Below are 55,261 nucleotides of genomic sequence, written 5' to 3'. Positions count from 1 at the left end.
TACAAGGCGCTGATAGAATCCGGCTTCGAGTTCGACATCCTCGGCGGCACGTCGGCCGGTGCGGCGATGACCGGCGCCTTCGCCATGAACAAGAATCCGGACGACATCGACCGCGGCACGCACGACATCTTCGTCACCAACCACGCCATGCAGCGCTATACGTGGCCGCGCTACAGCCTGCTCGACCACCGCCACTACGACGCGCAGCTGTCCCGCTACTTCGCCGGCACCAACATCGAGGACTTGTGGATTCCCTACTTCTCGGTGTCCACCAACCTGTCGAGCTACGAGCTGCACCGCCACGACCGCGGCGATCTGTTCCAGGCCATCCGCGCCTCCGCCTCCATCCCGGTGCTGCTGCCGCCGGTCTATACGCCGGAAGGAGAAATGCTAGTCGACGGCTGCCTGTTGGACAACGTGCCGATCGCCACCATGCACCAGTTGAAGAGCGGGCCGAACGTCGTGGTCAGCTTCGAGATCCCCGAGCTGGAGCGCTTCGACGTGAAGTACGAGACGCTCCCCTCGCGCGCCGAGCTGATCCGCATGAGCATCAACCCGTTGACGCGCGGCAAGCTGCCCGACGCGCCCGGCCTCACCACCGTGCTCATGCGCTCGCTGATGGCCGGCCGCGACGATTTCGTTCGCCAGCTCAAGCCGGGCGACGTGCTGTTCGTGCCGCCCATCCCGGTCGACATGGGCATCCTCGACTGGCATCGGCATGCCGAGCTGGTGCGCAACGCCTATTGGTGGGGACTGGAGGAGGTGCAGCGCTTGAAGCGGGCGCGCCATCCGCTCATCGCCGCCGTGGAGGCGGCCGCAGTGGCCGCCCGACAAGGCGGCTGATGCGAACGCACCGAAGGGGTCCGTTCAGCAGGGCGAGCGCGCAAGATTGTCGGGGGCGCGCGTCCACGTGAAGGTCTGGCTCAGGAGCTTGATGCCCTTGTAGCCGACCACCGTAAGCTTGCCGTTCCCCTGCGGCACCAGCTTGACGTCGAACTTGGCGTCTTTGTCGGGATCGTAGATCCAGCCCTCGTCGTAGGTGCCGTCGCCCATCGGCTTCACGTTGCCGAGAATTTCCAGACCGCACCCTTCGGCATTCGCCTTATCGGCGACCCATACGACCTTGCCGCACAGGGCCTCACCGCACCTGGTGATCTCCACCGCACCCCGTCCGGTATGATCGATCCATACGCCGAGAGGTCCCTCATCGGCCCAGGCGCCGAAGCTCATCGCCGCTGCCGCCAATACGGCCGCCGCGACACCCACCTTGACAAGCCTTGTCATCGTTCTTCCCCTGCGACTGTCCTTGTAGAATCGCCAGCACAGGCGATCCGGCGCACCCCACCATCTCGAAAATCATGTCTTAAAATTGCGCCGGGCAGATGTCACGCGCCAACGGCTCACATCGACGATAAGTGCAGATTCACGCGTTAGGACAATGCACAAGAGGCATGCCAGCGGCCGCGATATTGGCGCGCCATGCGCCACTCTTTCGCACCGGCGAAAGGAAACTGAACACCTGCATTGGCGCGGTCCGGCGCCCCGCCAGCTACTAAGCCAGCTCGGGCCTGGAGGCACGCAGCCGCTTGACGCGGCTCATCTCCACCAAGAGACCCGCGACTGCTGAACGTGCGCCGACTTGTCTCGACAGATGCACCGTGGTCACACGTCCTGCATTGCCGCGCGCCACCCCTTCTCATCAGCATGCCGATCAATTACCCTAACTTTTTTGGGCTCTCTCTTTTGACTAGGTGCTTTCAATGACATCTCTTAATCGCGAAATTGTGCGCGCCGACATGACCATCGCTTCATTCGACGCCTTGTTGCCGCACATCCCTCAAGACCACTGGAGCGAGTCTCGCATCCCATCGGGAGACCTTGATAAGAATGGGTTTGGCATCACTGACCCTGATGCTTGGCATGCGATCCTGAAGAAGATGCAGCGCCTGCTGTGCGAAGGCGCGCGAAAACAGGAATACCGCGCCATTTTCGACGCCCATCCCAATATCATTTCGATCCCGTTCTCCCGGGATACATTTGGCATCCCTCTGAACGACACGAACAAAAAACTGACCAAGAAGATTATGGGCCACGCGACGGAACGCACTTCATAACGGTGAGTAGAGTAGCTTGGGGTACAAATGTATACGCGTATCGCGGGGGGCGCCGCTGGCGTCGCCATAAGTCTAGTATGTAGCTTTTCCGCTCAAGCCCAGAACCTCCAGATCGACGCACTGTTTCCCAAGGATGCAGCCGGGCAGAGAACTATCTGCATGCCCAAGCAGACGGGATACGCCGTCGACAAGTCGCTGATAGCACGCAAGATCAGCATGAAGCTGGAGATTCCCTACGAGTTGCGCGCCAAGGCCAATGCCCTCGGAAAAGCCGAGCCAACCGCACGCTACGAGGGCGATCTGTATATGATCCTCGCCGGCCGGCCGTTTGGCGAAGGCGTGTATACGAAGGAGGAGGAGGAGGCCGCCGAGCTTATTGGCAGCGCTAAGGAGGACTTGAGCGGCTGGCTCACGGCACGGGCCTTGGTCAACGGCGAGGCGTATCGCATTATTGGGGCGCCCAGCCGCGCGGTGACCGCGTCCGATTGGTTTCGCGAGGGCTCTCCGATTCAAGTTGAATGCGTCAAGCTGGGGGCCGTGGCCGCCAAACCGGGGCAGCCACCAAAACCCATTCCGGTAAAGGTAGATCGGCTGTCAGAAGTCCCAGAGCGCATTCTCCTCAGGGGTAAGGAAAAGGATTTGAAGCTTCCCCGCAAGGCCATTGCAAAATCCGACTTTGCCAAGGTCGCGTATACGCATGATGAGCTTACGGGAGGCGCTACCGCTACAATTGACGGTGTTCTGGGGTATCGGCTGTGGGAATGGCCCGGCCCTGACTGCAAAGAGCGGGCGCACCAAGAGGATCCGGCGTGCGCAGACTGGATGGGTTATCTCATACCCTTCGTGAAATACAAGGCGATCGGCGAGACGAAGAGCACGGATACAAATCAGGCTACGTTCGGCGTGCAAGCCGCTCTCACCGTCGTCAACGTCGGAACCTATGTTCACGCACTGTCGTATGCGCTCGACGGCGCCTATCTAGTTGATTACGTGCACGCCAGCGAGCGAATAACCACGAAACTCATTATCGAACCGACGCTGCGGCTTGCTGACGGAACGCCGATTACCGGGATTCCCCTCAAGATTTCCGATGAGCTGTTGGTGCGGCCCGCATTGGCATTGGTGGCGCGCGGTGACTATGTGGAGGATCCAGGGACTGACGCAATGCTCAAGAAGGCCAGTTCCTATACCGCACTTGGCGCTGACGCTGGGCTGACCTTCTATCCTCAGATCGGCGGAGTTCTGGGGCGGACTAGTCTCGAAGTGACGTATCAGCACCGCACGATTACCGGCAAGTTGCCGAACGTGAACCGCTTCACGGCTTCGCTCAACTATCTGCCCGCCGACTCCGACTATCTATCCGTCGGCATCGAATACGTGAATGGCCGTGACGTTGACACGTTCAAGGATGAAGAACGGGTGCTCACCACCTTGGGGGTCCGCTACTAGCGGAGCGTCCGGCACCGAGCCTAAGCCAGCTCGGGCCTGGAGGCGCGCAGCCGCTTGACGCGGCTGCGTTTTGCCTTTGCCTCGCGCCGCCGTTCCTTGGAGGCACGCGTCGGCTTGGTCTTGATGCGCCGCTTCGGCACGACGCACGCCTGCCGGATCAGCTCGATGAGGCGCTGGCGCGCGTCCTCGCGGTTGCGCTCCTGCGTGCGGAACCGCTCGGCGCGGATGACGAGCACGCCCTCGTCGGTCATGCGCCGGCCGGCGAGGCGGGCAAGGCGCGTGCGCACCTCGCCCGGTAGCGACGGAGAGGCGCGCACGTCGAAACGCAACTCGACGGCGGTCGACACCTTGTTGACGTTCTGCCCGCCCGGACCCGAGGCGCGTATGAAACGCTCCTCGAGCTCGGCTTCGTCGAGCGTTACGCTCTCGGTGATGCGTAGCGCGCTCACTCCACTAATCCTTCCGCTTGCTCACGAACGGCCCGCCCCGCCAGCCCTTGAAGTCGCGGATGATCTCGCGCGCCGCATTGTGCCCCGGTGCGCCCGTGACGCCGCCGCCGGGATGCGCGCCCGAGCCGCACAAGTATAGCCCCCCGAGAGGGAGCCGATAATCGGCATAGCCGAGCCGCGGCCGTGCCGAAAACAGCTGATCGAGCGACAGCGCACCGTGGAAGATATCGCCGTCGACCATACCGAAGCGCTGCTCGATATCGAGCGGCGAGAGGACCTGGCGGGCGACCACCGACCTTTTGAAGTTCGGCGCGTGCTTGGTCACCGTGTCGACGACGAGGTCGGCGAACGCTGCCTTCTCATGTGCATTCGCCCAGCTCCGCCCCCCGGGAAGATGCGGCGCCACGTGCTGCACGAACAGGCTAGCGACATGTTCGCCCTGCGGCGCCAACGTCTCATCGAGCGTCGAGGGAATGAGCATCTCGATAACGGGCTGGCGCGACCAGCCGGTCATGCGCGCGTCGAGATAGGCGCGTTCGAGGTAGTCGAGCGTTGGGCCGATGATGATGCCGGCGCCGTGGTGATCTTGCGCATGCCCCCCCGGGCAACACGTGAAATCCGGCAGCTCGGCCAGTGCCACATTCATGCGGAAGGTTCCCGAGCCCGTCCGCATGCCGGTGAAAAGGGCGCGCGTCTCCTCGGCCACGGCATTCGCCGACACGAGATCGCGAAACAGGAGCTTGGGCGGCACGTTGGCCGCCACCGCGCGCGCGAATACCTCCTCGCCGCCGGCCAGCACCACGCCTGCCGCAGCGTCGCCGCGCGTGATGATCTGCTGCACCTTGGCGCCAGTGCGGATGCGAACTCCGCGCGCCTCGGCCGCCGCCGCCATCGCCCGTGTGATGGCGCCCATGCCGCCGATGGCGTGCCCCCATGCGCCACGTTTGCCATTCACCTCGCCGAAGCAGTGGTGCAGCAGCACGTACGCCGTCCCGGGCGTCGATGGCGCGGCGTAGTTGCCGACGATGCCGTCGAAGGCGAAAGCGGCCTTCACCACGTCGCTTTCGAACCAGCCAGCGAGAAAGTCGGCGGCGCTGCGCGTGAAGAGGTCGAGCAGGATGCGCTTCTCATCGAGGCTCAGCCCCAACATGCGCCGCCCGATACCGGCACCCTTTATCAGCTCGACGATGCCCCCGCCAGCGTTGGGCGGCGTCGTCAGCACCAAGTCGCGCAGCACGTCGGCGGCGCGTTCCAGCATCGCATCGTAATCCGGCAATCGTTCCGCGTCGCGCTGCGAGAACTGCGCGATCGCCGCCTGCCGCTCGGCGAGGCCGCGTCGCATCAACAGATAGCGCGTCGCGTCCACCGGCCAGAAGTTGGCTGCCGGCCGATGCACGATCTTGAGCCCGTGCTTTTCTAGCTCGAGGTCGGCGATCACCTTGGGGTTGAGCAGGCTCACCGTGTAGGCGGCAACCGAGTTGCGGAAGCCGGGATGGAACTCCTCCGTCACCGCCGCCCCGCCGACGACATCGTTCTGCTCGAGCACCACGACCTTAATTTCCGCGGCGGCGAGATAGGCGGCGCAAGCGAGCCCGTTGTGACCCGCACCGATGATGGCGACGTCGATGTCAGAAGCCTTCATACCAGCCGTCATGGACGCTGCCGCTCGCGATCGATCCTGAGGTCTGCGCATAGCTCGCGCCGCTTTGTTGTTCCAGAGCGAACAATTTCTCACCGCCGATTAACACTGATTGGGCCCAACTTTGCGCGCTATCGAAGCGTTAGTGTCTCGTTTAGGGTCGCCGCCTAGCCTCGCCGTATCAGATCCGCACGCTCGGAGTTGGACCCATGCAGCTCGCCGCGAACGCCAAGGCCATCGCCCGCACCCGGGCCCACGATGACGCTGCGTTTCATCTCGCCGGCCTGCTGATCGTCTCGCTGTTTCCGGCGCTGTTCTGGACCGCACTCGCCGCCGGCATCGGCGGGGCCACCGGCTATGCGCCGGGTCCCCTCGCACTCATGACCTTCGGCACCGCCGTCGCAGTCTTCTGCGCCACCGTCTTCCACGCCCTAGTGGCGCGGATTTGAGGACGTAGGCCCCTTCCTGGCAAAGGAGCCTAGCGGCGGATCTGCAGCCGCGGATCGCCGCACTCGCTCTGCAAGACAACCTGCTCCGCCGGCTCCGCGAACGCCGAAAGTCCACCCGTGGGTTCGGTGCGGGGCGCGATCTGCCGATTCCGGCAGATGGCTGTATCGAGAACCCCAGGCGCATACTTGATCTTTATCGGCAGCACCCCGGTGAAGAGATTGCGGGAGATCTCGACGTCGGAAATATTCCGCGTGCCCTTCCTCCCCGCGATCAGCACCCCCGCTCCGCGGTTGTTGAGAAATTTCGAGCTCACGATGCGGACATTCTTGATCAGCTCCTCGTCCAGGTTGGGCTCCAGGTCGATGCCGGCCATCGGTGCCGTGCCTCGCGTGTTGGAAAATACCGAATTGGCGACCAAGAGCCCATCGGCCTCGATCACCGATAGTCCCTGACGGCGGTTGTAGTCGGCGGTGACCCCGCAGAAGCTGACGTCCTTCGCGTTGTCGACGAAGAAGCCGTCGCCCCACATTTTCTTCGAGGTCACGCTTCTGATCGTCACGTGCGCGGCGCCATCGCGAATGTGGATGCCGTAGCCGGACTCGCCGCGCTTTTCCAGATGCCGCTCCCGGTCACCTTCGAGCGTTCCCCCTTCCACGATGACGTTGGAGACGCCGGAGATCGTCAGCAGGTCGTGATGCGTCGCGCTGTTGGGGATGACCTTGAGGGTTGCACCGGGCGACAACCTCAGCGTCATGTCGCGCCCCAGCGAGAGGCGAGGCTGCCTGGTGGCATCGAGCATGTACGTGCCATCCGGCACGAAGAGCGTGCCTCCGGTCCCGGCAACTTCGTTGATGGCGGCCTGGAATGCCTCCGTATCGTCGGTGCGCCCGTCGCCGCGCACGCCCTTGTCCCTGACATTGACAACGAGCGGCGAGGCGGGCGCCTTGGCGCAGCCGTCAACGACTGGCTGCGCCGACGCTGTGCATGCCAGCAGGCAGGCAGCGCTCAGCGTGACGGCGAAGAGGGCCTGCCGGGCGGGTGCTCGTTCACTGGCCACGTGCGACCACGTCATGCAGCTTTGCAGCCGATGTCCTCAGCTCTCCGGCCATACGCCGGCGCGACGACAAAATGCACGCGGAATTGTGTCGGCGAGGCGTCGGCAACGTCGATCAGCTGACGCCGCCCCAGCCGCAGCGCAGCCTCTGGCACGTCCCGCCGCGGACGCCCTTGCACGAGACGCGAACGAAGCGGCACACACGGCAGCTGTAGCTCGACAGGCAGCCGCGGTAGGAGCCACCCCGGCGGAAGTTGCAGGTGAGAACTGTCTGGCAGTCGCGCTGCGGATTGATGAGACCGCCCGGCCCTTCCTGGGCGCACGCGAAGCCCGGGGCCATGGCGATTGCCGCGGCCAACACCATCGCAGAGATAGCCAAGCGCTGCATCTGAATGTCCCGATGCACCTCAACCCCGCACAGTGTGCTGGAGGCCGGCCGCGGTGGCAACCAAATGGCGAAATCTGAGTGCACGTCCCGCGCACGGGTGTGCCGTTGTGGCCACGCCTTGCATAGTGGCGCCTTGCGCGGCGGGCCGGTGCGCGGCCCGCCGCTGCCTCTCGACCTGTGGATTTACTCTGCGGCTTTGCGCGAGGGTTGCACGTAGGCCATGTAGTCGTTGAGCAGGTTCTCGGTGATCTGCCCGGGCTTGAACTTGTGCTCGCCGATCTCCGACACCGGCGTCACCTCGGCCGCCGTGCCGGTGACGAACACCTCGGTGAAGTCCTTCAGCTCCTCCGGCATGATCGCCCGCTCGATCACCTGATAGCCGCGCTTCTTGGCGAGCTCGATGACCGTGCGGCGCGTGATACCGTCGAGGAAGCAGTCCGGGTCAGGGGTGTGAATGACGCCGTCCTTGATGAGGAAGATGTTGGCGCCGGTACATTCGGCGATGCGGCCGCGCCAGTCGAGCATCAGCGCGTCGGCATAGCCGGCGCGCTCGGCGCGGTGCTTCTCAACCGTGCAGATCATATAGAGGCCGGCGGCCTTGCTCTTCGATGGTGCCGTCATAGGGTCGGGTCGGCGATACTTGGCCATCGTCAGCCGGATGCCCTTGAGCCGCTGCTCGAGCGGGAAGTAGGAGCCCCACTCCCATGCTGCGACTGCGAGATGAATCTTGGTCGCCTGCGCAGAAACGCCGATCTGCTCTGAGCCGCGCCAGGCGATCGGGCGGATGTAGCAGTCGGAAAGCTTGTTGGCCTCGACCACGTCGCGGCAGATCTGATCGATCTCGGCAGCGCTATAGGGCACCTCGAAATCGAGCGCCTTGGCGCTGTCGAGGAGACGCTGCGAATGCTCGGAGAGCTTGAAGATGGCGCCACCGTAGGCGCGCAGGCCCTCGAACACGCCGCTACCGTAGTGCAGCGCGTGCGTGAGGACGTGGATCTTCGCCTCGCGCCAGGGGACCATTTCGCCGTCGAACCAGATAAGGCCGTCACGATCGTGAAAGGGGGCTGGCCCGGACATGCGTTTTTCTCTCCGTAGACTTTCGCGCCAAGATCGCTACTTAAGCTAGCTCGGTGACGAGCCTGCTAATGGGCAACGCTGCTGGTGGTCCAGACCGCCCCCGCGCACTTCGCGCGAGCTGTTTGCTGCTCGTGCGAAGGCACCGATCGCCTGCGCAAAATGACTTGCCATGACTAACAATCGAGGCCAAATAAGTCAACATGACTGACATAACGTCCGACAGCGTTGCGGCTCGCCGCATGTCGCGCCCGACCGCCGCGCAATCCACCGTCAACGGAGCAACGCGCGGCCCCCAGGAGGGAGCCTCGCCGTGCGACCTCGTCGCCTGCGTCGAGCTGTTGTTCTTCGCCTATCGCGACTTCACCGGGGGGCCCGATGCCGTGCTCGAGGAATACGGCTTCGGGCGCGCCCATCACCGCGTGCTGCACTTCGTGCACCGCAATCCCGGCCTGCGCGTCGCCGACCTTCTCGACATCCTCAAAATCACCAAGCAGAGCCTTGCCCGAGTCCTAAAGCAGCTCATCGATAAAGGCTTCATTATGCAGCGCGCCGGCAACGACGACCGGCGCGAGCGGCGCCTGTTCGTGACGGCCAAGGGTGGGCGCCTCGCCGAGAAGCTGTCGGCCCAGCAAATCCAGCACATCGAGGCGGCCCTCGCCAAGGCAGGTCCGGGAGCCGCCGAGTTTGCACGCCGCTTCCTTTTTGCCATGATTACGGAGTCGGATCGCCCGCGCGTGGAGGCGCTGGTAAAGCTTGCATCCGGCACGCGCACCTGAAGGTGCGAGGACTCTCAGACGAGGGGCGAACATGAGATCTGCAAAGGTCGCGAGCGCACCACTGCCCGACAACGCTCCGCACGTGCTCATCGTCGACGACGATCAGAAGATCCGCGACCTGCTCGGCCGCTACCTGTCGGAGCAGGGCTTCCGCGTGACGACGGCGCAGGACGCCGCTAGCGCGCGCGCCGGCATGCGCGGGCTCGAGTTCGACGCCGTGCTGCTCGACGTGATGATGCCCGGCGAGAATGGCCTCGACCTCGCGCGCGAGCTGAAGGCGACGCGCTCAGTCCCCATCTGCATGCTTACCGCCCGCTCCGAGCCCGAGCATCGCATCGAGGGACTCGAGGCCGGCGTCGACGACTATCTGCCCAAACCCTTCGAGCCACGCGAATTGCTCCTGCGCCTGCGCAACATCCTGCGCCGCGCCGCCGGCGGCTCCGGCCCGAGCGAGGAGATCCGCATGGGCAACCACGTGTTCCACGTCTCGCGCGGCGAGCTGAAGCACAACGAGGAGACGATCAAGCTTACCGAGCGCGAGCGCGACCTGCTGCGCATGTTCGCCCAGCGCATCGGGATGCCCATCCCGCGCCACGAACTCGCCCCGGAGGATTCCACCGGCAGCGACCGCGCCATCGACGTGCAAATCAACCGTCTGCGGCGGAAGATCGAGACCGATCCCTCCAATCCCGTGTACCTCCAGACAGTGCGGGGCAAAGGGTATATTCTCTATTCGGACTAGTGTCCCGATTCCGAAGTTCGCCAAACTTCGCTGCTGGGCCGAGAGCGAACTTCGGAATCATTGGGGACACCAGAATCATAGACCCGCTAGTGTGATTCAGATCGTGAAATTCGCTCCATACCTTGCCGCCGATGGCGGTGAATTTCTCGATCATCACACTAGTCCGCCGAGTATCGAGGTCGGTTGATGCTCGCCAGAGGCGACGAGCCGGAGCGCCGTTCGTTTCTGTCATGGCATGGGCTGTGGCAGCCGCTGCGCCGTGTCCGCCTTCCTGACTGGCGTGACTGGCGCCTGCCTCGCCGCAGCGACTTCTACGTCCCGGCCCCGCTGCGCAAGCTGTGGCGGCACCTGCCGCCGGCGCCGCCCTGGCTGCGCGCCTTCGGCGCCTGGTTCGCCAAGACGCACAACCGCAATATGCAAGTCATCGGCAGCTGGCTCTCAGATGTGCTGCCCAAGGGACTTTATGCGCGCGCGCTCATCATCATCATCGCGCCGATCGTGGTGCTCGAGGGCGTCGTCGCCTTCGTGTTCATGGAGCGCCATTGGCAGGCGGTGACGCGGCGCCTGTCGGAGGCTACCGCGCGCGACATCGCCGCCGTCATCGACATCTACGAGGAGTATCCGAAGAAGGACGAGTACAGCCAGCTCATCGAGATGGCGCGCGACCGGCTCAACCTGTCGATGCAGGTGCTGCCTCCCGGCGATCTGCCCGCGCCGCGCCCCAAGCCGTTCTTCGCGCTGCTCGACCGCGCCTTGTCGGTCGAGATCCGCCGCCAGGTGCAGCGGCCGTTTTGGATCGATACGGTCGGCCAGTCACGCCACGTGGAGATCCGCGTCAAGCTCGACAACGCCATCCTGCGCTTCGTCGCCACGCGCTCGCAGACGTACGCCTCGAACTCGCACATCTTCCTGTTGTGGATGATCGGCTCCTCGGTGATCCTGCTCACCGTCGCCATCCTCTTTTTGCGCAACCAGATCCGGCCGATCCTGCGCCTCGCCGAAGCCGCCGACGCCTTCGGCAAAGGCCGCAAGGTGCCGGACGACTTCCGCCCGCGCGGCGCGCGCGAGGTACGCCAGGCCGCCGTCGCCTTCCTGGAGATGCGCGACCGCATCACCACGCACGTCGAACAGCGCACCACCATGCTCGCCGGCGTCAGCCACGACCTGCGCACCATCCTCACGCGCTTCAAGCTGGAGCTGGCGCTGCTCGGCGATACGCCCGAGGCGCAGTCGCTGCAGGCGGACGTGCGCGAGATGCAGGATATGCTCGAAGATTACCTCGCCTTCGCCAAGGGTGACGGCGGCGAAGAATCGGCGCCGACCAACCTGCGCGAGCTGCTGCAGGAGGTGCACGATGAAGCGCAGTATTACGGCACGCCGATCGAGCTGAAGCTGCGCAAGCGGCGTGAGGAGCTGGTGCTGCCCCTGAAGCGGCAGGCGTTCAAGCGCGCCATAACCAATCTCGTCTCCAACGCCGTGCGCTTCGGCGATCAGGTGATCATCCGCGGCGCCGTCGAAGGCCAGTGGGTGCGCATCGAGGTCGACGACAACGGCCCCGGCATCCCCGAAGCGGAACGCGCCAACGTGTTCCGGCCCTTCTACCGCCTCGACCACGCGCGCAATCAGGACGAGGGCAACACTGGTCTCGGCCTTGCCATCGCGCGCGACATCGCCAAGAGCCACGGCGGCGACATCACGCTCGGCGAAAGCTCGATGGGCGGATTGCGCGCCATCATCTCGGTGCCACTATAGGAAATGGTGCTGTGATCACGACGTGGCGCCGGGCGGCGCTGCCGGGGTCGGGCCGGCGGGCGCTTCGGCACCCGGCGGCTGCCGCTGAGCCGGCTTGCGCGCCGTGTCGCAACACGATTTGGCGAAGCCGCACAGCCGCGATACCACGCCATCGATCGACTCCAGCATGCGCTCACCACGCCGAAGCCGCCGATCGAGCGCCGCCATGGTCTTGGCGAGACCCGGGTCGTCGTCGCTCAGCCACGTGCGGTACACCGACGCGTAAACCGTACCGAGACCGACGGTGCGCAACTGCCCCTCGGGTCCTTCGGCGCGAATGCCGGCAGCGCGCAGCATCCAAGCCTGCGATTGACCGACTGCACATACGAGCGAAGGTTCCAGCGGCCAGGCGGCCGCGATCGATTTCAGTGCCGGCTTGTACGCGGCGAGCACATCGAAGCGGCTCATGACGACCTCGAACAGCGCATCACGCGCCGACTGCGTGCCCGACCGCTGCGGCGCGCGCGCCAGCACGGCATCGTCGACCATGCGCACGAACGCAGCCAGCACCTCACCCTTGCTATCGAACTCATTGCGCACGTCGACGAGGCTGATGCCAGCTGCCTCGGCGATGCTCGCCAGCGTCACCTCGCGCCACGGGCGTTCAGCGGCGAGCTTCATGGCGGCTGCAACGAGCCGTCCCCTGATGGTCAACTGATCCAGCATGGCCTGCTCCCGTGTTGCGATATCCAGGACGTAAGCACCGCGCGCGCCGAACTGAAGGTGACCAGCGCGACAAATGTCATCCTCGGGCTTGTCCCGAGGCTCCATCGACCAGACGCACTCCACCCGACCGCCGGTGGGCGATCCCGCGCAGCAATTGCTTCTCACGCCGGGGCAAGCGGACGGCACGCTCCGGTCATAAGGCGTGGGATCAGGCGTAAGTCCCGGCCTGACCAGGGAAAAAATCCTGCACGCACACGTTCTCGTGAGCGCGACATTGTTGCGCTTGCCAGATGTGTAACAGTATATCATAACCGTACCCACGGTGAGACGCGGAAGGCGCCGTACGCGCAATCGGCTCGGGGACCTATCCTCCTTGGTCTCTAGGCCCTTGGTGCCACCGCCCACCAAATTGTCTGGGCCCGCCGGGGCTAACGCCCGCTCAGGCAACGCAAGAGACGCGGCCGCGCATTGGCACCCGAGCTCTCCCGCTCATTTCGCCAAGTCGCGGCCGCGTTTCGTTGCCGCCGCCACGGCCGCCGTCATCAGCTTCTGCAGCCCGTCCTCGCCGCCGAGTACCTCCAGCGCCGCCGCCGTCGTGCCGCCGGGCGAGGTCACGTTGCGGCGCAGCTCCGCGGCGGAGAGGTCCGAGGCTTCGAGCAGCGCTCCCGAGCCGGCGATGGTCGAGCGCGCCAGCCGCTCGGCGAGCTTGGCATCGAGCCCCGCCGCCCGCCCAGCCTCGGCGAGGCATTCGGCGAGCAGGAATACGTAGGCAGGGCCCGAGCCGGATACCGCCGTGACCGGGTCGAGCAGCCTCTCGTCATCGACCCACAGCACCTCGCCCACCGCCGACAAGAGGTCGTTGGCGAGCGCGCGCTGCACCGGTGTCACGTGGGCGTTGGCCACCGCCACCGTGGTGCCGCGCCCAATGGCAGCCGGCGTGTTGGGCATGGCGCGCACTACGGCGGCGCGCGGCAGATATCTTTCGAACGTTGCCAGCCGTCGACCGGCGGCGATCGAAAGGATGAGCGTCTGCGGTCCGGCGAGCTTCGCCAGCCCCGGCAACACGTCCTCCACGATCTGCGGCTTGATGGCGATAAGGATGACGCCCGGCGGCTGCGTCAGCTCGTCGATGAAGGGCAGAACGCCGATGCCGTTGTCGGCCAAGAGATCAGCGACGGCGGGGGCTGGGTCGGGGTCCTGCACGATGACGGAGCGGGCATCGAGACCGCGGGCGAGCAACCCTTTGAGGATCGCTCCACCCATCTTGCCGGCGCCGGCCAGCAGCAGCGGCCCCTGCACAGTCAAACTCATAAGGCGCGCCCCGGTACTGACGGGCGTCTCTTGGCGCCCGCGGATTAGGCCTGGCCCTCGGTCTCGAACATGGTCGAGACGAGCGCCTCGCGGCTCTGCTTACCCGCCCAGACGACGAACTGGAAGGCCTGATAGTAGCGTTCGCAGCCTTCGAGCGCGGCATGCAGCATGGCTTCGCACTGACGCGAGGTCGCCACCGAGCCGTTGAGCAGCAGTGCGTGGCGGAACATCACCAGCCCTTCCTGGGTCCACAGGTCGAAGTGCCCGAGCCACAGCTGCTCATTGATCTGCGCCACGAGCTTGTACATTTCGGCGAGGCGGTTCTCCGGCACACGGAAGTCGAAGGCACAGGCGAGGTGCAGGGCCTCGAGGTCGTCGCGCCAATTGAGCGAGACGTGATAGTCCGTCCACGTGCCGGCGATGACGAGCGTCAGCTCGTCGTCGTTGGTGCGGTCGCATGTCCAGTCATGCGCGGCTGCCAGCCGCTCGATGAGATCTATGGGGTTCGTCACCCGGCCGTAGCCGACGTGTTCAGCCGACATGCTTCGTGGATCCCTCTATGTCTCGCGTTCTTGTTTTTCGTAGTCGATACAAAGCTACGCGACATCACAGAGCGACGCACTCATCCGACCGGGGGCGACGAAAACAGAGGGTGGTGCGAGTCGCAAGTTCGGGCCCGCATTGTCCACGGCCAATGTACCCGTAGACGACCGTATGCGGCTCACTCGGTGCCGCTGCGCGCGAGTTGCTTCTCCAGTGCAGCGATGCGCGCTTCGAGTCGCTCGTTCTCGGCGCGCGCCTTCTCGGCCATCGCCTTCACCGCCTCGAATTCCTCGCGGCGCACCACATCCATATCGCGGAGAAATCGCTCGCCCTGCGATTTGAAGAGCTGCTCGGCCTCCTTCCTGAGGCCATCGGCCGCGCCGGCGGCATCTGTCATCAGCTTGGCAAACTCGTCGAGGAAGCGATTGGTCGTCTGGGTCATGGCCTATCTCCGGGGAGCTGCACGGCATGCAACACGCGCTTCGGCTGCCGACTATGGGCGGGCGCGCGGACCCATTCAAGACACGCGCGGCCCTTGACAGCGCAGCGCGCCTGCCGAAATCGTGCGGCGCCTGTTTGCCCGATCGTAAGTTGAGCCCATAGGAGAGGCCGCAGAGCCGGCCCGAAGCATTCCATGAACCTGCTGACCAGCCTGTGGGCCATTCCGTTTCCCAACATCGACCCGGTCGCCTTGCAGATCGGTCCGGTGGCCATCAAGTGGTACGGCCTCGCTTACCTCGCCGGGCTGCTGCTCGGCTGGCTCTACATCCGCCGGCTGCTCACCGAGCCTTACCTGTGGGCGGGCGACACGCCGCCCTTCGAGCCGGCCAAGGTCGATGACCTTCTGCTGTACATCACCGCCGGCGTCGTGCTCGGCGGCCGCCTCGGCTTCGTCATCTTCTATGAGCCGCGTTACTACCTTGCCAATCCGCAGGACATCATCGCCGTATGGAAAGGCGGCATGGCATTCCACGGCGCGCTCGTCGGCTGCATCATCGCCATCTGGGCCTTCGGGCGACGCAACGGCGTCAATCCGTGGAGCACCGGCGATCTCGTCACCGCCGCGGTGCCGATCGGCCTGTTCTTCGGGCGCCTGGCCAATTTCATCAACGGCGAGCTGTTCGGGCGCCCCACCACGCTGCCCTGGGGCATGGTGTTTCCCGAGGCGGCGCTGCACTATCCCAACGTCGAGCCGGCGCCCCGCCACCCCAGCCAGCTTTACGAGGCGGCGCTCGAGGGTCTGTTGCTGTTCCTCGTATTGCGCTTACTGACGCACTACTTCGAGGCGCTGAAGCGCCCCGGCGTGGTCAGCGGTGTGTTCCTCGCCGGCTATGCGCTGGCGCGCTCGACGTCGGAGCTGTTCCGCGAGCCACACTTCGCGCATGCCTTTAACGTCGGCCCGCTCACCGCCGGCATCGCCTACTCCATTCCCATGCTGCTCGCCGGCCTCGCCATCATCTATCTGGCGCGCACACGCGAACTAAAGTGAGTGGCGGCGGCCAGCGCGTTGCCACGCCGCTGGCGCGGCAGCTCGCCCAGCGCATAGCGCAACAGGGGTCGCTCAGCGTCGCCGACTACATTGAGGCCTGCCTACAAGATCCCGAGCATGGCTACTACCGCCGGCAGATCGCCATCGGCCGCAGCGGCGACTTCATCACCGCGCCGGAGATCAGCCAGGTGTTCGGCGAGCTGATCGGGCTGTGGTCCGCCATCGTATGGCAGAGCATGGGATCGCCGCCTGCTCTGCGGTTCCTCGAGCTCGGCCCGGGTCGCGGCACTCTGATGCGCGATGCGCTGCGCGCGGCGCGCCTCGTGCCGGCCTTCCGCGCCGCCCTCGATGTCGAGCTCATCGAAAGCAACGCGGCGCTCGAACTGATCCAGCGCGCGACGCTTGGCAGCGAGGAGGTCCCAACCCGCTGGTCCGACGAGATCGCAGCGGGAACAGGGCCCGTCATCCTCATCGCCAACGAGTTCCTCGATACGCTGCCGCTGCAGCAGTGGGTCTTTCACGGCGGCGCCTGGCACGAGCGCTGCGTTGGCCTCAACGCTGCCGGGGCTCTTGCTTTCGTGGACGGGAAGGCGGGCGTCGAGCCTCCCCTTCCTGCGGATATCGGGACGCCGCGCGAGGGCGACATCTATGAATCGCGCGCTCTTGCCCTGGCCGACCTCGCCGGCAGACTGGCGAGGCTCGGATCGCCCTGCGCCGCGCTGTTCATCGATTACGGGCACACACGAGCCGGCTACGGCGATACACTCCAGGCGATAGCGGCGCACCGCTACACCGATCCCTTGCAGGCGCCGGGCGAGGCCGACCTCACCGCGCAGGTCGATTTCGCGGCCTTGGTCACCGCCATGCGTGCCGCGGGCTTAGCCTGCGACGGCCCGCTGCCACAGGGCGAGTTCCTGGGCCGGCTCGGCATCGTCGAGCGCGCCTCCCGGTTGATGGCCGCCAATCCGGCCAAGGCGGCGCAGATCGAGGCGTCGGTCGCTCGCCTCATGGCACCGGGGGGCATGGGCACGCGCTTTCAGGCCATCGGGATACGTAGCGTTGACACTCCTGCGCTACCAGCACTGGTGTGATGATCGAGAAATTCGCGATCATCAGACGTGGTGGTATCGAGCGAATTTCTCGATCTGAATCAAACCAGCAAGTCCATGATTCTAAGTGTCCATTATGATTCAGACGTTCGCTCCCGACCCCTACCGAGAGCTCCGGCGAACTTCGGAATCGGGACACTTGCCGCGGTGGACATGAGCGGCCGTGCAACTTAGTCCTCACCCCATGCTGCAACCGATCGAAGCCGCGTCCCTTTCTCGCCTGCCCGGCATTCGCCACGGGTTCTTCACCCGCCTCGGCGGCGTCTCGCAGGGACTGTATGCCAGCCTCAACTGCGGACCCGGCTCCGCCGACGTGCCGGCCAACGTGGCCGAGAACCGCGGCCGCGTTGCCCGCCACCTTGGCGGGCGCCATCCCGACGTCGCCACCATCTATCAGGTGCACAGCGGCGACGCCGTGGCGCTGACCGGCCCGGTTGCCGCCGATGCCCGTCCCAAGGCCGACGGCATCGTCGCCCGTACCCCCGGGCTGGTCATCGGTGTCCTCACCGCCGACTGCGCACCGGTGCTGTTCGCCGACCCCGAGGCGCGCATCGTCGGTGCGGCGCACGCCGGCTGGCGCGGTGCCATCGGCGGCGTTCTCGAGGCGACGGTCGCTGAAATGGAGAATCTCGGCGCCAAGCGAAATCGCATTATTGCGGCGATTGGGCCGGCCATTAACCAAGTCTCATACGAGGTGGGGCCAGACTTCGAAGCAACCTTGCTTGAAAGTTGCGCTGACAACGAAATGTTTCTCGCTCGCAATAATCCCAGCGGACGGGCACATTTCGATCTACCGGGGTTCGTGGCCAGGAGGTTGCAGGACTGCGGTCTCGGCGTGGTTGAGAGGCAGAGCCCGTGCACGTACGCGAACGAATCGCTTTTTTTCAGTTTCCGGCGCTCGCAGCACCGTTCAGAGGGGGATTACGGCCGCCAAATCTCCGCCATTGTCGTGGCCTAATTGCACAATCCACAATGGCGTCCTGCGTTTCTCTCGGGGAATTACCATCCGAGGCGCGGATGCTCGGATTCGATCTGGACGCGGCGAAGATGACTGGTTAGACGATTCTTAGAGAGGTACCGGTCATTAAGGAGAGTAAGGCCGCAAGGTTCGTACGCCGGCCGCCGGAAGAAACAGCGGGTACTCAACGGGGGAGCGTCGCCGTGACGACCTTTGATGCTGCTGCGGCTTGGCAAAAAAAGAAGCCAATAGCATTCGCACTGTTCGCAGGCTTCCTGGCCTTCGGACTGGCTGGATGCGAGACCGCCAATTCGCTCACTTCGCTATTCAGCTCGTCGGGCGGTGATGCGCCGACGGCATCGGTTGCGAGTCCGCCGCCCATGGCCGCGGCGCGCAGCGCACAGTTCGCCATCGCCCCCGTCATCGGTCCGCCCGAGAACGTGTCAGGCGAGCTGCGCAACCAGCTGATCGCCGACCTCGAGCGACAGAACATCCGCGTTGCCAAGGCTCCCGACGAGAAGGCGGAGTACACGCTCCGCGGCTACGTCGTCTCGTCGCTGGAAAAGAAGGGCAACAAGTCGAAGGTGTCCTACATCTGGGACGTCACTGACGCGAGTGGCAAGGGTGTCCACCGCGTCAGCGGCGAGGAGACGGCACCGGCGGGCAAGAGCAAGGATCCATGGACGGCCGTCACGCCGACGGTCGTGCAGTCCATCGCAGCCAAGACAGTCACCTCGGTCACCGGCTGGATGCCGGGCGCCGCGGTTGCCAGCAGCGGCACCGCTGGCGGCCTCGTGCAGACGGCCGCCACCACGCCGGGCGCCTACACTTCGCCCACGCCGGCGAAATCGACGGTTACCGGCAGCATCGGCAAGACCGGTGCGGTCAAGGCCCTGGTGCCGACGGTCACTGGCGCACCTGGCGATGGCAGCACGACCTTGCGCGCAGCGCTGCAGCGCGAGCTTAGCCGCAGCGGCGTGCCGCTCACCGAGTCGCAATCCCCCGACACCTACGTCGTCGAAGGCAAGGTGGCGATGGGCCCCGGCAAGGACGGCAAGCAGTCGATCACCATCGACTGGAGCGTAACCGATCCGACTGGCAAGAAACTCGGCACCGTTTCGCAGAAGAACGAGGTTCCGCAAGGCTCGCTCGACGGCTCGTGGGGGAAGACGGCGGACGCGGCGGCAGCCGCGGCGGCACAGGGAATTGTTAAGCTCCTGCCGCAGCCGACGCAGACAACCAGCTCGAATTGACCGGCGAACACTAAGGCACGCCGCGTCAACTTAGCGATCTCAATATGAGGGCCCCGCCGTTTACAGGTGCGGGCCCTCTTGCTAGAAGCGCCCGGCGAACGGCTGTGGAGGCGTACATGCCCTTCGATCCCCGTCCCGAGGGCCGCGGCCTACCGCCGATGAAGCTCGTCGCCGGCAATTCCAACCGGCCGCTTGCCGAGGCGATCTGTGCTCACCTGAAGGTCCCTGCCACCAAGGGCCAGGTGAAGCGCTTTGCCGACATGGAGATCTTCGTCGAGATCCAGGAGAACGTCCGCGGCCAGGACGTCTTCGTGATCCAGTCCATCTCGTTCCCGGCGAACGACAACTTGATGGAGCTGTTGATCCTCATCGACGCGCTGAAGCGTGCCTCGGCCGCCCGCATCACAGCCGTTATCCCCTACTACGGCTACGCCCGCCAGGATCGAAAGCCGGGCCCGCGCACGCCGATCACCGCCAAGCTGGTCGCCAATCTCATCGAGCGTGCCGGCGCCGACCGCGTGATGACGCTCGATCTGCACGCCGGACAAATCCAGGGCTTCTTCGACATCCCGACCGACAACCTGTTCGCCGCACCGGTCATGGTGCGCGACATCCAGGAGCACTACAAGGGCAACAACCTGATGGTCGTCTCGCCCGACGTCGGCGGCGTGGTGCGTGCCCGCGCGCTCGCCAAGCGCATCGAGGCACCGATCGCCATCTGCGACAAGCGTCGCGACCGCCCGGGCGAATCCGAGGTCATGCACGTCATCGGCGACGTAAAGGGCATGCGCTGCATCCTCATCGACGACATCGTCGATTCCGGCGGTACGCTTGTGAACGCCGCCGAGGCACTGTTGAAGCACGGCGCCGTCGAGGTCATGGCTTACATCACGCACGGCGTGTTGTCGGGCGGCGCGGTGAGCCGCATCCAGGCCTCCAAGCTCAAGTCGCTGGTGATCACCGACAGCATCCAGCCGACCGCCGCCGTGCTCGCCGCCAAGAACATTCGCGTGCTGTCGATCGCCCCCCTCATCGGCGAGGCGATCATTCGCACGGCGCGCGAGGAGAGCGTCTCCAGCCTATTCTACTGACGCCTCCAACATCTGTCATCCCGGCGAAGGGAGCGCAGCGACCGCACAGCCGGGATCCAGCGTAAGACTCGTCGGAGTCTCAGGAGCTACGCACTTCTCTCCTGGATCCCGGGTCAGCGCTCGCTACGCTCGCTTGCTCGGGATGACAGTGATCGTCGCGAAGTCACGTCTTCTCGAGTGGCCGTGATCTTCGCAGCGATCACTGTGCGGATGATGCAGATGGGCGCCGTGCGCCGATCGGCCAAGACTTACTCGTCGTCAATTCAGCTCCACCGAGCCGAAGGCACGCACGGATGCGCCCGGCTGCAGCACCTCCTCGCGCCGCTTGAACGAGGTGTGGTCGAGCACCTCCTCGTCGGCTAGGTTCTCGCCCTTGATGCCGACGGTAACCAGCGAAGCCGTGCCGTCGGGCGCGCGCACTTCAGTCGTATAGCTCAGCTCGGCATTGACCAGCGTGTAACCGGGCGTAGGGATCTCGTTGATGCCGATCTCGTCCTGCTCGAAGGCGTGCAACAGCCCGACGCGCGCCAGCCAGCTTGCATCGTGATAGTAGATGCCGCCGCCGAGCCTGTGGGGCGGAATGCGCGGTACGTTCTCGCCGTCCGCGAAGCGGGCGCGCACGAAGTCGTACTGCGCGTCTAGCCCCCATACTCCGTCCCAGATGCGGCCCGCGTCGTACTGAGCGGCAAGCTCGGCACCATAGAAGGTCGCGTCGCGCTGCTGGAACAAGACCTGGTCGAACTCCTCACCCCCGGCGACCGGCGGCGGGCACTCGGCGAGGGTCGTGCCGCAGGTGACGCCGGTAAGCTGGCGATAGATGAAGCCGCGATAGCGCGAGTAGTAGGCGGCCGCGTCGAAGCGGAACGATCCCGTCGCTTTCTTCAGGCCGGCTTCGATCGTCGATGCCTTTTCCTCGTTGAGGAAAGGATTGCCGATCTCGAACGTCCCCGTCGCCTCGTGCATGCCCTTGGAGAACAGCTCGGCTGCATCCGGGGCGCGTTCCACGTACTGCCCGTTGAGCCGCGCCTCCACGTCGAAGGGCAGAGCATAAAGAAGGCCTAAACCGCCGCTGACGGGCAAGAACGAGCGCTCTCCCGCAAACGCCACCGGCGCCAAAGGATTGGACACATCCGACCAGCCGGTACCGTCGACGGTGGTCTGCTCGACGCGCGTCGCCACCTGGACCCGCAGCTGCGAGCTCAGCGCCAGCTCTTCGAACCAGAAGGCGGCGATGCTTTGCGTGTGCGCCGGCTCAAGGAGCGAGTCCCCCTCGAAGCTCTGGCCGCGCGTCTTGCGGTTATCGAGGTGAATGCCGGCGGCGCCCGAGAGCTCGCCGAGACCGGTCAGCAGCGGTGCATGCTGCACCTCGACGCGCGCTTCCTGCTCGCGATTGGTGAAGTGCGAGCCAACCTCGAACTCCGTGTCGACCAGCGGATCGTGGATGGCGAGTTCGTCGTGTGCGTAATCCGAGGCGCCGAACCAGAAACGAATGGCGTCGATGCCATTGTCGCGTACGCGCCATTCGCCCTTCGCCTGCACCTTGTCCTGCTCCAAGTCGATACGCGGAATGACACCTTCCTCCGCTTCCTCGCCGGGGATGCCGTAAAGGCTGGCAAAGCGCGTGTAGGAGACGCCGAGGAATCCATCAGTGCCGATCAGCGAGGCGCCGATAGAGGCGCCCTCGCTTTCGACGAAGGTGTTGAGAACGGTTCCGCGCGGCGATTGATAATCGTGGGCGTCGCGCTTGAACCCGTCGGCGTGGATGGCAAATCCGCCGGAGCCGGCCGTCGCGCTCATGGCTCCGTCGGCACCATCATCGACCGACGAGTAGCCGCCAACGATGCGGCCGGAGAACCCACCGCGTGGAATGAACGTCGGAATGCGCTCGTTCTCGACCGAGACGACGCCCCCGATGGCCTGGCTGCCGTAGCGCAGCGTCGCGGGCCCGCGCACGACCTCGACGCGCTCCGCCGCCAGGGGATCGATGGGGATGGCGTGGTCCTCGGAGATCGCGGCCACGTCGTGCGTACCGATTCCATTCTCCTGTGTGCGGATGCGGTAGCTGTCGAGCCCGCGGATGATCGGTCGATTGGCGCCGGGCGCGAAATTGGTGCCCGAGATGCCGGGCTTGTATTCCAGCGTATCGGTGATCGTGGCGCCGCCGTTGGCCTCGATCTCGCGCGCCGTGGCGACCGTCACCGGCACGAACGCCTGATCGGCAACGATGGTGCCGGGCAGCGGCTGCAGCTCTGGCATCGGAGCCGGCGCGGCCGCCGCCTCGCCGGCGGCGGGCGGGGACGCCGGCGGCGCCTTGCGCTTGGCTTTCTTCGGCTTGGCGACGGGGCTCGCCGTGGTGACCACCACCGCCGGAAGCTCGACCGTTTCGCTTGCGGTGTTGGCCGATTGTGCTTCGGACGGCCCGGCATGCACCACCAGCGCCGCCGCGGCGACGCCAAACGCTACGCATACTTTCACTGTTACGCCCCCTGTACGCTTTACGGATGTTATAATATCCGTTTATTAACCCTGGTCAAGCCAGATATGCGTCATAGGTCGCGCGGGGGCCGCGCGAGTGAGACCGGGACCTCCACTGTCATCCTCGGGCTTGTCCCGAGGATCCAGTGCACAGCAATCTCAAGCGTCGATGTCGAAGAAGCGAGCGTCGGAGCAAATGGAGGGGTGGGTCCTCGGCATAAAACCGAGGATGACACCCGTGGCAAGCGCCGGTGCCCACTTCTCGCGTCTTCGACGAGATAGCGGCTTGCGCCGCTTCGGGGGTGAGAAGAGTGAAAAGCCTCTCTCAGCGCGCCTCGCGCGCCATGCAGGCGCGGCAACGGCCGCGCAGCTCCAGCGTCATCTGCGTGACGGCAAACTTCGCCTTGCGCGCCCAGGCGGCAAGACGCTCGATGGCAGCCGGCTCGTCGAACTCGGTCACCGTTCCGCAGTCGTTGCAGATGGCGAACACCGCCGTGCCCTCGTGGCTCGGATGCCGGCAGGCGACGAAGGCGTTGAGCGATTCCAGCCGATGCGCCTGGCCTTCGGCGATGAGGCGATCGAGCGAGCGGTAGACGGTCTGTGGCGCCAGGCTCGCCTTGTCGCGCAACTCCTCGATCAGCTCATAGGCGCTTACCGGGCGCCCGACGCCGCGCAGGGCCTCGACGATCATCTTGTCCTGCTCGGGGGCAGGCCGGCGTTTGGTGCTCTTGCGAACCATCAGTCGATCCCGGCTCAGCGCCCCTCTCGGGTCCTCAATTCGGATATTATAACATCACCACCAAATCAGGAGCAAAAACATGCAGCTCAGCAAGCGACTCCCCGTGACAGTACTGTCCGGTTTTCTCGGCGCAGGCAAGACAACGCTGCTCAATCACGTGCTCAATAACCGTGAGGGGCGGCGGGTGGCGGTCATCGTCAACGACATGAGCGAGGTAAACATCGACGCCGATCTCATTCGCGACGGCGGCGCCAACCTGTCGCGCACCGATGAAGCCTTGGTGGAAATGTCCAACGGATGCATCTGCTGCACGCTGCGCGATGACCTCCTAACCGAGGTGCGAGCACTGGCCGAGGCCGACCGCTTCGACTACCTCTTGATCGAATCGACCGGCATCGCCGAGCCGCTCCCTGTGGCTGCGACCTTTGAGTTTCGCGACGATGACGGGCGCAGCCTGGCGGACGTTGCGCGCCTCGACACCATGGTGACAGTGGTCGACGCGGCGAATCTGCTGAAGGACTACCACTCGCATGACTTCCTCTCCGCCCGCGGTCAATCGCTGGGCGAGGATGATGAGCGCTCGCTTGTCGGTCTGCTCACCGAGCAGATCGAGTTCGCCGACGTCATCGTGCTCAACAAGATCGACATTGCCAAGCCGCACGAGATCGAGCTGGCCAAGTCGATCATTCGCGCCCTCAATGTCGACGCGCGCATCATCGAGGCCGTGCGCGGACGCGTGCCGATAGAGGCGATCCTCGACGCGAAGCTGTTCTCGTTCGAGACGGCGCACCGTCATCCGCTGTGGTTCCGCGAGCTCGCCGGCTTCAAGGATCATGTGCCGGAGACAGAGGAATACGGCATCTCGAGCTTCGTCTATCGCGCCCGGCGCCCGTTCGCGCCCGCCAAGCTGCACGCGTTCTTCAACAGGCCGTGGCCGGGCGTCGTGCGCGCCAAGGGCTTCTTCTGGCTGGCGACGCGCCCCGCTTGGGTCGGGGAGCTGAGCCAGGCGGGAGCCTTAGTCCGCCATGAGGCGGCCGGGTATTGGTGGGCGGCGGTGCCGAAGGCCAGGTGGCCGCAGGACGAAGAGCTGCGCGCGCGCATCGACAAGGCCTGGCACGCCCGCTGGGGCGACCGGAGGCAGGAATTGGTATTCATCGGCGTCCGCGAGATGGATAAGCGCACCATCGTCGATGAGCTCGACGCCTGCCTCCTGGAGGTGCCGGATGCCGGCATGATCGACGCCAAGGCCTGGACATCGCTCGACGATCCGTTCCCCGCCTGGCGCCGCGATTAGGCCATCCTCTACCCGCGCCGGTAGCAGCCGAGGGCCTGCTCCCCAGGCAATTGCCAAGCCCCTGATCCGCCGCTATAACCCGCGCCATCTCAAGCAACCAGCATGAGACGGCGCCCGGCACCCTTGGAGGCCGCGTCGATCAACGGGCCGCAAGGCCCTGATTTTTTGGAGAGAATGCCATGGCTCAGCACTCGATCGAGCTGAAAGCCACGGCGCGCCCACGTGCCGGCAAGGGGGCCGCACGCCAAGCTCGTCGTGAAGGAAAAGTCCCGGCTGTCATCTACGGCGACGGCCAGTCCCCCGAGACCATCGCTCTCGACTACAACGAGCTATGGAAGCAGGTCCTCAAGGGCCACTTCACCTCCACCGTGTTCGAGCTCGACGTCGAGGGCAAGAAGAGCCGCGTCATTCCGCGCGACCTGCAGGTCGATCCCGTCAAAGATCAGCCGGTCCACGTCGACTTCATGCGCATCGGCAAGGACGGCCGCATCCGCGTCGAGGTGCCGGTCCGCTTCATCAACGACCAGCTCTCACCCGGTCTGAAGCGCGGCGGCGTCTTGAACATCGTGCGCCATGACATCGAGGTCATCTGCCCGTACGATCATATCCCGGCGTTCTTCGAGATCGATCTCACGGGACTCGAGATCGGCCGCTCGATCCACATTTCGGCGGTGAAGCTGCCCAAGGATGCCGAGCTAACCATCAAGGATCGCGACTTCACGATTGCCACCATCGCCGGCGCCGTGAAGCAGGAAGAGGAAGCTCCGGTTGCGGCAGCTGCGGCTCCCGCAGAAGGCGCGGCACCGGCTGCCGGTGCCGAGGCCGCCAAGGCTGGCGCTGCTCCCGCTGCGGCCAAGGGGGGCGCTGCCGCCCCTGCCGCCAAGGCTGCGGCTGCTCCCGCCGCCAAGAAGAAGTAATGCTAGTGTCCTGATCGCGAAATTCGTCTCACTTGCCGCACGGTTGGAACGAATTCGCGATCTGAGGACACCAGCCAGCTTAATGCTTCTAGAGTCCGCTGCACCACCCAGCCGCGCGTGACGTAGCGGACTTCTCGATCATCACATTAGCGGGCGGGCGCGCTCATCAGGGTGCGCCCGCCTTTTCCCTCCTCGCTGGGGCGTGCCCATGAAGCTGTTCGTCGGACTGGGAAACCCAGGCGCGCAGTACGCCCGCCACCGCCACAACGTCGGCTATGTGGCGCTCGACAAGATCGCCGCCGCGCATAGCTTCGGCGCCTGGCGCAAGCGCTTTCAGAGCGAGACGGCGGAAGGCACCCTCGGCGGGACGCGCGTCGTGCTCTTGAAGCCGACGACGTACATGAACGACAGCGGCCGTGCCGTCGGCGAGGCGGCGCGCTTCCTTAAGATCCCCCTCGAAGACATCTACGTTTTCCACGACGAGATCGACCTGGCGCCCGCCAAGCTGAAGGTCAAGGTGGGCGGCGGCAACGCCGGCCACAACGGCCTGCGCTCGCTCACCGCGCACATGGGCAACGACTACAATCGCGTGCGCATCGGCGTCGGCCATCCCGGCGTCAAGGATGCGGTGGCGCACTACGTGCTGCACGACTTCGCCAAGGCCGAGTACGCCTGGCTCGACCCGCTGCTCGACGCCATGGCAGAGGCGGCACCGTATCTCGCCAAGGGCGATGCCGCGCGCTTCCTGTCGCAGGTGGCCTTGAAGACGCGCGCGGACGATGCGCTCGAGGAGCGCGAGCCACCGCCCGAAAAGAAACTGGAACGCAAGCCCGCAAGTGCGCATCCGGCCGGCGAGCGTGCAGCAAAGCGCGCCGGCGCTTTGGCCGAGAATCTGAAAAAGTGGCTCGCCGGCCGCAGCGACAAGGAGTGATGCGAGAGCTGCCTTGAAGACGAGACAGCGACCGCCCAACTGCCGCGCATGACATCCATCATATCGATTAAAGACCTGTCGAAGACCTACGCCGGCGGCTTCCAGGCCTTGAAGCACGTCACGCTGGATATCCGCCGCGGCGAGATCTTCGCCTTGCTCGGCCCCAACGGCGCCGGCAAGACGACGCTGATCTCCATCGTCTGCGGCATCGTCAACGCGACGTCCGGATCGGTGACCGTCGACGGCGGCGACATCGCGCGCGACTATCGCCGCGTGCGCTCCATGATCGGCCTCGTGCCGCAGGAGCTGACCACCGATGCCTTCGAGACGGTGTTTAACGCCGTCTCCTTCAGCCGCGGCCTGTTCGGCCGCGCGCCCAACCCGGCGTACGTCGAGAAGGTGCTGAAGGCGCTGTCGCTGTGGGACAAGAAGGACAACCGGATCATGACGCTGTCGGGCGGCATGAAGCGCCGGCTCTTGATCGCCAAGGCGCTGGCGCACGAGCCGACCATCCTGTTCCTCGACGAGCCGACGGCCGGCGTCGACGTCGAGCTGAGGAAGGACATGTGGCAGGTGGTGCGCGATCTGCGCTCAACTGGCGTCACCATTATCCTCACGACGCACTACATCGAGGAAGCCGAGGAGATGGCCGACCGCGTCGGCGTCATCGCCAAGGGCGAGCTGATCGTGGTCGAGGAGAAGGCCGAGCTAATGCGCAAGCTCGGCAAGAAGCAGCTGGTGCTGCACCTCAATGCGCCGCTGCAGGCCGTTCCCGCCGAGCTTGCCGCACACGCCCTCGAGCTGTCGCCCGACGGCCGCGAGCTCACCTTCACCTACGACACGCAGGCCGGCCGCACGGGCATTACCGCGCTGCTCGGCGACATGCGCACGGCAGGCGTCGGCTTCGCCGATCTCAACACCATCCAGTCCTCGCTCGAGGACATCTTCGTCGATCTCGTCAGGAGCACGAAATGAACCTGCACGCGGTCAAAGCCATCTACGTCTTCGAGATGTCGCGCGCCTTCCGCACCATCATGCAGAGCATCATCTCGCCGGTGCTGTCGACCTCGCTCTATTTCATCGTCTTCGGCGCCGCCATCGGCACGCGCATCTCGCAGATCGACGGCGTCAGCTACGGCGCCTTCATCGTCCCGGGGCTGATCATGCTGCAGCTCCTCACACAGTCGATTGCCAACGCCTCGTTCGGCATCTACTTCCCGCGCTTCACCGGCACGATCTACGAGCTCCTGTCGGCGCCCATCTCACCGTTCGAGATCGTGCTCGGCTACGTCGGCGCCGCGGCGACGAAGTCGATCATGCTCGGGCTCATCATCCTGGCCACGGCGGCGCTATTCGTTCCTCTGCACATCGCCCACCCGGTGTGGATGCTCGCCTTTCTGGTCCTGACGGCGGTCACCTTCTCCCTGCTTGGTTTCATCATCGGCATCTGGGCCGACGGCTTCGAGAAGCTGCAGGTCATTCCGCTGTTGATTGTGACACCGCTGACATTCTTGGGCGGCACGTTCTACTCGGTGAACATGCTGCCGCCGTTCTGGCAGACGGTTACGCTGTTCAACCCCGTCGTCTACCTTGTCAGCGGATTCCGCTGGAGCTTCTATGAAATTTCCGACGTCAACATCGTAGCCAGCCTAGGCATGACCGCGGTCTTCCTGCTCGTCTGCCTGGCCATCATCTGGCGCATTTTCACCACCGGCTACCGGCTTAAAGCTTGAGCAGTTGTGCGCCGCAGCTTGCGTACGCAACGAGGTCGGGCCAGTGTGGGCGCGTGGCCGGGGGTGATCGTGCCGGCAGGCATCGACAGGGGAGGGGCACGTGGAAGGGATCATCAATTCCATCGTACAGTTCTTGCAGCAGGGCATTGCTGCCATCTTCAAATTCCTGCAGCTCGTCTGGAACTGGTCGTTCGGCCAGATCGTCTCCATTTTCTCGTCCGACTGGCAGGCGCTGCCGATCTGGAAGATCGTCGTGCTGATCGTCGCCTTGGCGGCCATCGCCTACATTCTCTACAGGGCCTTCATGGTGCTGTGGTCGGGCGTCGTGGCCCTGTTCCACGCTTTCGTCGAGCTCTTGAGCAAGTTCGTCTCCGTGTTGCCACAGATCGTCATCGCCGGGCTGATCGCCTTCGGCGCCGGCTACGTGATCCAGAACATCAATTTCTGACACGGCAATGCGCTAGGTAACGGGCCGGCCGCGGCCGCACGTCCGCAGGAGCATGCCATGCAGCATCTAAGCGCTGACTTCGCCTGGTACGCCGCCGGTGCATTCGCCCTCGGCTTTGTCGTAGCGTGGCTTGCATGCGGAAAGGCGGAGACGGGGCCATCCACCTCGCCGATGCCCGTTGCGCAGGAAGACGAACGGCGACGCCGCAGTGCGCTCAGCTGGCTGTGGCGCGGCTATCGCGCCTATGATCGCGGTGCCGGCTGGTGGGACCGCATCGGCTGGTTCCTTGGACTGTTCAAGTCGAATGCCGGCGTCGCCGTGCTCGTCGCCTCGACCGGCGCGGCCGCGACCTATGGTGCGATCGAGATCAAGAGGAACGTGATCGACCCGCTGAAGCTCGAGACGGCGGCCATCGCGCCCCAAGCGGAGGTGCGCCAGACGCGCAACTCCACCGTGTTCGCCATCGAGGGCAAGGACAAGGCCGGGCGTCGCGGGGCCTTCGACGTCGTAGTCTTGAACAAGAGCTTCCTATGGGTGCGCGGCAGCGCCGACGATCTCGAGAAAGACGGCAAGACAATCCCGCGCGCCGAGCTTGCCGCCGCCGTGCTCGACGAGGAGGTCAAAGGGGCGCTCGCCGACGCCAAGGAGGTGATCGCCATCGGCACCGCCTCGCAGGAAGGCAGCGCCACCGAGGAGGTGGCGCGCGCCGAGCGGCGTGCCAGGCAGGCGGCGAGCCTGATTTCCGGCGCAGTGGCGGAGGGCATTCCGGTCTGGACGCTCAATCTCGGCCAGTACCGCGACCCGTGCGCGAACTGTGAGACGGGCGGCACCAGCTGGCAACGGCCGTTCATCGTCGTCGCCGTGAAGGAGGCCGATCCCGGCACCGATATCGGCGAGGCGCTCGCCGATGCCATGACCGGCAAGGAGAAGCTGCCGAGCCCGAACAGCTACTCCACCTTCGCCCTCGCCCGGTACCGCTGAACCTACACTAGCCGTTAAGCACCGTCCTCGAGGCTCAAAGCCAGACGCCAAAAGCTGGGGCTGAGACGCAAGGTTGCGCTATAATATGATTTTGATGAGCGCGGCCATGGAAGCAGTCAGACCCGCCCTGCGCCCGCACGAATTCAACCCGGCCGAGATCGGTGCGCTCGCGCATCTCTATCGCGGCGAGGTTTACCGCAGTACGATTTGGCGGACGCGGCTCGACAACACCACCAATTGGGCGGTGGTCACGCTGGCGATCGCTCTATCCGTAACATTCTCCACCAGCGAGGCCTCGCCGCTGCCGCTGATTCTCGCGGGCATTTTGTGCATCGTGTTCTTGCTCTTCGAGGCGCGGCGCTATCGCTACTTCAACGTCTGGCGCGCGCGGTGCCGCTGGTTGGAGACGAACTTCTATGCCCCGATGCTGCGCGGCGAAGGTGTGAAGCCTAGCGGCGGCTGGCCCCAGGTACTGGCGCGCGACTATTGCGAGCCGCGCCATCATATCAGCCTTGCGCGTGCAATCGGACGGCGTCTGCGCCGAAACTACATTTGGATTCTCGGCATTCAGACGCTTGCCTACTACGCCAAAGTGGCGGTCCACCCGGTGCCTATGTCCAACCTGGCGGAGCTGGTGCAGCGCGCCGCGGTAGGTCCTATTCCAGGTGAGCTGGTTTTGCTCGGCGGTGTCTTATTCACCACTGGCTGGATAACGTTCGCGCTCGTGACGTACTATCTCGATCGCACCAAGCACGCCCTGCGGCCTGGCGGGGTTGCGATGGGGTAACAAAAGACGGCGGGCACGAGAGCCCCGCCGTCGTAAACCACGCGCTACCTCTTCGGCGCGACGCATGTCTTTGTCGCGTCGTCCCAGATCATATCTATCATCTTCGCGCATTCGGCCTGCGTCTTCGGTGTGTCACCTGCGAGCGCCGGCGCTGCGAACGCAGCTGCAAGACTCAAGGCGAGAACAGAGGTGAGAATCCTCATGGTGCTTCCTCCATGCCTAAGCGGGCCGCCGGGCCAAGAAAGCCAGCGCCCGCGAAAATCGCCACTGGCTCTTTGGCGCGGCTTGACGATCCAAACGGCTGTTCGAGCACCGCGGTCCGACACTGCGCGCACGGAGGAAGCCCTCGCGAGCACCCCGGTCGATACTGGAGGAGCCCAAGACGGGGCGCACGCCGATGCCGACAAAGCGATGGAGTGGCAAAAGCGCAATGAGCTTTTCCACGCCATCCCTGCCCGTTAAGGGACGCATCGGCTGAGCGGGCCTGAAACCCCTAGGCATGCGCCACGCATCCGGGCCGAGCCACGTACGCTTGGGCGCTCCCCCTTCCAACATCGCGGTCTGCTGGACATCGGCAAGTTGTGAGCGGTACTTAGATGACACCGTGAGCCCACCGTGATCGGACCGACGCCGGTAGTGACGTCGATGATCATGCACCACAGCACATACCAGCTCGGGATGTTGGTGAGGAATATTCGACCAAATCTACTGCTGTGCCTTCGGCACCGCTTGACGCGCTTCGGCTTCCGGCCTGAATAGAATGTAGCGACGTTTCTTGTCCGCGCGAATAGCGCTTGCAGCCGTGGTCAGATACTTCCAGACATTTCGCCGTTCGGCGCAAAGAAAGTCGTGCCTTATGGGCGCGTATGTCCTGTTTGTTGCGATGCTGACCGCATCGCCGCAGCATGTAGAAGCCGGCAAAGACGGCAAGAACGAGTCTCCCGGCGCTTCCACGACGCCGACGCCCGTCCCAACTATGGATGTGGAGGTCATCTTCTGGAACAGCGTCAAGGACAGCGACGATCCGGAGCTGCTGCAGACTTATCTCGACCGCTACCCCGCCGGTGCATTCGCGCCGATCGCCAAGCTCAAGATCGAACGCCTGAACGCACCGCCGCTCACGCCCTCTGGTCGCGTCGCCGACGAGCCCACCTTCTCTGGCTCGGAATCATACGGGCGGCAGGAGGTACTACGCGTCACGCTCGGCGGCAGCGGAAGTCGCGGCGTGCTCGGCTTGCGTGGCCAGACGTTGGATGCGTTCTGGCAGATCGCGATCGGCCCTGAAGCCAAGGGCGCCATTGTCGTAGAGGTCTTGCCGGGAGGAGCCGCCGAGCAGGTCCGACTGCGTCGCGGCGACATCGTCACGCGCGTGGAAGGGCAAGACGTTGCGGCCATGGCCGACGTGGCGCGCCTCATCGGGCAGGCTGGCCCCGGAAAACAAGTCGCGATCCAGATCTGGCGGCCTGATGGCGACTACAAGACGCTCGTCGCCAGGCTCGCCGCCCGGGCCGATAAGAACGACGCCCCTGCGGCGTTGGCGCTGGCCGAGATCTATCGCCTAGGGCTCTTGGGACGTGAGGATGTGTCGGAGGCACTGAAGTGGCAGCACAAGGCCGCAGAGACCGGATCAACCGTGGCGATGTTCGTGCTTGGCACCACGCTGGCGGCAAGCCAGGGCCCCGAGAAGGAGAAAGAGCTTTCCGAAGCCGTGCAGTGGTTCAGAAAGGCCAGCGAGGCTGGCGACCCACGCGCCATGCACGCGCTTGGCGTGATGTACGACAACGGTTTTGGCACCTCCAAGGACGCGGTCGAGGCGGTGCGCTGGTTCCGCAAGGGCAGCGATGCCGGAAATGCGGCTGCCATGGCGGCGTTTGCCCAGATGCAGCTCAATGGCAGGGGAACCATCAAGGACGAAACAGCGGGTGTGGCTCTGATGCGCAAGGCGGCGGACGCCGGCAATCCAACCGCGATGGCGCAGCTCGGCGCCGCATACGCCGAAGGCAAAGGCCTCCCCAAGGACGAGACGGAGGCCGTGCGCTGGTATCGCCGCGCCACCGATGCCGGTTACACGGCTGCCTTCTATCACCTGGGATTGGCATATCACTACGGGCGCGGCGTGCCCAAAGATCAGACGGAGGCCCTGCGCAGCTTCCGGTGGGCTGCGGATAATGGACTTACGGTCGGCATGGTGGCTCTTGGCGACATATACGCCAACGCCATCGGCACCGCTAAGGACGACGCCGAGGCTACGCGCTGGTACCGCAAAGCGGCGGACGCCGGCGATACCGGTGCCATGTACACCATGGCGATCCGCAGCGAGTTTGGCTTAGGAGTTGCGAGGGATACCGAGGGTGCAGCGCAATGGGCGATTGCATCCGTCAAGGGTGGATCCGAATACGCGCGCACGCAGTTGATCGCCGAAGCCGACAAATGGAGCCCTGACTTCCGCCGCACGCTGCAGCGCAAGCTAAAAGACGCGGGGCACTACACGGGTGACATAGACGGCCGGATGGGCGCCGGCGTGAAGGACGCGCTCGATCGGCTGGCGAAGTCCGGCACCAAGGGTCCCTGATTTCCACGGACGCATCGGAACACCCAGCGTCGCCGGCCAGGCTCGACAAATCAGCTGCACGCCCGATTGCGGGACATGGCGGGCGACTGCGGCAACGGTGGGCTTCCCTTTCTGGCCCGAAACCCCTAGGCATGCGCCACGCACCCGGGCCGCAGCGGACTCCCGCTCGCCGCCCTTCCTCCGGTATCCTTCGGGCTAAGGCATCATGGGCTTCAAATGCGGCATCGTGGGTTTGCCGAACGTCGGCAAGTCCACCCTGTTCAACGCGCTGACGCAGACCGCGGCAGCCGAGGCCGCCAACTACCCCTTCTGCACCATCGAGCCGAACGTCGGCGAGGTGGGCGTGCCCGACGAGCGCCTCGATAAGCTCGCCGCCGTCGCCGGATCGGGGCAGATCATCCCCACGCGGCTGACCTTCGTCGACATCGCCGGCCTGGTGCGCGGCGCGTCCAAAGGCGAGGGCCTCGGCAACCAGTTCCTCGGCCACATCCGCGAGGTGGACGCCGTCGCCTACGTGCTGCGCTGCTTCGAGGACGACGACGTCACGCACGTGGAAAACCGCATCGATCCCTTGGCCGACGCCGAGGTGGTCGAGACCGAGCTGATGCTCGCCGACCTCGACAGCCTCGAGAAGCGCCGCACCAACGTCGAGAAGAAGGCCAAGGCCGGCGCCGACAAGGAAGCCAAGGCGCAGCTCGTCGTCATGGACAAGGCCCTAGCGCTGCTGCGCGAGGGCAAGCCGGCGCGCCTCGCCGACATTGCGCCCGAGGAGCGCCCCGTCTTCGACGCGCTGCAGCTCCTGACCGCCAAGCCGGTGCTTTACGTATGCAACGTCGATGAGGCGTCGGCGGCCACGGGCAACAAGTACTCAGCCGCGGTCGAGAAACGCGCGGCGCAAGAAGGTGCCGGCTGCGTCGTCATCTCGGCCAAGATCGAATCTGAGTTCGCAGGCCTGGCGGCGGATGAGCGCGCCGAGTTCCTCAAAGACCTTGGCCTCGATGAGCCGGGTCTCAGCCGCCTCATCCGCGCCGGCTACAAGCTCCTCGACCTCGTCACCTATTTCACGGTGGGCCCGAAGGAAGCGCGCGCCTGGACCATCACCCGCGGCACCAAGGCGCCGCAGGCCGCCGGCGTCATCCATACCGACTTCGAGAAGGGCTTCATCCGCGCCGAAACCATCGCCTACGACGATTACGTGGGGCTGGGCGGCGAGGTCGGGGCTAAGGATGCCGGCAAGATGCGGCTGGAAGGCAAGGAGTATGTCGTCAAGGATGGCGACGTGATGCACTTCCGCTTCGCCAACTGATGGCCGGCCGTGCCGAAGGACCGGCTGGACAGGCCGTTGGCGCCGACACAGGCCGCTCCTATATGCCTCCCATCGCCCACAAAATGGGAGGATGCGACATGCACGTGATCGAAATCCAGGAGCACGCCCGCAAGCTGCGCGACGCGCACGGTGATCAGGCCATTGCCGAGGCAGCGCAGAGGGCCCACGCCCTCGAGCAGCAGGGCGATGCTGAGCAGGCGGAGACCTGGCGGCGCATCGAAGCCGCGCTGCGCGAGATGCAGGGCCCCCATGTCAGCTAGCCGCAGGCGGGAGCAGCGGCGCCGCCGATGCTCCCACCCGCCGAACCTAGAAGGATTCCCATGCCGAGATTTGACAAGGCCTTTGCACTCTCCCTTTTCGGCGCCGTACTGCTCGGCGGCGCTGCACTCGCCGACCCGGCACCCCCGTCAGAGCTTCCTAAGCCTGCAGGCACGGACGCCGTCACCACCGGCAGCATCAATCTCGACCCGAGCGCGGAACAGCGCATGAAAGACTGCATGGCGATCTGGGAGCCGCGCACGCATATGACCAAGGCGGAATGGCGCCGCACGTGCAAGACCACTCTGCAAGAGTTTTCGAACTGATCAACCCTGCGCGCGCTGGCCGTAGGTTTTGAAGCGCTCCAGCACGCGCGCCATCTCCTCGTCAGGTAGGATGTTCGCCTCGCCGAGCGTGAGCACTTTCGCGTACTGCTCCGCCAGCACCTCGACCTCATGGGCGAGCTCGAGCGCTGATGCGAGGGAAGTTCCAATGGCGATCTGACCGTGGTTGGCCATCAGGCAGGCGTTGCGCTGCGCGAGCCCGTTGGCGACGTGCTCGGCCAGCGCCTCGGTGCCGAACGTGTCGTAGGGCGCCAGCGGGATGTTATTCCCGCCTGCCACGGCGACCATATAGTGGAACGCCGGAATCGGCTTGTGGGCGCAGGCGAGTACAGTGGCGTAGAGCGAATGCGTGTGGACGACGGCGTGCATGTCGGGGCGCGCGCGATAGGCGGCGAGGTGAAAACGCCACTCGCTCGACGGTTTGCGCGATTTCTTGCCCGGCACAGCACCGTCGCCGTTGACGAAGACGATGTCGCGCGGGCGGACGGCGTCGTAGGCCATGCCGGTGGGCGTGATCAGCATGCCACCCTTCCAGCGGCATGAGACGTTGCCGGAGCGCCCGGGCGACAATCCCGAGCGGCTCATCGCCCGGGCGGTATCGATCACCGCCCGTCGCGCCGCCGCTTCCTTCTCCTTCGCGCCCACGGCCATTGCTCCCTCTCGAAGCTTCTATGGCGCCGGCTTCCCATAGCGGATAACGACCAGCCTGTCGGTGCCCGATTCAGCGCCCCACAACTCACCCTTCCGACCCAGCATCTGGCGAACGTCGGCGTGCTCGCGATCGCTGGGAAAGCTTGTAAACTTCTCGCTCACCGGGTCGAACCGTACAATGGCATTACCCGGAAAATCCGATACCCACACCTTGTCCGCCTCGTCGACGAACACGGCGTAGGCGCGCGGATCCTCACCCGGCAACCTCCACGTCTGCCACATCTTCTTTGGCGGATCATAAACGCTCAGCGTGCCGGCATTCCATTCGCTGACCCATGGGCGCCCCGCCGAATCCGCCCACACCCGGCGCGGCCCGGAGCCCTTTTTGGGGGGATCGATGGGCAGCACCACGCCTATCTCGAGATCGGGCTTGGCGAGATAGCTGCCGGCCAGCGACACGAACCAGATGTCGCCGCCGGGTGTCGCCGTGATGCCGTAAGGGCCGCGGCCGCGTGGCGCGTCCCAGACTTGCATATCGCCCGTTGCGGGATCGAGGCGCCCGTAGATGCCTTCCTGGCCGGTGAACCAGATGCGGCCCTTGCCGTCGAAGGCCGCCGTGTTGAGGTTGGCGCCCGCGCGGTCCTTCGGCAGTGGCCACTGCTGGACGGCTTGCGTCTTGGCATCGACGCGCACGATGGCGTTGAGGCCGCTGTCGCTCACCCACGCCGCACCGTCGGGCCCGACGATGACGCCGTGCGGCTTCGAGTGGTCGCCGAGCGGCACGCGCTTGACGTCACCGGTCTTGGGGTCGAGTCGCCCAAGCACGCCGGCGCGCTGGCCGGTGTACCAGACGGTGCCATCGGGCGCCGGCGCCACGTCGTGCGGGCGATCACCCTTCGGCACCTCGTAGTACTGAACCTCATCGGCGATGACCGGCGGGGCGAGCAAAGACGCGGCCAAGAGGATGGCGGTAAAAACTCGAGCGTGGTGCTGATCCATAGGGCCTCCGGGTGGCTTCGGTTGGCGCTTTATGGAGGCATATATAGGCAGCATCGTCCCAGCCACAGACGCTACGCTCAGGACTTGTCCCGCTCCGGGTAGAGAAACAAAAGCCCTTCGCGCGTCGCCGGACCCACACCGCGCTCGGTGATGAAGCCGGTGACGAGGCGCGCCGGCGTTACGTCGAAGGCCGGATTGCCGGCCAGCGAGCCGGGCGCCGCGATCTCCACCGTAACGACGCGGCCGTCGGGCAGCCTGCCCGGCATCTTCAGCACCTCATCCCCCGAGCGCTCCTCAATGGGAATGCTGAGGCCTTCTTGCAGCGTCCAGTCGATGGTCGAATGCGGCAGCGCAACGTAGAACGGCACGCCGTTGTCCTTGGCCGCCAGCGCCTTGAGGTATGTACCGATCTTATTGGCAACATCGCCATTGGCGGCCACGCGGTCGGTGCCGACGATGACGAGATCGACCCTGCCGTGCTGCATCAGGTGCCCGCCGGCGTTGTCGACGACGATCGTGTGCGGCACGCCGTGGCTGCCGAGCTCGTAGGCGGTGAGCGCGGCGCCCTGGTTGCGCGGGCGCGTCTCGTCCACCCACACATGCAGCGGCACACCGGCGTCGTGCGCCTGGTAGATGGGCGAGGTCGCCGTGCCCCAATCGACGCAGGCCAGCCAGCCGGCGTTGCAGTGGGTGAGCACCTCGACCTTCTCGCCCCTACCCTTTCGAGCGGCAATGTCCTCAATGAGCTTCTTGCCGTGCTCACCGATGCGCCTGCAGGTCTCGACGTCCTCATCGCAAATCTCAGCGGCGCGCCTATAGGCAGCCGCAACGCGTTCCTCGCGCGGCAGGTTCTGCACGGCGCGGCGCATCTCCTCCAGCGCCCAGCGCAAATTGATGGCGGTGGGGCGCTGCTTGGCGAGGAACTCGATCGCGCGGTCGATCGCCTCGTCGGAGGCGTCATCGCGGATGGCCATGGCGAGGCCGTACGCCGCCGTCGCGCCGATCAGCGGCGCGCCGCGCACCTGCATCGACAGGATCGCGCGCGCGGCATCCTCTGGCGACTTCAGCAGCACGATGACGAGCTCATGCGGCAGCCGTGTCTGGTCGATGATCTCCACCGACCAGCCGTCCGGCGCCAGCCAGATGGTCCGATAAGCCTTGCCGTTGATCTTCATCGTCTAGTCACCGCCGGGCATGGTTGGCGCCATGGGTATGTGGAGGGTGTGCTCGAGACCGCAAGAGGGGCAGGTGAGCGCGTACCACTCGGCGTGGGGTCGCGTCGACCGATCCTTGATGTCGAGGCCGGGCGCCTCGCACACGGGGCAGGCGACCGGCTCGCCCGGTGCCAGCCGCCAGGCCGCGATGCGCGCCAGCGCCTGACGCACCTTATCGGCCGGGAGAGGGGTGCCGGGCACGGGCGCTCAATGGCCTTCGAAGGCCATCAACGCGTGCGTGCGGATGCCGTGGCTGCGCAGCAGGTCGAGGCCCCCGAGATCCGGCAGGTCGACGAGAAACGCAGCGCCGGCGACGAGGCCGCCCGTGCGGCTGATCAGCTTGGCTGCCGCCTCGGCCGTGCCGCCGGTGGCGATCAGGTCGTCGACGATGAGAATGCGCTCGCCCGGCTTGATGGCGTCCTCATGGATCTCGATGATGTCGACGCCGTATTCCAGCGAGTACTGCTGGCCGATGGTCTTCCACGGCAGCTTGCCCTTCTTGCGGATGGGGATGAAGCCGCAGGAAAGGCGGTCGGCGACGGCACCGCCGAGAATGAATCCGCGCGCCTCGATACCGGCAACGGCGTCGATTTTGTCGTTCACGTAGGGCGCCGCCATGCCTTCGACGGCGGCCTTGAAGCCCTCGGCATCGCCCATGAGCGTGGTCACGTCGCGGAACAATATCCCCGGCTTCGGGTAGTCCGGAATCGTACGTACAAGCCGCCGCAAATCGCTCAAGCGAAACCCCTCCCCGCCAAATTGAGGGCGCAAAATAGCAATATCGATCACAAGACGGTAGGCGTTTTACCGCCCCGATTACTGCACATTGCACGGTCGCTGCAACAGCCCGCGGGCGTCGGGCCGCAGCGCTTTTTAGGAGGCTTTAGGCGTGGCCAGCGTTGATTTCCCTCTTACGGCGGATGAGGGAGCCGAGGACCTTCCTCGAACATTGCGACGGGAGAAGGAGGCGCGCGAGCGTGCTGCCCGCGAGCGGGAGGCCAAGGCGCGCGCCGCGACGTTGACGCATGATTTCGGCGCATCGGACCCGCGCAGTGAAAGGCCACCGCTGACAGATGGCCTCGGCGGGACGGCGGTGACCCGTTTCGATGTGCCGTTCGGGCATCTGATGCTGTTCTCGATCAAGGCGGTGCTGGCGGCCATCCCGGCGCTGATCCTGCTCGGCGTGCTGATGTGGGTAGCTGGCGCGCTGCTCAAGGCCTACTATCCCGAGCTGATCCACATGCAAATTCTCATCACCTTCCCGAACTGAGGCTCGGCGCTCACGTCCATGCGTATGCTGCGCGTCATCGGGATGCTGGCCACATGCCTTGCCCTAACGGCAGCGGCCAGCGTTGCCGACCTGCGCGCGGCGACCGAGGACGAGCCGGCCGCAACGCAAAGGAAGAAGAGCGACGACCCGAAGGACATCCGCGTTCCCATTCCTTCGTATTCCAAGGACGTCAGTGACAACGGCTGTCGTGTGCGCAAGGGGCCCGAGGATAAGTTTGCAGAGCCGGATGCCGACATCCTTCATGTGCCCTTCGCCGACCTCATCAGCGAGACGGTCGGCCGCTATTCGGTGCGTTCTATCCTGGACGGGCCGGAAACGTTCGCGGCGTCCCTGGCGCCGCTCGATGCCGACATGCGCACCTTGGTGCTGCTCGACGTCCTGCGCGCAGCGCTCGGCCGCGACGGCCTGCACACGTTCTTCTTCCTCAGCGCGGGGGTGCACGCGCCGGCCATTCGCGATGCGCTGCAGGTTGCGGGGCTGAGGCGCGAGCACGAGCTGTTCCTGCGAGCGATGGAGCTGTTCGGACCGACCTATCCGGCCGACAACGAAACGCGCGCCAAGGCCTTCTCCTATTCCTCGCTCGATACACCACTCAACGATTTCGACAGGCGGATGCTGGAGACCGCCGCCTCGTTCGGCTCGCGCGAGACCTTCGGCCAAGCCATGGTCGCCTATGTCGAGCGAACGCCGGCGCTGTGGCAGCAGATCGAGGCCAAGCGCGCACAGCTCGGCGAGATCGCGCGCCTGCGCTACCTCAACCAGGCGCTCACCCGGCGTATCGACATCTGGGATAAATCCGACGCCGAGGTCGCTGCCCAGCTTGCGTCTCTGACTACCGAGCAGCGCACGCTATTCGTCATGGACGTTTTCAACACCGAGTTCGAGAACGGCGGTGTGCACCAGTTCTTCTACAACTCCAGCGGCGCGGTCGCACCGGAGGTCTACGATGCGCTCATTGAACTCGGGCTCGAGCGCCAGGCGGCGATCTTCAAAGGGGCGATGGCTATATTCCCCGGCAAGTATCCGCGCGACATGCAGCAGCGCCGTGACCGCTTCTTCGATCGGCCGGAGTGGAGCGATTGGGACAGGCAGCTGCAGGCACTGACCGACGAGTTCTACGACCTCGACGGCGGCCCGACAGTCGTGCCTAGGCGTCAATGTAGCGGTCGAGGGTGGCCCGGGCATTTGGTCCGCCATGACCATCTACGCGCGCGAGAAGAAGATGCTGCCCTGCTAGCGATCAACGCTGCGCCATGTGCGCGAGATAGGCGATGACCGCATCGAGATCGGCGTCGGGCAGCGCCTTTTGATCGAACGCCGGCATTTGTTGTTGCGGCCAGGTGCGGACCGCTTTCGGGTTGCGAATCAAAGCGCGCAGGCCCTCGGCGGTCAGGTATTGGGTTGGATTCATCGGCTGCCCGAGGTCCGGGCCGACGTCGGCCGCACCGGCCCCCTTCATGCGATGGCACGGCATGCATTGCGTCGTGAACACCGCTTGCCCGCGCCGCGCCGGCACGTCGGCGGCGAGATCATCGGCCACCCGCATCTGCGGCCAGCGGTGGGCGGGCGATTCAACGCCGGTGATGGCGACCGTCTGATACGGCCACAGCTCGGTGCCGACCTTCGACCGCTGTGGGTGCTCCCATACGAGATAGAACGGACCCGCCGAGACATCCTTGCCCGGTAGCGGCGGCCAAGGCGCACCCGCATCCTCGACGGCGATCCAGGCGATGCTGCCGCCATTCGCGCCTTTGGCTACCAGCGCCATGGGGATCTGCGAGACGAAACCGTCGGAAGCGCGCGCCTCGAGGGTATCGACCTCCGACGCGGCGCCGATGAGGGCAAGCAGCGGCACCGCGCGATAGGTCATCGCGCGCTTGTAAGACACATCATCGGCGACAGTGATCGTCGCCGCGTCGGGCCGCGCCAGAAGTTCGGCTGCGGTGAAGCGCTGCTCGCGCCCCCCGAGCGCCAGCGTCAGCGTGCCGGTCTCGGCCCGCGCCATGGCGATGGCGAGCAGCAACAGGGCGAAAGAAAGTAGGGCTAGGCGCACGGGACCCTCGAGAATTGCGCGGCTCAGGGCGCCAATGTAGCGTGCCGCGATCGCTGCGGGCAAAGGGACCTTCAACATGCCGAGCACTGCTGGCAAGGACGCGCAAGTCGAGCTACACGAGACCACCGGCGCGCTCGAGGTGCTGTTTACGCTGCGCGAGGAGTTCGCCCAATGGCTGGAGGAGGCGCAGAGCGAGGAGCGCAAGGAGGAGTTGGAGAACGTCTATCGGCACATCGTGGCGATGGAGCAGGAATACCAGCGTCGCCACGAGGTGGCGGCAAAGCGGCTGGTGAGCGGCTGAGCATCAGCGCCTCTCGCCCACCTCGCTGATGGCGGCAACGAGCGCCTCGGTGACCCCGGGCTCGGTCATGGCATGTCCCGCCTTGTCGATGAGCTGCAGCCTACAATTCCCCCACGCTTGGCTGAGTGCATAGGCCGACTTGGGCGGGCACAGCAGATCGTAGCGACCCTGCACGATGACTCCGGGAATGCCGTGCAGCCGGTGGGCATCGCGCAGCAGCTGGTCCGGCTCGAGAAAGAAATCGTTGCGGATGTAGTGGCCTTCGACGATCGGCGTCGGGGGCAGCCGCGCGCTCTGTCCGACTGGCGCGGTGAGCCGCGTCTGCGCCGGTGCCAACTCCGACAATGCGCGCTCGTACGCGGCCCAGGCCTGCGCCACCGGTGCCTGCTCGGCAGGATCGGGGTCGGCGAGCCGGCGCAGGTAAGCCGTCAGTGGATCGCTGCGCTCGTCCTCAGGCAATAGGGCGATGAATTCGGCGAAGAGATCGGGCCGAAACAGCTTCGGGCCCTCAACAAAGGCCCATTCGACCTCTTCGTGCGTACCGAGGAAGATGGCACGCATCACCAGCCCGTTGACGCGCTCGGGGAACGCCTCGGCGTAGGCGATGGCCAGCGTCGAGCCCCACGAGCCGCCAACGACGAGCCAACGCTCAATGCCGAAATGCTCGCGGATCGCCTCGATGTCGGCGATGAGGCTTTGGGTGGTGTTGGCCGTCAGCGAGAGATACGGATGGCTGCGGCCAGCCCCGCGCTGATCGAACAGCAGGGCGTGAAAGCGCGACGGGTCGAACAGCCGGCGATGCGCATGCTGCGCGCCGCTGCCCGGACCGCCGTGCAGAAACAGCGCCGGAGTGCCGTCGCGCCGTCCCACCTCCTCGACATACAGCCAATGGCCGTCGCCGACGGCGAGCATGCGCGCATCGAAGGGGCGCAGTGGTTCTTCTATCATCGCTTGATCAGGCATGCGCCGTGTGTGCCGCTCCCTTGAGAACAGCGCAAGCGCAATCACCGCCTCTATAGCGGCTGGCCGGCGTTGTGCGCCGCTCAAGGACGCACGTGCGCGACCGGTACGTGGAAGCGAAAAAGGAGAGGAAAACCAAGATGTACGCCACTCGCCTCGCCGCGGCAGCCCTCGCGCCCGCCGCCGGTTTGGGCATCATCGCTGCATCGGCGCAGGCTTTGCCGGTGGACGCCATGAGCTGCAAGGAGCTCTGGGTGAAGCGCAACCAAATCTACAAGGCCAACGGCTACTGCTTCAAGACAGAGAAGGCCATCAAGTACTTCGGCAATGCGGACTGCTACATCGACGTGCCCTTGTCGAAGAAGGAGATGAAGCGCGTTATGACCTACCGGCACTGGGAAGAGGGAAGAGGTCAACGGCTGCTGATCGCTTGATGTCCACTAGGGGAGCCAGGGTTCCGGGGCCCTGGCTTTCCCCTATAATCGGCCTCCGACAGGCGCCGGAAGCAGCCGCAACAGCTACACAAGCCTAAGGCCCAAAAGCGGGGGAGCGTCGTGGCAGTGAGCGCGGCACGAGACGGCGCCAAGTCCGTTCAGGACTACATCGACGAGATGCCTCGCTGGGCGGACGGCACGGGCGTCCCGTCAGTCCCGCTGACCGACATGCAGTGGCGCATTTGGGGCCTGGCGGTGGCGGGGAAATTCTTCGAGGGGCTCGTGGTCTTCATGACCGGCGTCGCCATCCCCTTGATCGGCGCCGAATTCGCCATGACAGCAGCCGAACACGGCGTGGTGGGGGCAGCGAGCCTATTCGGCATCCTGATTGGTGCGCTTGTGCTCGGCGGCCTCGCCGATACGTTCGGCCGCAAGCCGATGTTCATCGTCGAGATGATCATCTTCATGCTGTTCCTCGTACTCGCGGCCCTGAGTCCGAGCTACTTCTGGCTGGTCGTCGCCCTGTTCGGCATCGGCGTCGCGCTCGGCTGTGACTATCCGACGGCGCACCTGATCATCTCGGAGAGCATCCCCAGCGCGGTGCGCGGTCGCCTGGTCTTGAGCGCCTTCGGCTTCCAGGCCGTGGGCGCGCTGACCGGCACGATCATCGGCTACGTAATCCTGACCATCGATCCCAGCGTAGGCGCCTGGCGCTGGATGTACGCCACGGCGATCGCCCCGGCGCTCTTGGTGGTGATCGGCCGCTTCTACGTCACCGAGAGTGCTCAATGGTTGGTGGCGCGGGGAAGGCTCATAGACGCCCGCTCCGAGACGATGCGGCTGCTGACGCGCAACCCGCCATACCCGAAAGACATCGCGCTGGCACTACCCGGTCCGCGCAGCGCCTCCGAGCCCCAGGACGGCTATGCCGCACTGCTAAAGCCGAGCAATCGCCGCGCGACTATTCTCGCCGCCGTGCCGTGGTTTCTGCAGGATCTCAGCACCTATGGCATCGGCATCTTCACGCCGACCATCCTCGCCGCGACGTTCGGCCATCAAACCGAGCACGCGCACGGGACGGCAGCCCTCGTCCACCAGGAGATCCTCGCCGCCAAGGGAGCAGGCCTGATCGACGTGCTGCTGATCGTCGGCATCATCGCGGCGGTGTTGTTGGCCGACCGCATTGGCCGCATCAAGCTGCAAATCGTCGGCTTTATTGGCTGCGCGGTGGGCCTGCTGCTTGCCGCCGTCTCCGCCGATTTCTCAGCCCCCGTGCGCACCCTGCTCGTTCTCGCCGGCTTCATGCTGTTCAACTTCATGACCAACGTGGGCCCGAACGCACAGACTTACCTTCTGGCCGGCGAGGTGTTCCCCACGCACATCCGCGCCAAGGGCGCCGGCATGGCCGCCGCCTTCGCCAAGATCGGCGCGGTGTTGACGGCGTTCTTCTTCCCCATTGTCATCGCCGACATCGGCACGCAAGCCCTGCTCTATGCCCTGGTCGTAGCCTCGCTGGCAGGGGCGGCCGTCACCTACCTGTTCCGTATCGAGACCATGGGTGCCAATCTGGAAAAGACCGGACGCTGAGCTGTCGCGGCGCCTCGCCGAGCTGAGCGGCCACCCGTTCAAGGCTTGCCGAGCACGCGGCCGGCGACGGCGTCGAGCTTGGCCATCTGCTTGGGATCGCGCGCCTCGGGCGGCGTAATGATGGCAACGTCGAGCGCCGTATCGGAGCCGATGGGGCACGGCGGGTGCTCACGCGGGAAAATCTCGGCGAGCTTGTGCACGAGACGCTGCGCCTTCTCCGTGTTGCCCTTCATGACGGCGATCACCGCAGCGACATCGACGTGCGCCACCTCTTCGTGCCAGCAGTCGTAGTCGGTGACCATGGCGACGGTCGAATAGCAGATCTCGGCCTCGCGGGCGAGCTTGGCCTCCGGCATGTTGGTCATGCCGATCACGTCGCAAGCCCAGCTGCGGTAGAGGAACGACTCGGCGCGCGTGGAGAACTGCGGACCTTCCATGACGAGGTACGTACCGCCCTTGGTGTGATCGATGTCCTCGGCCTTGCAGGCCTGCTCGACGGCGTCGACGAGCAGGGGGCTCACCGGGTGCGCCATGGATACGTGCGCGACGCAGCCCTCGCCGAAGAAGCTTTTCTCGCGCGCGAAGGTGCGGTCGATGAACTGGTCGACGAGCACGAAGTGGCCGGGTGCAAACTGATCTTTCAGGGAGCCGCAGGCCGAGATGGAGACGAGGTCGGTGACGCCGGCGCGCTTCAGCGCGTCGATGTTGGCGCGAAAGTTGATGTGGGTCGGCGAGAGACGGTGGCCGCGGCCATGACGCGGCAGGAAGCGGAAGGGCAGGCCGTCGAGCTCGGCGAAAAGGATCTCATCGGATGGGTCGCCCCAGGGGCTCAAGACCTTTTCCCAATGCGGGTTCTTGATGCCCGGCAGGTTGTAGAAACCGCTGCCGCCGACGATCCCCAGGACGGACTTGACCACGGCCCCCTCCAAACCATCTTCACGAACCCCGATCACGACACCGACGCCGACGCGGCGAGTGGACGTCAGTGTTTCACGCGCGACCAGATCCGCTTCTTGACGAGATAGAGCAGGACGGTGGTGATGGCGAGATAAAGCAGCACTTGCCAGCCCAGCTGCTTGCGGCCGTCGAGGCTCGGATCGGCTGCCCAGGCGAGGAAAGCCGTGACGTCGCGCGCATTCTGCTCCAGCGAGCCTTTGACGCCCGACTCCGGCTGATACTCGACGAAACTGTCCTTGGACAGCGGCGGCGGCATTGCCAATTGATGACCCGGAAAGGCAACGTTGTAGTTCATGCCCTCGGTCATCTGCATGCTGGACGGCGGGTCGTAATATCCAGTCAGCAGAGCATAGAGGTAATCGGCGCCGCCCTCCTGATAGCCGATGACCATATCGCGCAGCATGAAGAACCACTGGCTGTACCAACCGGCGTGGCTTTCCACGTTGCGCGCCTTGGTGATCAGCGACAGGTCGGGAGGCAGGGCACCGTTCTGAGCTGCGCGCGCCTGCACGTCGTTCTTGTAAGGCCCGATGATGGGGTCGGCGAGACCGGGTAGGCGATCGATCGGGTTGCCCTGATCGTCGAGCACGCCGGAAATCTGATACGGCCATGAGACCGCGAGCGCCTTTACCGCCTCCTCGGGGAACTCCGGACCGCCCGGTTCCGCGAGATTGCGGAAGCGCACGCGCTTCAGACCATGGCAGGCCGTGCAAACCTGCTGGTAGACCTGGAAGCCGCGCTGCAGCTGGGCCTTGTCATACTGGCCCGTGAACCCGGCGAAGGACCAGTCCTGACGCTCGATGGCGTGCTCCCCGCCGGCGGCCGCGTCGGCAGCGCGCACAACGCCCGCCGCGCCAGCACCAGCTAAGGATAGCGCGGCAATGACGGCTACCGCCGCACTGCGCCACCTGAGCTCCGGTCGTCTCATATGAGCCCCCCTCAGGACTTGGCCGACGCCAGCTTCGCGCCTTTTTCCTTACCGAGCACCGCCTCGGTGATCGAGCCCGGCACCTTTAGTGGCGTCTCAAGCCACCCGAGGACCGGCATCACAACGAGGAAGTGCGCGAAATAGTAGATCGTGAAGATGCGCGCCCAGAACACATACTCGGCCTCGGGCGGCTTGGAGCCGAGCCAGCCGAGCGCCACGCAGGTGAAAGCGAACAGCCAGAAGAACCAGCGGTAGATGGGCCGGTACTTGGTTGAGCGCACGCGACTGGTGTCAAGCCACGGCACGAACAGCAGGATGCCGATGGCCGCGAACATGGCGACGACGCCGAGGAGCTTAGATGGGATCGCGCGCAAGATCGCGTAGTAGGGCAGGAAGTACCACTCCGGCACAATGTGCGGCGGCGTGACCAGCGGATCGGCGGGGATGTAGTTGTCGGCATGTCCGAGATAGTCGGGAAGGAAGAAGGCGAACCACGCGAACAGAAGCAGGAACGCGAACATGCCGACCGCGTCCTTCGATGTCGCGTAGGGGCTCATCGGCACGGCGTCGGAGGCGGTCTTGATATCGAGGCCGGTCGGGCTGTTCTGACCGACGATGTGCAGCGCCCACAGGTGCAGGCCAACGAGGCCGGCTATCACGAACGGCAGCAGATAGTGCAGGCTATAGAAGCGGTTGAGCGTCACCCCGGAAACCGAGTAGCCGCCCCACAGCCACTCGACGATGGCGGTGCCAAGGCCCTTCCAGATGCTGTCGAGGGACGAGAACAGGTTGGTGATGACGGTGACCGCCCAGAAGCTCATCTGCCCCCAGGGCAGCGAGTAGCCCATGAACGCCGTCGCCATCATGACGATGAAGATCAACACGCCGATGATCCACAGAACCTCGCGCGGGGCCTTGTAGGAGCCGTAGTAGAGGCCGCGGAAAATGTGGATGTAGGCGGCGAGGAAGAACATCGAGGCGCCGACCGCGTGCAGGTTCCGCATCAGCCAGCCGAAGTTCACGTCGCGGCGGATGCGCTCGACCGAATCGAAGGCCCCCTCCGCGCTCGGCTGATAGTGCATGGCCAGCACGATGCCAGTGACGATCTGCGCCACCAGCATGAAGGTGAGGATGCCGCCGAAGGTCCACAGGTAGTTGAGATTGCGCGGGGTCGGGAAATCGATGAACTGCGTGTGCATCATCCGCCCGATGGGCAGGCGCGCGTCCATCCATTTGCCGAACTTGGTCGTCGGCTGGTAGCTCGTTCCGTGGATCATCCCGTGTCCAGACATGGAGCCCCGCCCGCTCGTCAGCCGATCTTGATCTTGGTGTCGGAAATGAAGCCGTAGACCGGCACCTCTAGGTTGCGCGGAGCGGGCCCCTTGCGGATGCGCCCCGCCGTGTCGTAGTGCGAGCCGTGGCACGGGCACAACCAGCCACCGAAGTCGCCCTTCTTGTCACCCAGCGCCTGCCCCTTGGGAATGCAGCCCAAGTGCGTGCAGATGCCGACCATGATGAGCCAGTTCTCGTGCCCTTCCTTGGTGCGGTTTGGATCCGTCGCCAAGGCATCCTCGGGCAGCGCGTCGTTGCGGGCGTACTCGTCGATCAGTTCTTTGATGTCTACGGCCTTGGCGGTCGCGATCTCCTCCGCCGTCCGGTGGCGGATAAAGACGGGCTTGCCGCGCCACAGCACGGTGATCGCCTGACCTTCCTTGACCGGGGCGAGGTCGACCTCGATGGAGGCGAGCGCCTGCGCGCCCGCGTCGGGATTCATCTGCTGGATGAAGGGCCACAGCGTCAGGGCGCCACCAACGGTGACGAAGGCGCTGGCCGCCAGAACGAGGAAGTCCCTGCGGTCCGGTTCTTCGGCGTCAATTGCCACGGGTGCCTCCGCTAGATCGCTGGACTGAAGACATGTCGCGTTGAACTGAGATCCGTCGGCTGCCGCCGGCAGAAACGACGCCCGCGCTGCGAAGGCTGATGCCAGCGAGCCCGGGCACGGTCAACGCGATTGGCCTATAGAACCAGGCGATTTGCCATGCGGTTTATTGACATTCTTCGCACTAACGCTCAACCCCGCGCACGCAGAAAGCCCTAGGCAATTTGGCGCATGCGGGCCGGCGGCCTGAGCGTTGCAAAGCACTGACAAATGTCATTCCGCTGCGTCCTGTGCCAGGAATCCTCCCGACTGGCGCGCCCACAGCTCGGCGTAAAGGCCGCCGCGGCGCAGGAGCTCGGCATGCGTGCCCTGCTCCACGATGCGGCCCTCGTCCATGATGATCAAACGATCCATGGCCGCGATCGTGGACAGGCGATGGGCAATGGCGATGACCGTCTTACCTTTCATGAGGTTGGCGAGCTGCTCCTGGATCGCTGCCTCCACCTCGCTGTCGAGCGCGCTGGTCGCTTCGTCGAGAACTAGAATGGGCGCATCCTTCAGCAGCACACGTGCGATGGCGACGCGCTGGCGTTGGCCGCCCGACAGCTTCACGCCGCGTTCGCCGACGTGCGCCTCGTAGCCGGTGCGGCCCTTCAGGTCCTCGAGGTTGCCGATAAAATCGTGCGCGGCAGCCTTCTTTGCCGCGGCAATGGCGTCCGCCGCTACGGCGTCGGGGCGCCCATAGAGGATATTGTCCAGCACCGAACGGTGTAGCAGCGAGGTGTCCTGCGTGACCATGCCTATCTGGGCGCGCAGACTGTCCTGGGTAACCTGCGCGATGTCCTGGCCATCGATCAGCACCCTGCCGCCGTCGAGGTCGTAGAAGCGCAAAAGCAAGCTTACGAGGGTCGACTTGCCAGCTCCCGAGCGGCCGACGAGCCCGACTTTCTCGCCTGGGGCCACGCGCAAGGACAGATCCTCGATGACGCTGCCGCGCCCGGTGCTCGCATCGCGTCCGTAGTTGAAGCGGATGTGATCGAAGACGATCTCGCCCTTGGTCACGAGGAGGGGTTTGGCACCCGGCGCATCGACGACGCTGCGCTCACGCGCGATCGTCTCGAGGCCGTCCTGCACGACGCCAACGTTCTCGAACAGCCCGGCGACCTCCCACATGATCCAGTGCGACATGCCCTGCAGGCGCAACACCAGGCCGATCGACAAGGCAATGGCGCCGGTCGTGACGGCGTCGATCGACCACAACCACAGAGACGTTCCCGCGACCATGAAGAGCAGCGCCGCATTGAGGCAGTTGAGCGCCACGGTAAGCAGCGTAACCAGCCTGAGTTGCTGGCGCACCGTGTCGAGGAACGTGCTCATGCTCTCGAGAGCGTAGGTATCCTCGCGCTCGGCATGGGCGAACATCTTCACCGTCGAGATGTTCGTGTAGCTGTCGACGACCCGCCCGGTCATGATCGAGCGCGCGTCCGACTGGAGATGCGATATGCGTCCCAGGCGAGGGATGAAGTGGCGCATGGTGACGAGATAGCCGGCGAGCCACAGGATCAGCGGCGCCGACAGCCGCATGTCCGTGGCAGCGAAGAGAAACACGGCGCCAGTGAAATAGATGGCGACGTACAGCAGCACCTCGGTGATCTTCATCACCACCTCGCGCACCGACATGGCGGTCTGCATGACCTTGGTGGCTACGCGGCCGGCGAAGTCGTTGTTGAAGAAGGCCATCGACTGGCGCAGCACGTAGCGGTGCGCTTGCCAGCGCGTGCGCATGGTGAAGTTCGAGATGAGCCCCTGATGGACGACGGACTCATAGAAGAACTTCAGCACCGGCAGGATCAGCAGCACGACGATCGCCATGCCGATGAGGAAGGTCCCATGTGTTGTCCAGAACGTGCCGCGGTTGGCCTTCGATAGCCAATCAACGAGATTGCCGAGGAAGCCGAACAGCGACACCTCGATGAGCGCGATCGTCGCCGAAAGGGCAGCGGAGACGGCGAGCAGCGGCCAGAACGGCCGCGTGTAATGAAAGACGAACCCCCAGAACGACGGCGGCGGCATGATCGGCTGCTCGGCCGGGAAGGATTCGATGCGCGTTTCGAGCCAGCTAAAGATGCGGGCGATCATATTGAGCTCCGGACCCATGCGGGCCGTGACACGAGGCGCCGGCGGGATGCCCCTGAGTGCAGGCCGAGCGTAGAATGTAGGGCTTTTCCTGGTCTTGGGAGCCCTGCCGGAGATGCGCCCCTAGACATCGTTGCAGGGGATATATAGGGGGAATTGCGCCAACAAAAGGGTTCGAGGACGAGCGGGCATGGCCGAGCTTGAGGAGCCGATGCGCGAGGCGGAAATGCTCGCCGAGCACAAGGAGACGGCGCGTGCGTGGTTCGAGGAATTGCGCACCGGGATATGCTCGGCATTCGAGAAGCTCGAGGACGACCTTCCCGCCGGCGCACCGCTTTCCGACCGTGCCCCCGGACGCTTCGTGCGCACGCCATGGGAGCGCACCGACCATAGCGGCGCGCCGGGCGGCGGCGGCGTCATGAGCCTGATGCATGGCCGCGTGTTCGAGAAGGTAGGCGTGCACACCTCGACGGTGCATGGAGAGTTCGCGCCCGAATTCCGCAAGCAGATTCCCGGCGCCGAGGAGCACCCGGAGTTCTGGGCCTCCGGCATCTCGCTGATCGCGCATCCGCAGAACCCAAACGTGCCGGCCGTGCACATGAATACGCGCATGGTCGTCACGTCGAAATGGTGGTTCGGCGGCGGCGCGGACTTGACCCCGGTGCTCGAGCGCCGGCGCACGCAGAGCGATGCCGACACTCTCGCCTTCCATGCCGCCATGTACGGCGCCTGCGCGCCGCACAGCGTGGCCGATTACGCGCGCTACAAGGCCTGGTGCGACGAATATTTCTGCCTGCCGCACCGCAAGGAAATACGCGGCGTCGGCGGTATCTTCTACGACTACCTGACCCCCACCGAGGCGGAGGGCGGCTGGGAGGCGGCGTTCGCCTTCACGCAAGACGTCGGGCGCGCATTCCAGCGCGTCTACCCGATGCTGGTGCGCGGAAACTTCGCGCTGCCGTGGAAAGCGGCCGACCGCGAGGAGCAGCTGGTGCGCCGCGGGCGCTATGTCGAGTTCAACCTGCTCTACGATCGCGGCACCGTATTCGGCCTCAAGACCGGCGGCAACGTCGACGCCATCCTGTCGTCGATGCCGCCGATAGTTAAGTGGCCGTGATCGCTCAGTAGCGCCTTACGAGACCAAAATCGAAAACGTCCATTTCGGGCGACAGGCTGTTCTGCACCCCCGGCAGGACGGAGAATGTCTGATCATCAAAATCGATGCGCCGGTACCCGGCGTGCAAAGTGATGTCGCCATTCCACACGTATTCGAGCCCGCCACCATACGTCCAGCCGCTCAGCATCTCGCTGTCGGACGCACCGGTGGTGATGTCGGTGACCTCCAGCTCGCCGTAGGCGTAGCCCGCCGTGCCGTACACCATGAGGCGGCCGAGGGCGTAGCCGAGGCGGCCGCGCACCGTGCCGTAGTACTGCAGCTCCGATTCGAACTTTCCGGCGCCGGCGCCGCGGCCGCCGCCATCGGCGAACGAATAGAAGCCATCGGTGACCACGCCGAGGACGACATCGCCGATCTGCTTGTCATAGCCAACTTTTGCGCCGATGGAGAAGCCTTCGGTATCCTCCAGAAGGGCGCCGCCCGTGCCGCCGAGGTTCACCTCGTCGCTGATATTGAAGTCGGGCGAGAGGATGAAGCCGGTCCGGACCAGTGGAGGAAGCTCCGCGTCGGTAGCGTAGCTCAGGCTCGGGATACGAAACCACTCGTGCGCGCTCGCCGAGGCCGGTACGCCGACAGCAAACGCAACAGCAACCACCGCGAGGGATTTGACGCCCCCTCGCCCAGACGACTTAAGCTTCATGTCGATCCCCGAATTTTCAGGCGCATCCTAGAGGCGCGCGCGCCGGAAGTCCGATGCAAAACGGCACCGCCTCAGGCAAATTGTGCGCAGGGGACGGTGCGTTGGAGCGGGGCGGTCAGCGCCAAGGAAGCTTTTCCTGCCGCGCCTCGTCGAACGCCTGGGCGAACTCGATCGCGCCGGGTTTGCGCGAGCTTAGGTCCATGCGACGCGTGAACTCGGCGAGCAACTCGGCCGAAGTCTTGCCCATCACCATCTTGTTTACGTAGTAGGCACGGCGGGCGAAGAAGTTCGGCGTCGGCGCGGTAAGTCCGACCGGCTGCATCATCTCAAGCCCCGTCGCCGGTCCCGAGAGATTCATCAGCTCGATCTCCTCGCCCGAGAGGTTGGTGACTCCCTTGCGCGCGGCAAAGTCCTTGAGGCCGCGCAGCTTCAGCGATTGCAGCCAGGGGCCGATGTCGCCGTCGAGGTTGATGGCGTGCATGCCATACCCCTTCGACGTCTTCGCGAAGGCGACGTGGCGGTACCAGTTGTCCGGCACCGACTTGGCGCTGCGTAGCATGAGCTGCAGCGCGGCGATCTTGCGATGCAGCTCGTCCGCGCGGACTTGATCGCGGGCACCCGCCTTTAGCCGCTGCAGGCGCTTGATGAAGGAATCGCCATGCTTGACAAGCTCGCCAATGGTGTTGGCGTGCAGGAGCTGCGCGTAGCCGAGGGCCGAGGAGATGGGCTTGCCCTTCTTGGTGATGGGGTGAATGCCGGCCTGCATGTCGGCGGTGCCGTCGCCACCCGTCTCGAGGGCGTAGACGCGCACCACCTGCTCTTTGGAGAGACCGAGGGCGATCGCCTCTTCCGCATATCGCCGCTTGAACTCCCGCTCCGGCACGCGCGCCGGCTCAAAGCCGTAATGCTTCTTGGCGGCGACGAGAAAGTCGGCCAGTCCCGGTATCGGCTTGGGCGGCTGGCTGGGCTCGGCACGCTCTTGCGCCGCAAGGAAGCGCGTCCATTGCCGGTCGAGCTCGGCGCTGAGCCGCGGCCCTTGGTAAGTCGGGGGATACGTCCACACGTAGTCGTCGGCGTCGAAGAACTTGGTCTTGCCGCGCTTGGCGCGGCGCAGGCTGCGCTTCTTCTCCACCTCCTGCCAATAGGAATCGAGGAGGCGGTCATACTGGTTCTTGGCCGTGCGCCAGGCGATGAACGCCCCCTGCTGCGCGGCGGGTAGTGTCGCCAGAAAATCCTGAACGCTGGCTGCCGTCGCCTCGCCGATCCATGCCGCCAACGCAGCCACCGCCGTAGTGGCCGCTACAAGGGCACTCCGTAGACGGCAACGCCGCATCGGCAACAGGTCCTCCTTTCGCGGTGCGCACCGCGCGAAGGTTCGCGCGAGAGTTGGACGTTATCGTGATTTGTTGAAGGTTAGCGAGCCCAACTTGGCGGGAACCCGCTAAGGAGCGATTCCTGCCTGGGAATCCAATGCTATGGTCGCAGGATGCAGGACGAGAGCGCAGCACCCCCATCGCCATTTTCGGAGCGCGGCTTCCGGCGGCTGGCAGAGGCGGTTCTGAGCAAGACCGTGCCTGCCGCCGATCCCCACGTGCCAGATACCCCGAGCGATTTCGACTTGAGCCCCGAGCTCGTCCCCGAGGTTGCATACGCGCCGCTCGCCCCGGCCGCCGTCCTTATACCCGTGGTTGCTCGGTCGGAGCTGACGGTGCTGCTTACCCAGCGCACCGAGAGTCTGCCGCGCCACGCCGGACAGATCGCCTTTCCCGGCGGCCGGATGGAGCCCACGGACCGCGACCCCACCGCCACCGCGCTACGCGAAGCGCATGAGGAGATCGGTCTCGATCCATCCTTCGTCGAGCCACTAGGCTATCTGGACGCCTACCGCACGGGAACCGGCTTTCGCATTTTCCCGGTGGTCAGCCTCGTACGCGAGGGATTCGCGCTAAATCTCGACCAGCGCGAAGTGGCGGACGCGTTCGAGGTACCCCTGGCGTTTTTGATGGACGAGGCGAACCATCGCACCGAGGTGCGCACCTGGCGCGGAGCAGAGCGGCGCTTTTACGCTATGCCGTTCGGGCAGAGGTACATCTGGGGGGCGACCGCAGGTATAATGAAAAACATGCACAAGAGGCTCTTTTTAGCATGATCCGTATCGTCGCCGAAAACATCCTCCTCTTCCTCCTGCCGACGATTGTTTACGTCGCCTACGTATACATGACACGCGAGGAGCGGCCAGGTGCCATGCGCGTGCTCGACGACGCGCCACTGCTCTGGTTGTTCGTTGCCGGAGCGGCGCTCGTCATCATCACCCTCGCCAGCTTCGGCTCGGTTACCGGAGGTAAGCCGGGGCAGGTTTATACGCCACCCTCGCTCAAGGACGGACGCATCGAACCTGGCCACATCGAGTAGCAGCAGGGAAGCGGATGGCGCGCTCAGAGGACAGCGCCGGGCTACCTAGCCTGGCGGAGGCCGAATGGCTGTGGCGGCCGCAGACACGTGCGGTCTTCGCGGCGCTACGCACCGGCGGCGCCGAGGCGCGCGCGGTCGGTGGCGCAGTGCGCAATGCGCTCATGGGCACCTCCGTCAAGGACGTCGACATCGCAACGACGGCATTGCCCAACGAGGTCATGCGTCTGGCGCAGCGTGCGGGACTGCATTCGGTGCCGACGGGCATCGAGCACGGCACGGTGACGGTGATCGCCGACAAGGTGCCGTTCGAGGTTACGACCCTGCGCCGCGATATCGAGACCTTCGGCCGTCATGCGCGCGTTACGTTCACGACCGACTGGCGCGAGGACGCCATGCGTCGCGACTTCACGATGAACGCTCTGTACTGCGACGCCGAGGGCGGCGTGCACGACCCGCTCGGCGGCTATGCCGATCTCAAAGCCAAGCG

59 protein-coding genes (2 of these 59 running past the window's edge) are annotated in these 55,261 nt (G+C 65.1%); 33 read left to right on the top strand and 26 right to left on the bottom strand.

All coding sequences use genetic code 11. The features are described from left to right. On the top strand, positions 1-843 hold the end of the coding sequence (locus F9K20_RS10300; protein WP_291000882.1) for a patatin-like phospholipase family protein. Its footprint begins 999 nt before the window's first position; 843 of the gene's 1,842 nt are visible here — the last part of the coding sequence; its start codon lies beyond the left edge, outside the window; it ends in the stop codon at positions 841-843. A 24-nt stretch (positions 844-867) separates the two neighbouring features. Here the strand turns inward: F9K20_RS10300 and F9K20_RS10295 are convergent, their stop codons facing one another. After that, positions 868-1,284 (bottom strand): DUF2147 domain-containing protein, encoded by a 417-nt coding sequence (locus F9K20_RS10295; RefSeq protein WP_291000881.1) that lies wholly within the window; start codon positions 1,282-1,284, stop codon positions 868-870. 476 nt (positions 1,285-1,760) lie between these two features. Between F9K20_RS10295 and F9K20_RS10290 the strand changes: the two genes are divergently transcribed. Further along, positions 1,761-2,114 (top strand): hypothetical protein, encoded by a 354-nt coding sequence (locus tag F9K20_RS10290; RefSeq protein WP_291000878.1) that lies wholly within the window; start codon positions 1,761-1,763, stop codon positions 2,112-2,114. A gap of 159 nt (positions 2,115-2,273) precedes the next feature. Beyond that, positions 2,274-3,563 carry a hypothetical protein gene (locus F9K20_RS10285; RefSeq protein ID WP_291000876.1) on the top strand — a complete coding sequence of 430 codons (1,290 nt, stop codon included), beginning with the start codon at positions 2,274-2,276 and terminating at the stop codon, positions 3,561-3,563. A gap of 20 nt (positions 3,564-3,583) precedes the next feature. Here the strand turns inward: F9K20_RS10285 and arfB are convergent, their stop codons facing one another. Continuing rightward, positions 3,584-4,012: an alternative ribosome rescue aminoacyl-tRNA hydrolase ArfB gene (gene arfB, locus F9K20_RS10280; RefSeq protein ID WP_291000874.1), complete on the bottom strand. Its 429-nt coding sequence runs from the start codon at positions 4,010-4,012 to the stop codon at positions 3,584-3,586. A gap of 4 nt (positions 4,013-4,016) precedes the next feature. Beyond that, a complete protein-coding gene (locus tag F9K20_RS10275) occupies positions 4,017-5,666 on the bottom strand; it encodes a phytoene desaturase family protein (RefSeq protein ID WP_367115918.1) in 1,650 nt (549 codons plus the stop codon). A 194-nt stretch (positions 5,667-5,860) separates the two neighbouring features. On the opposite strand from F9K20_RS10275, the gene F9K20_RS10270 reads away from it, so the two are divergent. Beyond that, positions 5,861-6,100, top strand: a complete 240-nt coding sequence (locus F9K20_RS10270) for a hypothetical protein (RefSeq protein ID WP_291000868.1) — start codon at positions 5,861-5,863, stop codon at positions 6,098-6,100. A 29-nt stretch (positions 6,101-6,129) separates the two neighbouring features. Here the strand turns inward: F9K20_RS10270 and F9K20_RS10265 are convergent, their stop codons facing one another. From F9K20_RS10265 to F9K20_RS10255, 3 genes are all read right to left on the bottom strand, one after another. Then, positions 6,130-7,173, bottom strand: coding sequence for a right-handed parallel beta-helix repeat-containing protein (locus F9K20_RS10265; RefSeq protein ID WP_291000866.1), 1,044 nt, complete (start codon positions 7,171-7,173; stop codon positions 6,130-6,132). A gap of 97 nt (positions 7,174-7,270) precedes the next feature. Next, positions 7,271-7,543 carry a hypothetical protein gene (locus F9K20_RS10260; protein WP_291000863.1) on the bottom strand — a complete coding sequence of 91 codons (273 nt, stop codon included), beginning with the start codon at positions 7,541-7,543 and terminating at the stop codon, positions 7,271-7,273. A 183-nt stretch (positions 7,544-7,726) separates the two neighbouring features. Further along, complete coding sequence (locus F9K20_RS10255) at positions 7,727-8,620, bottom strand: branched-chain amino acid aminotransferase (protein WP_291000860.1); 894 nt, start codon at positions 8,618-8,620, stop codon at positions 7,727-7,729. Positions 8,621-8,820: 200 nt separating this feature from the next. Here F9K20_RS10255 and F9K20_RS10250 point away from each other — a divergent pair, with 200 nt between their 5' ends. The 3 genes from F9K20_RS10250 to F9K20_RS10240 all read left to right on the top strand — a co-directional run bounded on the left by F9K20_RS10250 (position 8,821) and on the right by F9K20_RS10240 (position 11,890). Continuing rightward, positions 8,821-9,396 (top strand): MarR family winged helix-turn-helix transcriptional regulator, encoded by a 576-nt coding sequence (locus F9K20_RS10250; protein ID WP_291000857.1) that lies wholly within the window; start codon positions 8,821-8,823, stop codon positions 9,394-9,396. A gap of 31 nt (positions 9,397-9,427) precedes the next feature. Then, positions 9,428-10,138, top strand: a complete 711-nt coding sequence (locus F9K20_RS10245) for a response regulator transcription factor (RefSeq protein WP_291000854.1) — start codon at positions 9,428-9,430, stop codon at positions 10,136-10,138. A gap of 414 nt (positions 10,139-10,552) precedes the next feature. Next, the gene (locus F9K20_RS10240) at positions 10,553-11,890 is read left to right on the top strand and encodes an ATP-binding protein (RefSeq protein ID WP_291000905.1); all 1,338 of its coding nucleotides are present in this window, start codon (positions 10,553-10,555) and stop codon (positions 11,888-11,890) included. A gap of 15 nt (positions 11,891-11,905) precedes the next feature. Here F9K20_RS10240 and F9K20_RS10235 read toward each other — a convergent pair whose 3' ends face one another. The 4 genes from F9K20_RS10235 to F9K20_RS10220 all read right to left on the bottom strand — a co-directional run bounded on the left by F9K20_RS10235 (position 11,906) and on the right by F9K20_RS10220 (position 14,891). Beyond that, on the bottom strand, positions 11,906-12,595 hold the full coding sequence (locus F9K20_RS10235) for a TetR/AcrR family transcriptional regulator (protein ID WP_291000851.1): 690 nt from the start codon (positions 12,593-12,595) through the stop codon (positions 11,906-11,908). Positions 12,596-13,084: 489 nt separating this feature from the next. After that, the gene (gene proC, locus F9K20_RS10230) at positions 13,085-13,906 is read right to left on the bottom strand and encodes a pyrroline-5-carboxylate reductase (RefSeq protein ID WP_291000848.1); all 822 of its coding nucleotides are present in this window, start codon (positions 13,904-13,906) and stop codon (positions 13,085-13,087) included. Positions 13,907-13,950: 44 nt separating this feature from the next. Beyond that, positions 13,951-14,448, bottom strand: coding sequence for a YbjN domain-containing protein (locus tag F9K20_RS10225; RefSeq protein WP_291000846.1), 498 nt, complete (start codon positions 14,446-14,448; stop codon positions 13,951-13,953). Positions 14,449-14,627: 179 nt separating this feature from the next. Further along, entirely contained in the window at positions 14,628-14,891 is a 264-nt protein-coding gene (locus F9K20_RS10220; protein ID WP_291000844.1) for an accessory factor UbiK family protein, read from the bottom strand. A 192-nt stretch (positions 14,892-15,083) separates the two neighbouring features. On the opposite strand from F9K20_RS10220, the gene lgt reads away from it, so the two are divergent. The 5 genes from lgt (at position 15,084) to F9K20_RS10195 (ending at position 20,349) form a co-directional block, all read left to right on the top strand. After that, positions 15,084-15,938, top strand: coding sequence for a prolipoprotein diacylglyceryl transferase (gene lgt / locus F9K20_RS10215; protein ID WP_291000842.1), 855 nt, complete (start codon positions 15,084-15,086; stop codon positions 15,936-15,938). Further along, positions 15,935-17,029, top strand: coding sequence for an SAM-dependent methyltransferase (locus F9K20_RS10210; protein WP_291000840.1), 1,095 nt, complete (start codon positions 15,935-15,937; stop codon positions 17,027-17,029). The genes lgt and F9K20_RS10210 overlap by 4 nt, the downstream gene beginning before the upstream one ends. Positions 17,030-17,231: 202 nt before the next feature. Then, complete coding sequence (gene pgeF / locus F9K20_RS10205; protein WP_291000837.1) at positions 17,232-18,005, top strand: peptidoglycan editing factor PgeF; 774 nt, start codon at positions 17,232-17,234, stop codon at positions 18,003-18,005. Positions 18,006-18,208: 203 nt separating this feature from the next. After that, entirely contained in the window at positions 18,209-19,258 is a 1,050-nt protein-coding gene (locus F9K20_RS10200) for a hypothetical protein (RefSeq protein WP_291000835.1), read from the top strand. 158 nt (positions 19,259-19,416) lie between these two features. After that, a complete protein-coding gene (locus F9K20_RS10195; protein WP_291000902.1) occupies positions 19,417-20,349 on the top strand; it encodes a ribose-phosphate pyrophosphokinase in 933 nt (310 codons plus the stop codon). Between the two features lie 258 nt (positions 20,350-20,607). On the opposite strand, the gene F9K20_RS10190 is transcribed toward F9K20_RS10195, so the two are convergent. Together F9K20_RS10190 and F9K20_RS10185 are read right to left on the bottom strand one after the other, a co-directional pair. Beyond that, entirely contained in the window at positions 20,608-22,824 is a 2,217-nt protein-coding gene (locus F9K20_RS10190) for a TonB-dependent receptor (protein WP_291000833.1), read from the bottom strand. Between the two features lie 325 nt (positions 22,825-23,149). Continuing rightward, a complete protein-coding gene (locus F9K20_RS10185; protein ID WP_291000831.1) occupies positions 23,150-23,563 on the bottom strand; it encodes a Fur family transcriptional regulator in 414 nt (137 codons plus the stop codon). 79 nt (positions 23,564-23,642) lie between these two features. Here F9K20_RS10185 and zigA point away from each other — a divergent pair, with 79 nt between their 5' ends. The 12 genes from zigA to F9K20_RS10125 all read left to right on the top strand — a co-directional run bounded on the left by zigA (position 23,643) and on the right by F9K20_RS10125 (position 35,137). Next, positions 23,643-24,857, top strand: coding sequence for a zinc metallochaperone GTPase ZigA (zigA, locus tag F9K20_RS10180; RefSeq protein WP_291000828.1), 1,215 nt, complete (start codon positions 23,643-23,645; stop codon positions 24,855-24,857). Positions 24,858-25,036: 179 nt separating this feature from the next. Beyond that, entirely contained in the window at positions 25,037-25,774 is a 738-nt protein-coding gene (locus F9K20_RS10175) for a 50S ribosomal protein L25/general stress protein Ctc (protein ID WP_291000824.1), read from the top strand. Between the two features lie 208 nt (positions 25,775-25,982). Further along, positions 25,983-26,705, top strand: a complete 723-nt coding sequence (pth, locus tag F9K20_RS10170) for an aminoacyl-tRNA hydrolase (RefSeq protein WP_291000822.1) — start codon at positions 25,983-25,985, stop codon at positions 26,703-26,705. 48 nt (positions 26,706-26,753) lie between these two features. After that, positions 26,754-27,680, top strand: coding sequence for an ABC transporter ATP-binding protein (locus F9K20_RS10165; protein ID WP_291000819.1), 927 nt, complete (start codon positions 26,754-26,756; stop codon positions 27,678-27,680). After that, complete coding sequence (locus F9K20_RS10160) at positions 27,677-28,438, top strand: ABC transporter permease (protein ID WP_291000816.1); 762 nt, start codon at positions 27,677-27,679, stop codon at positions 28,436-28,438. The genes F9K20_RS10165 and F9K20_RS10160 overlap by 4 nt, the downstream gene beginning before the upstream one ends. 100 nt (positions 28,439-28,538) lie before the next feature. After that, positions 28,539-28,886, top strand: coding sequence for a hypothetical protein (locus tag F9K20_RS10155; RefSeq protein WP_291000814.1), 348 nt, complete (start codon positions 28,539-28,541; stop codon positions 28,884-28,886). Positions 28,887-28,943: 57 nt separating this feature from the next. Beyond that, positions 28,944-29,867, top strand: a complete 924-nt coding sequence (locus F9K20_RS10150; RefSeq protein WP_291000811.1) for a hypothetical protein — start codon at positions 28,944-28,946, stop codon at positions 29,865-29,867. Positions 29,868-29,952: 85 nt separating this feature from the next. After that, on the top strand, positions 29,953-30,654 hold the full coding sequence (locus F9K20_RS10145) for a DUF2270 domain-containing protein (RefSeq protein ID WP_291000808.1): 702 nt from the start codon (positions 29,953-29,955) through the stop codon (positions 30,652-30,654). 856 nt (positions 30,655-31,510) lie between these two features. Next, positions 31,511-33,226 (top strand): PDZ domain-containing protein, encoded by a 1,716-nt coding sequence (locus tag F9K20_RS10140; protein WP_291000805.1) that lies wholly within the window; start codon positions 31,511-31,513, stop codon positions 33,224-33,226. A 205-nt stretch (positions 33,227-33,431) separates the two neighbouring features. Continuing rightward, on the top strand, positions 33,432-34,532 hold the full coding sequence (gene ychF, locus F9K20_RS10135; RefSeq protein WP_291000802.1) for a redox-regulated ATPase YchF: 1,101 nt from the start codon (positions 33,432-33,434) through the stop codon (positions 34,530-34,532). Between the two features lie 98 nt (positions 34,533-34,630). Then, positions 34,631-34,813: a hypothetical protein gene (locus F9K20_RS10130; RefSeq protein WP_291000799.1), complete on the top strand. Its 183-nt coding sequence runs from the start codon at positions 34,631-34,633 to the stop codon at positions 34,811-34,813. Positions 34,814-34,873: 60 nt separating this feature from the next. Next, positions 34,874-35,137 (top strand): hypothetical protein, encoded by a 264-nt coding sequence (locus tag F9K20_RS10125; RefSeq protein ID WP_291000796.1) that lies wholly within the window; start codon positions 34,874-34,876, stop codon positions 35,135-35,137. Here the strand turns inward: F9K20_RS10125 and F9K20_RS10120 are convergent, their stop codons facing one another. The 5 genes from F9K20_RS10120 to F9K20_RS10100 form a co-directional block, all read right to left on the bottom strand. Continuing rightward, a complete protein-coding gene (locus F9K20_RS10120) occupies positions 35,138-35,806 on the bottom strand; it encodes a class II aldolase/adducin family protein (RefSeq protein ID WP_291000793.1) in 669 nt (222 codons plus the stop codon). Positions 35,807-35,824: 18 nt separating this feature from the next. Then, positions 35,825-36,805 (bottom strand): lyase, encoded by a 981-nt coding sequence (locus F9K20_RS10115; protein ID WP_291000790.1) that lies wholly within the window; start codon positions 36,803-36,805, stop codon positions 35,825-35,827. A gap of 77 nt (positions 36,806-36,882) precedes the next feature. Next, positions 36,883-37,980 carry an S-methyl-5-thioribose-1-phosphate isomerase gene (gene mtnA / locus F9K20_RS10110; protein WP_291000788.1) on the bottom strand — a complete coding sequence of 366 codons (1,098 nt, stop codon included), beginning with the start codon at positions 37,978-37,980 and terminating at the stop codon, positions 36,883-36,885. A gap of 3 nt (positions 37,981-37,983) precedes the next feature. Continuing rightward, a complete protein-coding gene (locus F9K20_RS10105) occupies positions 37,984-38,220 on the bottom strand; it encodes a hypothetical protein (protein ID WP_291000785.1) in 237 nt (78 codons plus the stop codon). 6 nt (positions 38,221-38,226) lie between these two features. Beyond that, positions 38,227-38,790: an adenine phosphoribosyltransferase gene (locus F9K20_RS10100; RefSeq protein WP_291000782.1), complete on the bottom strand. Its 564-nt coding sequence runs from the start codon at positions 38,788-38,790 to the stop codon at positions 38,227-38,229. Positions 38,791-38,908: 118 nt separating this feature from the next. On the opposite strand from F9K20_RS10100, the gene F9K20_RS10095 reads away from it, so the two are divergent. Beyond that, positions 38,909-39,289 (top strand): hypothetical protein, encoded by a 381-nt coding sequence (locus F9K20_RS10095; RefSeq protein WP_291000779.1) that lies wholly within the window; start codon positions 38,909-38,911, stop codon positions 39,287-39,289. A gap of 18 nt (positions 39,290-39,307) precedes the next feature. Then, the gene (locus tag F9K20_RS10090) at positions 39,308-40,585 is read left to right on the top strand and encodes a DUF4375 domain-containing protein (protein WP_291000776.1); all 1,278 of its coding nucleotides are present in this window, start codon (positions 39,308-39,310) and stop codon (positions 40,583-40,585) included. Here F9K20_RS10090 and F9K20_RS10085 read toward each other — a convergent pair. After that, a complete protein-coding gene (locus F9K20_RS10085; protein WP_291000773.1) occupies positions 40,551-41,426 on the bottom strand; it encodes a cytochrome c in 876 nt (291 codons plus the stop codon). The two genes, F9K20_RS10090 and F9K20_RS10085, sit on opposite strands and share 35 nt — an antisense overlap. Before the next feature lie 13 nt (positions 41,427-41,439). Between F9K20_RS10085 and F9K20_RS10080 the strand changes: the two genes are divergently transcribed. Further along, positions 41,440-41,664: a hypothetical protein gene (locus F9K20_RS10080; protein WP_291000770.1), complete on the top strand. Its 225-nt coding sequence runs from the start codon at positions 41,440-41,442 to the stop codon at positions 41,662-41,664. Between the two features lie 3 nt (positions 41,665-41,667). Here F9K20_RS10080 and pip read toward each other — a convergent pair whose 3' ends face one another. Continuing rightward, positions 41,668-42,612 carry a prolyl aminopeptidase gene (pip, locus tag F9K20_RS10075; protein WP_291000767.1) on the bottom strand — a complete coding sequence of 315 codons (945 nt, stop codon included), beginning with the start codon at positions 42,610-42,612 and terminating at the stop codon, positions 41,668-41,670. A 152-nt stretch (positions 42,613-42,764) separates the two neighbouring features. Here pip and F9K20_RS10070 point away from each other — a divergent pair, with 152 nt between their 5' ends. After that, entirely contained in the window at positions 42,765-43,058 is a 294-nt protein-coding gene (locus tag F9K20_RS10070; protein WP_291000764.1) for a YARHG domain-containing protein, read from the top strand. A gap of 126 nt (positions 43,059-43,184) precedes the next feature. Continuing rightward, positions 43,185-44,645, top strand: a complete 1,461-nt coding sequence (locus F9K20_RS10065; protein WP_291000762.1) for an MFS transporter — start codon at positions 43,185-43,187, stop codon at positions 44,643-44,645. A gap of 38 nt (positions 44,646-44,683) precedes the next feature. Here F9K20_RS10065 and F9K20_RS10060 read toward each other — a convergent pair whose 3' ends face one another. From F9K20_RS10060 to F9K20_RS10040, 5 genes are all read right to left on the bottom strand, one after another. Further along, positions 44,684-45,562 carry an S-methyl-5'-thioadenosine phosphorylase gene (locus F9K20_RS10060; protein WP_291000759.1) on the bottom strand — a complete coding sequence of 293 codons (879 nt, stop codon included), beginning with the start codon at positions 45,560-45,562 and terminating at the stop codon, positions 44,684-44,686. Between the two features lie 65 nt (positions 45,563-45,627). Further along, complete coding sequence (locus F9K20_RS10055; RefSeq protein WP_291000756.1) at positions 45,628-46,530, bottom strand: cytochrome c1; 903 nt, start codon at positions 46,528-46,530, stop codon at positions 45,628-45,630. A gap of 11 nt (positions 46,531-46,541) precedes the next feature. Further along, positions 46,542-47,822 carry a cytochrome b N-terminal domain-containing protein gene (locus F9K20_RS10050; protein ID WP_291000754.1) on the bottom strand — a complete coding sequence of 427 codons (1,281 nt, stop codon included), beginning with the start codon at positions 47,820-47,822 and terminating at the stop codon, positions 46,542-46,544. 17 nt (positions 47,823-47,839) lie between these two features. Beyond that, complete coding sequence (gene petA, locus F9K20_RS10045; protein WP_291000751.1) at positions 47,840-48,412, bottom strand: ubiquinol-cytochrome c reductase iron-sulfur subunit; 573 nt, start codon at positions 48,410-48,412, stop codon at positions 47,840-47,842. Positions 48,413-48,682: 270 nt separating this feature from the next. Next, positions 48,683-50,548, bottom strand: a complete 1,866-nt coding sequence (locus tag F9K20_RS10040; RefSeq protein WP_291000748.1) for an ABC transporter ATP-binding protein — start codon at positions 50,546-50,548, stop codon at positions 48,683-48,685. A gap of 187 nt (positions 50,549-50,735) precedes the next feature. Between F9K20_RS10040 and hemF the strand changes: the two genes are divergently transcribed. Continuing rightward, positions 50,736-51,662: an oxygen-dependent coproporphyrinogen oxidase gene (gene hemF, locus F9K20_RS10035; protein WP_291000746.1), complete on the top strand. Its 927-nt coding sequence runs from the start codon at positions 50,736-50,738 to the stop codon at positions 51,660-51,662. A 4-nt stretch (positions 51,663-51,666) separates the two neighbouring features. Here hemF and F9K20_RS10030 read toward each other — a convergent pair whose 3' ends face one another. Further along, complete coding sequence (locus F9K20_RS10030) at positions 51,667-52,362, bottom strand: outer membrane beta-barrel protein (RefSeq protein ID WP_291000742.1); 696 nt, start codon at positions 52,360-52,362, stop codon at positions 51,667-51,669. A gap of 115 nt (positions 52,363-52,477) precedes the next feature. After that, positions 52,478-53,638 carry a hypothetical protein gene (locus tag F9K20_RS10025; protein WP_291000739.1) on the bottom strand — a complete coding sequence of 387 codons (1,161 nt, stop codon included), beginning with the start codon at positions 53,636-53,638 and terminating at the stop codon, positions 52,478-52,480. A 210-nt stretch (positions 53,639-53,848) separates the two neighbouring features. Here F9K20_RS10025 and F9K20_RS10020 point away from each other — a divergent pair, with 210 nt between their 5' ends. The 3 genes in view from F9K20_RS10020 to F9K20_RS10010 are tightly spaced (at most 14 nt apart) and all read left to right on the top strand, a layout consistent with a single transcriptional unit that may run on beyond the window. Further along, positions 53,849-54,511, top strand: a complete 663-nt coding sequence (locus tag F9K20_RS10020) for a CoA pyrophosphatase (protein WP_291000736.1) — start codon at positions 53,849-53,851, stop codon at positions 54,509-54,511. Continuing rightward, positions 54,508-54,774, top strand: coding sequence for a DUF6111 family protein (locus tag F9K20_RS10015; protein WP_291000732.1), 267 nt, complete (start codon positions 54,508-54,510; stop codon positions 54,772-54,774). Before F9K20_RS10020 ends, F9K20_RS10015 begins: the two co-directional genes overlap by 4 nt. A gap of 14 nt (positions 54,775-54,788) precedes the next feature. Next, positions 54,789-55,261, top strand: the 5' portion of a protein-coding gene (locus F9K20_RS10010) for a CCA tRNA nucleotidyltransferase (protein WP_291000729.1). It continues 802 nt past the right edge of the window; only the first 473 of its 1,275 coding nucleotides appear in the window; the start codon lies at positions 54,789-54,791; the stop codon falls past the right edge of the window.

Origin of the sequence: Hyphomicrobium sp., assembly GCF_009026145.1 — a bacterium.
Lineage (GTDB): Bacteria > Pseudomonadota > Alphaproteobacteria > Rhizobiales > Hyphomicrobiaceae > Hyphomicrobium_A.
The sequence above is the reverse complement of the archived record's forward strand: the minus strand, read 5'-3'. Positions and strand labels throughout refer to the sequence as shown.

Excerpts from the sequence above, each read along its gene's own strand:
- F9K20_RS10160 (WP_291000816.1), top strand. The coding sequence starts at position 27,677 with ATGAACCTGCACGCGGTCAAAGCCATCTACGTCTTCGAGATGTCGCGC.
- F9K20_RS10080 (WP_291000770.1), top strand. The coding sequence starts at position 41,440 with ATGCCGAGCACTGCTGGCAAGGACGCGCAAGTCGAGCTACACGAGACC.
- F9K20_RS10020 (WP_291000736.1), top strand. The coding sequence starts at position 53,849 with ATGCAGGACGAGAGCGCAGCACCCCCATCGCCATTTTCGGAGCGCGGC.
- F9K20_RS10125 (WP_291000796.1), top strand. The coding sequence starts at position 34,874 with ATGCCGAGATTTGACAAGGCCTTTGCACTCTCCCTTTTCGGCGCCGTA.
- F9K20_RS10255 (WP_291000860.1), bottom strand. The coding sequence starts at position 8,620 with ATGTCCGGGCCAGCCCCCTTTCACGATCGTGACGGCCTTATCTGGTTC.
- F9K20_RS10015 (WP_291000732.1), top strand. The coding sequence starts at position 54,508 with ATGATCCGTATCGTCGCCGAAAACATCCTCCTCTTCCTCCTGCCGACG.
- F9K20_RS10275 (WP_367115918.1), bottom strand. The coding sequence starts at position 5,666 with ATGACGGCTGGTATGAAGGCTTCTGACATCGACGTCGCCATCATCGGT.
- F9K20_RS10265 (WP_291000866.1), bottom strand. The coding sequence starts at position 7,173 with ATGACGTGGTCGCACGTGGCCAGTGAACGAGCACCCGCCCGGCAGGCC.
- F9K20_RS10120 (WP_291000793.1), bottom strand. The coding sequence starts at position 35,806 with ATGGCCGTGGGCGCGAAGGAGAAGGAAGCGGCGGCGCGACGGGCGGTG.
- F9K20_RS10240 (WP_291000905.1), top strand. The coding sequence starts at position 10,553 with ATGCAAGTCATCGGCAGCTGGCTCTCAGATGTGCTGCCCAAGGGACTT.
- hemF (WP_291000746.1), top strand. The coding sequence starts at position 50,736 with ATGGCCGAGCTTGAGGAGCCGATGCGCGAGGCGGAAATGCTCGCCGAG.
- pgeF (WP_291000837.1), top strand. The coding sequence starts at position 17,232 with ATGCTGCAACCGATCGAAGCCGCGTCCCTTTCTCGCCTGCCCGGCATT.
- F9K20_RS10165 (WP_291000819.1), top strand. The coding sequence starts at position 26,754 with ATGACATCCATCATATCGATTAAAGACCTGTCGAAGACCTACGCCGGC.
- F9K20_RS10040 (WP_291000748.1), bottom strand. The coding sequence starts at position 50,548 with ATGATCGCCCGCATCTTTAGCTGGCTCGAAACGCGCATCGAATCCTTC.
- F9K20_RS10245 (WP_291000854.1), top strand. The coding sequence starts at position 9,428 with ATGAGATCTGCAAAGGTCGCGAGCGCACCACTGCCCGACAACGCTCCG.
- proC (WP_291000848.1), bottom strand. The coding sequence starts at position 13,906 with ATGAGTTTGACTGTGCAGGGGCCGCTGCTGCTGGCCGGCGCCGGCAAG.
- F9K20_RS10295 (WP_291000881.1), bottom strand. The coding sequence starts at position 1,284 with ATGACAAGGCTTGTCAAGGTGGGTGTCGCGGCGGCCGTATTGGCGGCA.
- zigA (WP_291000828.1), top strand. The coding sequence starts at position 23,643 with ATGCAGCTCAGCAAGCGACTCCCCGTGACAGTACTGTCCGGTTTTCTC.
- F9K20_RS10140 (WP_291000805.1), top strand. The coding sequence starts at position 31,511 with ATGGGCGCGTATGTCCTGTTTGTTGCGATGCTGACCGCATCGCCGCAG.
- F9K20_RS10270 (WP_291000868.1), top strand. The coding sequence starts at position 5,861 with ATGCAGCTCGCCGCGAACGCCAAGGCCATCGCCCGCACCCGGGCCCAC.
- pip (WP_291000767.1), bottom strand. The coding sequence starts at position 42,612 with ATGATAGAAGAACCACTGCGCCCCTTCGATGCGCGCATGCTCGCCGTC.
- F9K20_RS10235 (WP_291000851.1), bottom strand. The coding sequence starts at position 12,595 with ATGCTGGATCAGTTGACCATCAGGGGACGGCTCGTTGCAGCCGCCATG.
- F9K20_RS10285 (WP_291000876.1), top strand. The coding sequence starts at position 2,274 with ATGCCCAAGCAGACGGGATACGCCGTCGACAAGTCGCTGATAGCACGC.
- F9K20_RS10290 (WP_291000878.1), top strand. The coding sequence starts at position 1,761 with ATGACATCTCTTAATCGCGAAATTGTGCGCGCCGACATGACCATCGCT.
- F9K20_RS10090 (WP_291000776.1), top strand. The coding sequence starts at position 39,308 with ATGCGTATGCTGCGCGTCATCGGGATGCTGGCCACATGCCTTGCCCTA.
- F9K20_RS10220 (WP_291000844.1), bottom strand. The coding sequence starts at position 14,891 with ATGACCCAGACGACCAATCGCTTCCTCGACGAGTTTGCCAAGCTGATG.
- F9K20_RS10030 (WP_291000742.1), bottom strand. The coding sequence starts at position 52,362 with ATGAAGCTTAAGTCGTCTGGGCGAGGGGGCGTCAAATCCCTCGCGGTG.
- F9K20_RS10195 (WP_291000902.1), top strand. The coding sequence starts at position 19,417 with ATGAAGCTCGTCGCCGGCAATTCCAACCGGCCGCTTGCCGAGGCGATC.
- F9K20_RS10055 (WP_291000756.1), bottom strand. The coding sequence starts at position 46,530 with ATGAGACGACCGGAGCTCAGGTGGCGCAGTGCGGCGGTAGCCGTCATT.
- mtnA (WP_291000788.1), bottom strand. The coding sequence starts at position 37,980 with ATGAAGATCAACGGCAAGGCTTATCGGACCATCTGGCTGGCGCCGGAC.
- F9K20_RS10225 (WP_291000846.1), bottom strand. The coding sequence starts at position 14,448 with ATGTCGGCTGAACACGTCGGCTACGGCCGGGTGACGAACCCCATAGAT.
- pth (WP_291000822.1), top strand. The coding sequence starts at position 25,983 with ATGAAGCTGTTCGTCGGACTGGGAAACCCAGGCGCGCAGTACGCCCGC.
- F9K20_RS10115 (WP_291000790.1), bottom strand. The coding sequence starts at position 36,805 with ATGGATCAGCACCACGCTCGAGTTTTTACCGCCATCCTCTTGGCCGCG.
- lgt (WP_291000842.1), top strand. The coding sequence starts at position 15,084 with ATGAACCTGCTGACCAGCCTGTGGGCCATTCCGTTTCCCAACATCGAC.
- F9K20_RS10050 (WP_291000754.1), bottom strand. The coding sequence starts at position 47,822 with ATGTCTGGACACGGGATGATCCACGGAACGAGCTACCAGCCGACGACC.
- F9K20_RS10130 (WP_291000799.1), top strand. The coding sequence starts at position 34,631 with ATGCACGTGATCGAAATCCAGGAGCACGCCCGCAAGCTGCGCGACGCG.
- F9K20_RS10185 (WP_291000831.1), bottom strand. The coding sequence starts at position 23,563 with ATGGTTCGCAAGAGCACCAAACGCCGGCCTGCCCCCGAGCAGGACAAG.
- ychF (WP_291000802.1), top strand. The coding sequence starts at position 33,432 with ATGGGCTTCAAATGCGGCATCGTGGGTTTGCCGAACGTCGGCAAGTCC.
- F9K20_RS10150 (WP_291000811.1), top strand. The coding sequence starts at position 28,944 with ATGCAGCATCTAAGCGCTGACTTCGCCTGGTACGCCGCCGGTGCATTC.
- F9K20_RS10260 (WP_291000863.1), bottom strand. The coding sequence starts at position 7,543 with ATGCAGCGCTTGGCTATCTCTGCGATGGTGTTGGCCGCGGCAATCGCC.
- F9K20_RS10175 (WP_291000824.1), top strand. The coding sequence starts at position 25,037 with ATGGCTCAGCACTCGATCGAGCTGAAAGCCACGGCGCGCCCACGTGCC.
- F9K20_RS10250 (WP_291000857.1), top strand. The coding sequence starts at position 8,821 with ATGACTGACATAACGTCCGACAGCGTTGCGGCTCGCCGCATGTCGCGC.
- F9K20_RS10145 (WP_291000808.1), top strand. The coding sequence starts at position 29,953 with ATGATTTTGATGAGCGCGGCCATGGAAGCAGTCAGACCCGCCCTGCGC.
- F9K20_RS10070 (WP_291000764.1), top strand. The coding sequence starts at position 42,765 with ATGTACGCCACTCGCCTCGCCGCGGCAGCCCTCGCGCCCGCCGCCGGT.